Here is a 57,671-nt window from a genome sequence, read left to right as displayed (position 1 = left end):
TGACGAAATCACTGCGAACCGTGACGACCCGAACTTCGTGTCGCCCGTTGTTCAGGATGGCCCGGTTGCATCCAATATCCAGGCGGCATTGCCGCGCGGTAACAGCCGCCGCGAAGATTATGAATCCCGTACACCGACGTTCGATCCGGCAAAGGTTGCAGCCTACAAGGCTATGCGCCAGCAACAGGTCCAGGGCTCCTCTACAACGCGCCGTTATCTGAGTGAGCCGCCGCTGGCTTACCGTGAACCTGCATCTACGGCCGCGACAGGCGAGTTGGGAACCGACGAAGCGCAAAAAGAACGTGAACGCAAGAAAGCCTCAGGTAAGTCCAAAGGCTGGCGTGATTACCTACCTTGGAACTAATATCTGATTGATATTTTCTGCTCAATAAAACAAGCCGTAGTAGATAAATTTACTACGGCTTGTTTTGTTGTTAGAATAAAAATATGAGTTATTTTAGTTTGCTGCATTCTGATCGATGGATCAAAATATTAAATATTTTTAATGTTCGGAATTTTAACGCGTATTTGATTTCGATCAAAGATTTATTTGAGGTAGATCGTATCGTATTAGCTCTGAGCGTAAGGTATGGTGAGATGAGCAATACGAATACTTTTTTAGATAGTCGAAACGGGTATGGCCTGATCAGTAGGGTCTTTCATTGGCTGATGGCTTTTTTGTTTCTATGGCAATTTATCTCTGCCATTCTTCGCGTTTTTGCCAAGGATACAGTGTTTTATAATTTTTTCTGGTCTGCGCATCACCAACTCGGTTTTGCGCTTCTAATACTAGTTTTGCTGCGTGGTATATGGGGTTTGCTGAACATTAACCAGCGTCCGCATAAACAAGGCCGTGCTGGTAAGCTGGTGGCTCTGGGGCATCTTCTTATTTACGGGCTGATGTTTGCAGTTCCGGCTGTGGCTTTGCTGCGCACATTTGGCAGTGGGCGAGGTTTCTCGTTTCTTGGCATCCAGGTCTTTGAACAGACGGGCGTGCAGAACGCTGCACTGACCGCTCCTGGTAATGCACTGCACGGTTTACTGGGTTGGCTCCTACTTGCAGTAATTGCGGGACATGCCTTGATGGCTCTTGTCCATCACTTTGTGCTGCGGGACGATACGTTGCGCTATATGACTGGGCGCAAGGCGTTGAGCTGAGCGTTCAGCGTTTCTCTCGAAAGAAGTCCTTGAGGATCTTTTGGGCATCAGCCTCCGAGAAGCCGGCATAAATCTCCGGTACGTGGTGGCAGGTGGGCTGCGTGTAAAAGCGCGGCCCATGTTCTACGCCGCCACCTTTCGGGTCGGAAGCGCCGTAATAGAGGCGGCGGATACGGGCGAAAGAAATCGCGGCTGCGCACATCGCGCAGGGTTCAAGCGTTACATAGAGGTCGCATTCGACGAGGCGTTCGGATTGTAGAAATTCGCCAGCGATGCGGATTGCGAGTATTTCTGCATGGGCAGTCACGTCATTCAGTTCGCGTGTGCGGTTACCCGCCCGTGCAATAATTGTTCCTTGGAGCACGACAACTGCGCCAATCGGGACTTCTCCGCGTAAGCTCGCAGTGCGCGCTTCTTGCAGCGCTATCTCCATGGGAGTGGCCGCATTCTGCTTTAGGGCATCGGCAATCTTTTTCATGCCCGTTCCATTTCATGCATTCTTTCGGAAATTTCGCTCGCAAGCCATGGAGCGATTTGTTACTGCATAATTTACGAAATCGAAACCGATTTGCGAACGGATTTATACGGCGTTCCTGTTTCCGGCTGTCCCTTGCCTGCCATTATAGGTGTAAGGTGACACGGCAGCGCCGCTGAAAGGCCAATATCAGATGACTAAAGATGACGACAACAAGGACGGCAAGCGTCCCCATGGCCGTGGAGGGCGTTTCGATCGCCCTGGTCGGCAAGACCGTGACAGCCGTCCGCGCCGCGATGACGGTGGGCGTGACAAGCCACGTAAATTCGAGCCACGCAGCCCCGAGGGGCAGGAGGATACAAGCGAGCGCATTGCCAAGCGCCTGGCGCGTGCTGGTATAGCCTCCCGCCGCGAAGCTGAAACGATGATCGCCGCCGGTCGCATTGCTGTGAATGGCAAGGTGTTGGAAAGCCCGGCAGTGAATGTCAAGCGCACGGATATTATCACGGTCGACGGAAAGCCGCTGAAGCAGACTGAGCGTACTCGTCTTTGGCTTTACCACAAGCCCGCCGGCCTCGTGACGACCAATCGTGATCCAGAAGGCCGTCCAACGGTTTTCGCGGCGTTGCCTGCCGAAATGCCGCGCGTTCTTTCGGTCGGTCGTCTCGATATCAATACCGAAGGCCTTTTGCTCCTGACTAATGATGGCGGGTTGTCTCGTGTTCTGGAGTTGCCATCCACTGGCTGGCTGCGTCGCTATCGCGTCCGGGCCCATGGCAAGGTTACGCAGCAACAACTTGATGAATTGAAGAACGGTATTGCTGTTGATGGCGTGTTCTATGGCAGCATAGAAGCAGAACTCGAGCGGGTTCAGGGTGCAAATGTCTGGATTTCGATCGGTTTGCGCGAAGGCAAGAACCGCGAAGTAAAGAACATTCTCGGCGCGCTTGGCCTCACCGTCGGTCGCCTGATCCGTGTTTCCTTCGGCCCATTTCAGCTTGGCGATCTTGAAGAAGGCGCGGTACGCGAAATCAAAGGGCGTATCCTGCGGGACCAACTGGGTGATAAATTGATCGAAGACGCGGGCGCAGATTTTGATGCGCCAGTCTTAAGTGAATTTTCCAATGCCGCTGTTCAGGGACTTACCCGCCGTGAAATGGAAGACGAGGGTGAGGAAGGCGAACGCCGTCGCGGCCCGCGTGAACGCGAGTGGATTTCCAGCGGCCCTGAGCGTCGCCGTGGTCGCGACGACAAGAATGCGGAGAAGGTGGAGCCGCGTCGTCGCGGCAATGCCAATGTCTGGATGGCGCCTGGCGCGCGCCCCAAGGGCGAAAAGGCGGCTGCGAAATCTGCACGTGTCGAGCGTCAGGTTCCACACCGTTCGGCGAAGTTCAGTGGCGATCTGCAGATGCGTCCGCGTCGGACTGGCGATGAGGATCAGGGACGCGAAGAAGGCGGCGAACATCGCTACAACAAACGGCCGGAAGGTCGCTTCGACAAGGACGCCCGTCCGCCGCGGGCCCGCCCGGATGGAAATCGCTCGGATGAAGGGCGTCCAGAGCGCCGTGAACCGCGCGAGGATGGACGCAAGGAACGTCGCCCTGGCAAACGGGAGCGCGCGGAATTGCGCGATACGGAAAGCCGGGTAGGAGAGCGTGGCAAGGGCGGCTTTGAAGGCCGTAAGCCAGGGAAGCCGGGTGGACCGCGTGGAGAAGGCCGTTTTGGCGCTTCTGACCGCGATACGCGTTCCGGCCCGCGCAGCAGCGGACCGGGCAACAAGTCCCGTAGTTTTGATGATGGTCCGCGCCGTGGACCGGGCAACAAGCCGGGGGCTAACCCAGGTGGAAAGCCGAGCGGCGGCAAGTCAGGCGGCGGCAGGACTGGAGGCGGCGGTGCGGATCGTCGGCGGTAAGTTTCGCGGCCGTGCGCTCGTAACACCTTCGACCAACGCCATTCGCCCCACCACCGACCGCACACGCGAGAGTCTGTTCAATATTCTTGCGCATAATTTTCCCGACAAGGTGGAGGGCGCACGCGTCCTCGACCTATTCGCAGGAACTGGCGCGCTTGGCCTGGAGGCTTTGTCGCGTGGCGCGCGCTACGCGATCTTCGTGGAAGAATCTGCGGAAGGGCGGGGATTATTACGCCAGAATATTGAGGCGTTCAGTCTTCAGGGACACACCAAGATTTTGCGACGGGACGCATGCCAGTTGGGTATCGTCGGAACGATGGAGCCGTTTGACCTGGTTTTTGCTGATCCTCCCTATGGACGTCGAATGGGGGAAAAGGCATTTTTATCAGCGCTTCAGGGTGGTTGGCTTAATCCTGACGCACTTTTGGTGCTTGAAGAAGATGCGGAGGCGGCTCTTGAACTTGACGAGCGATTCGTCGTGCTGGAAGAGCGTAACTACGGGGGCACGATCATTCGGCTGATCCAGTTGAAAGCCGCCGGTTGAATTAGCGGACGATTCCGTTCGCATAAAAATTGAATTTGTCGCTCGGAAGGACTGGGCGGAAATGAAACCAATTGGAGATGTCGCTTGGTGAATAACCCCTCACTCCGGCGCTTGCTATTGTCCACCGCCTTGGGTTTCGTGCTGATTTTACCATTGGCGAATGGTGCTGTCCGGGCGGAAAACCAACCTGCTGCTAACGCAGAAACACAACTGGCACCGGCGCCTGCGTCACCGACATCTGCCGCGCAGGCAGCGCTTCCTGAAATTATTCAGTCGGATGGGGTCAGTCATTTTGCTTTGCCAAATGGTCTGGAAGTCGTTGTGATTCCCGATCATCGCGCTCCGGTGGTGACGCAGATGATCTGGTACCATGTGGGGTCGGCCGATGAAGCGCCAGGTGTTTCGGGTATCGCGCATTTCCTCGAACACTTGATGTTCAAGGGAACAATGAACCATCCGGCTGGCGAATTCTCCGCGAAAGTCGCCTCTATTGGTGGGCAGGAGAACGCCTTCACTTCTTATGATTATACAGCTTATTTCCAGCGTGTATCTCCTGAAGCACTGGAAATGGTGATGCAGTTCGAATCGGACCGGATGGAAAATCTGGTGCTCAACGAAGAAGCCGTCAAAACCGAACGGGACGTTATTCTGGAAGAGCGCCGGATGCGGGTTGATTCCAATCCTGCGTCCATGCTGATGGAAAATACCGATGCTGTTCTTTTCTATAACCATCCTTACCGCAAGCCTGTCATCGGCTGGCAACAGGAAATGGAAAAGCTGAGCCTCAAGAACGCCATCGATTTTTACCAGCAGTATTATACGCCAAACAACGCAACGCTGGTTATCGCCGGTGACGTTTCACCGGAACGCGTGCGCGATCTGACCTTGAAAACCTGGGCAAAAGTGCCGAAACGCGCCGAGGTTTTGCCACGTGAGCGCCCGCAGGAGCCTGCGAAGCATGCAGCCCGCATAGTTACCCTGCACGATGAGCGCGTCAGCACTCCTTCGTTCCGTATGTCCTGGCTGGTTCCCTCTTATACGAATGAGAAACGGTTTCCGAATGTAAAGCCGGGCGATGCGCCAGCTCTCGATCTCCTGAGTGAAATTCTTGGCGGTTCGCTGCGCTCGCGCCTTTATCAAGAACTGATCGTCAAACAGGGTATAGCTGCCAATACGGGCGCAAGCTACGATGGGGATGCCCTTGATGACGGCACTTTTTCCGTTTATGGCGCGCCGCGTAATGGTGCGACGCTGGGAGACGTTGAAAAGGCAGTTGAGGCCGAAGTGGCGCGGATCATCAAGGATGGCGTCAGTCAAACTGAACTTGACCAAGCTCGCAATCGTTTCCTGAAGGCAGTAATCTTTGCACGTGATAGCCAGACGGGTATGGCCCGGATTTATGGTTCGACGCTGTCCGTTGGGCAAACGGTTGACGATATTCAGAAGTGGCCTGAGATCATCAAAGGTGTCACTGTCGATCAGATCAAAGACGTGGCAACGCGCTATCTCGTCCAAGACCAATCGGTAACAAGTTACCTGCTTCCACCAGATGCCGAGCCGGAAAGTGCCCGCGAGAACCCTGACGCCTCGGCAGGAAGCGCGGGTGCCGATGGTGCGGGAGGAGCGGTCCAGTGAAGAAGATCATCATGCTGAACTTCAAACGTGTTCTCGACTTTCGCCCAGCCCGGTCTGCTGTAGCTATGCTTGCGGCCTCGATGACACTGTTGATCTTGTGCGCCTTGCCAGCGCGTGCCATCGAAATTCAAGAAGTTGTTTCGCCAAAGGGCATTCATGCCTGGCTGGTAGAGGACGATTCAGTCCCGCTTATTTCGATGCGGTTTTCGTTCAAGGGTGGCACATCGCAGGATCCTTCCGGCAGGGAGGGATTGGCTAATTTGATGACGGGGCTTTTCGACGAAGGCGCGGGTGATCTGAAATCGGATGCGTTTCAGGAACGGATGGATAATCTGGGAGCGGAAATGAGCTTTTCCGCAACACAGGATTCCGTTTCAGGCGGTATTCGTATGCTGGCCGAAAATCGCGACGCAGTAACGAATTTGCTTGCCCTTGCTGTCAATAAGCCTCGCTTCGATCAGGATGCCGTTGACCGTATTCGCCAGCAGGTAATTGCAAGCATCGAAGCTTCGCAGCGAAATCCTTCGACGATCGCGTCACGCAAGTTTTCCGAAGTCCTGTATGGCAATCATCCTTATGCGCGTCCCGATGACGGCACGGTGAAGTCGCTGCAGTCGATTACGCGTGACGATCTGGCCAATTTCCATCGCAAAAATTTTGCGCGTGACCGGCTGACTATTGGTGTGGTGGGTTCCATCAACGCCACAGATCTTGGTGTGTTGCTGGATAAAGTATTCGGCGATTTGCCCGCGATGGCTGAACTGGTTCCTGTGCCGGATGCCAAACTGGCACTTGGTACGACGACCAGTCTCAATTTTGATATGCCGCAGACCTCGATCAGCTTTGTCTATCCCGCTATACCGCGTAAAGATCCCGAGTTCTTTGCTGCCTATCTGATGAACCATATTCTGGGTGGTGGCTTTACTTCGCGCCTTTATGCCGAAGTGCGCGAAAAGCGTGGTCTTGCCTATTCAGTGTCATCATCCATGGTCATGCGTGACCATGTTTCGGCATTGATGATCTCGACGGCGACCCGTCCCGATAAGGCACAGGAATCCCTGAAGATCATCCGCGAGCAGGTTGCTGCAATGGCCGCCGACGGCCCGACTGAAGAAGAGCTCGCTGCTGCCAAGAGCTTCCTCAAAGGGTCTTATGCGGTCAACAATCTAGACTCGTCCGCTGCGATCGCCGAAACTCTCGTCAGCTTGCAGGAAACTGGACTTCCGCGTGATTATATCGACAAGCGTTCGGAGCTGATTGATGCCGTGACGTTGGATCAAGTCAAGGCTATTGCCAAAAAGCTGCTTGAAGCAGAACCGGCTATTCTGATCTTCGGTCCAGCCCAAAGCTAAAAGGTGCCACTTTGGAAAAGGCAGTGCCGTCATCACCCCGAATTGCCGTCGCTTTCGGCGGGGGTGGGGCACGTGGTATTGCCCATATTCATATCGTTGAAGTGCTCGACGAACTGGGCATTGAACCGGTTGCCATTGCCGGTTCTTCGATAGGTTCAATTGTTGGTGCCGGTATGGCTAGCGGCATGACCGGCAAGGAAATTCACGAATATATGGCAGCGATCTTCAATCGCCGCTCCGAAGTCGCAAAGCGCATGTGGCAAACCCGACCGGCTCGCTGGGTAGAATTACTGAAGGGCGGCTTGCGGGTTAGCCAGTTCAACATCGAAAAGGTGCTTGATGTCTTTCTGCCTGCCAGCTTGCCCGCGAATGTGGAAGAGCTGAAAATCCCGATGATTGTTACAGCGGCGGATTTTCACGCAGCTCGGGAGATTCATATTCGCGATGGTGATCTGCATTCCGCAATCGCCGCATCCTGCGCCATACCACCGGTTTTTGCTCCAGTGCGCCGGGACGGTCGCATTCTGGTCGATGGTGGCTTGTTCAACCCTGTCCCCTTTGATTTGCTATTCGATGAAGCTGATATCGTTATCGGCATCGATGTTGTGGGTACGCCAGTGGGTCCGGATGACTATATGCCGACCACATTTGAAGCGGTAATCGGTGCGAACCAGTTGACGATGTGCTCCATCATCGAAAACAAGTTTCGCATTCGCCCGCCGCATATTTTTATCCGACCGAATGTCGAACGGATCGGGCTTCTGGATTTTCTGAAGTTTGAACAAATCCTGTCACAAAGCGCCAGCGTTCGCGACGAGTTGAAACGTGCCATAGAAGTGGCTGTTCACAGAAAGATTGGGTCGATAAGCTCAAGCATTGCGACTTGACTTTATCGGTATCGTAATGCGTTTTGCTATTCCGCCGGAATCGGTGATCCGACTGTGTCACTTGACGATGCCGCGGGCACGATATCATCTACACCTTTGTCGATGCGTTGGCCTTCGCGAGCTGGTTTAACCAGAGGCTCTGGCGTGACCGGCTTGTTGAAAAGCAGATGACGCCCGGCCAGAATTCCTTCCGAAGCCTGCACGTGGAGACGGTCCTCGTCGCGCTGGCGCACATCTTCGCGAATTTCGTAGGCTTGCGTTTCGGCTATGCCGAGCCCCTCAAGCGTCCGCTGACCGAACAGCAGACCGGATTCGAATGTTTCGCGCAGTTCATATTCAACGCCTTGCGCTCGTAATTGCAACGTATGTTCGCGATCGTATGAGCGAACGAACAGGCGCACATCGGGATATTCCGACTGTATGAGATTGACGATGTGGTTGGTTGTTTCCTTCTTGTGAGTACAAATGGCGACGATTTTCGCTTTTCGGATTCCGGCCGCTTCCAGCACGTCTTTGCGGGTGCCATCGCCGAAGTAAATGCGGAAGCCAAATTTTCCCGCTGCACGGACACGATTGGGCGAACTGTCAATCACGGTTACGTCGATACCGCCGGCAAGAAGAATCTGCGATGCAATCTGGCCATATCGCGAGAAGCCGATCATCAAGACATCAGAACCCGCACCTTCATAGTTTTCTTCAATGACATCGACAGTTTTGTCTTTGATGAGCAGCTTCGATCCTATCGCGACGGAAAGCGGTGTGAGAGCCATGGATACAGTGACGGCGGCCACAAGCTCGGAACCGAGCGCGCTTGAGATGATGGCCGCAGCCGAGGCTGCAGAGAAAAGAACGAAAGCAAATTCGCCCCCTTGCGGAAGAAGAAAAGCAATCCGCACCGCGTCGTTATGGCTGGACCGGAAGATGCGGCACAGCAGATAAATGATGGCGATCTTGGTCGCCATGAAGATGGGCACTGCAAGAAGGATAATCTTCCAGTACTGCAGAATCACCGTGAGGTTCAGCGAAAGGCCGACCGCAACAAAGAACAGCCCCAGGAAAATGCCGCGAAACGGTTCGATGTCGGCTTCAAGTTCGTGCCGATACGAAGATTCCGCCAGCAGAACGCCGGCAATGAATGCACCCATGGCCATGGAAAGACCGGCGGCTTGAAGCAGGCTGGCCGATCCGAGTACCACAAAGAGCGCTGCTGCTATCATCACTTCGCGAGCGCCGGTATTGGCGATAATGCGGAACATCGGATTGATGAGATAGCGTCCTGCAATCACCAGCGCGGCGATGGCTGCTATAGCAGTGGCGAGATGGAACCCGGCGCTCGCTTGCGAAGGTTCGTTGGGCGAAAGTGCCGGGATGATGGCGAGAATCGGTACGATTGCAAGGTCCTGAAACAGCAGAATCGAAAAGGCACGCTGGCCATGCTTCTGATTTGTTTCCGCCCGATCCTCCAGAACTTGCATGGCAAATGCCGTGGAAGAGAGTGCAAGCCCAAAACCGATGATGATACCTGCTTCCGTACTGAGGCCAGCAAAGTAGATGCCAAGAGCAGTCAAAGCTGCTCCGCAAAGCAGAACTTGTGCAGTACCAAGACCGAAGATCGATTGGCGCAGTGCCCAAAGTCTGGAAGGTTTCAGTTCAAGCCCGATGATGAAAAGTAGAAAGACAACGCCGAGTTCGGAAAAGTGCAGAAACTCTTCTCCATCCGCGATAAGCCGAGCCACGGGACCGATTGTGATGCCTGCCGCAAGATAACCGAGGACTGTGCCAAGCCCCAATCGCTTGAATAACGGCGCAGCGATAATGGCACCACCCAAAATCATCAGACACTGTAGGTAGAGACTTCCGCCAGTTGCAACCATGCTTAGCTCTTGGAATTTGGAGAAATGTAGATGGGCTTGCCTTGAAGCTCGTTGATTTCGGCAATATAGAAACAAGATATGGCTGTAATCAGCCCGATGTCGAACAATTTGACGATATTTTTTGGCAAGTCCCGGTTTAGGTCCCGCTGCAGATTGTAGTGCAAGGTTGAACCGCGATGAACTTGGGAAACTCGGATTATATAATGATTTCAGATAATTCGACGGATAAACTTGTCGATCTGGCCGCGGCTCTCGCGGCTGCTGCCAAGCGGGCAGGTGCCGATCAAGCTGACGCAGTCGTGATGCGGGCGCGGTCTGTTAGCGTGTCGGTGAGGCTGGGCAAGGTTGAGGGAACCGAATCGTCAGAGAGTGATGATTTCGCCCTCCGTGTTTTTGTAGGTCGTCGCATTGCCAGTGTTTCCGCCAATGCGAGCGCCGATCCGGACCGCCTCGCGGAGCGGGCTGTCGCCATGGCACGTGTTGCACCGGAAGACCCCTACGAGCGACTGGCCGATCCATCGCTGCTTGTGGTTTCGCCTCGCGATCTTGATCTCTACGATTCAACGGAAATCAATTCCGAACGTCTGACCCAGGATGCGCTTGCAACAGAAGCGGCGGCGCTTGCAGTCAAAGGTGTGACGAATTCCGGCGGCGCTGGCGCTTCGCGTAGTCTGGGTGGTCTGGTACTGGTCACATCAACGGGGTTCGCGGGCCACTATGCTGCCACACGCTTTGGACGGTCGGTCTCGGCGATTGCGGGCGAGGGCACGAAAATGGAGCGCGACTACGATTTCAGTTCGCGCTTGCATTTCTCCGATCTCGATACGCCCGATGATATTGGTCGCCGTGCCGGTGAACGCGCTGTGCGTCGACTGGGCGCGCGTCAGGCAAAGACTGGCCCCATCACCGTCGTTTATGATCCCCGTCTTGCACGCGGTATTGCCGGGCACCTTGCAAGTGCTATTAACGGTGCTTCGATTGCTCGCAAGACAAGCTTTCTTCGCGACCACTTTGGTAAGCAGGTTCTGAGACAGGGTATCAACGTCACGGACAATCCGTTGCGTGTACGTGGTTCATCTTCGCGCCCTTTCGATGGGGAAGGGATTGAAGGACAACCGTTGATGATGATTGAGAATGGTGTCCTCAATCATTGGCTGCTTTCTGGATCGAGCGCACGCGAGCTTGGCTTGCAAAGCAATGGTCGTGGTGTCCGCTCCGGTTCTGGTGTTTTGCCTGCATCCACCAACTTTGCCATCGAACCCGGCTCACAGTCGCCAGAAGAATTAATTCGCGCCGTCGGTACAGGTTTTTATGTAACGGAAGTGTTCGGGCAGGGTGTGGACATGATTACCGGTCAATATAGCCGCGGTGCGTCGGGTTTTTGGATCGAGAATGGTGAACTCTCCTATCCGGTCAGCGAAGTGACGATCGCTTCGAACCTCAAGGATATGTTCCTCAACATGACCCCTGCGTCAGATATCGACCGAAACTTTGGAATGACTGCCCCAACCCTGGTGATTGAAGGCATGACTCTTGCCGGAAACTGACAAACACAGCGACATTACCGGAGAGCTGACGCTTCTACGTGATGCTGCGCGCGAAGCCGGTCGTATCGCGATGCGCTATTTCGGACGCTCTCCGGAAGTTTGGCTGAAGGACGGTGTCTCGCCCGTCAGCGAAGCGGACCTGGCGGTCGATCGCTATTTGAAAGATGTCCTTTTAAGTGCACGACCGGATTATGGCTGGATCTCGGAAGAAACAGTCGATGAACGGGCGGCTGAAAAACGCAGTCGCGTTTTCGTTGTCGATCCGATTGACGGCACCCGTGCTTATATCGCTGGGCAAGATCAATGGTGCGTTAGTATTGCCATTGTTGAAAATGGCCGCCCTTTGGCTGGTGTTCTGGAATGTCCGGCGCGCGAGGAACTCATCGAGGCTGGCAAAGGAGCCGGTGCCTCGCAGAACGGTATTGCCGTTCGTGTCAGACTGCCGTCACCGGGAGAACCGGTCACTATCGCATCAGCCCGCAACATGGTGACGGCGCTGCCGAATAGCTGGAGAGATCGTGTAAAGGTTCATCCCTATGTTCCTTCTCTCGCATATCGTATTGCGATGGTGGCACGCGGAGATATAGCCGGTACCTTCATTCGGCCAAATTCGCATGATTGGGATCTGGCAGCAGCTGATCTGATCCTGAGTGAGTCGGATGGGGCAATCCTGACAAGCGATGCCTTGCCGATTACATATGGCGGCCCCACGCTGAGCCATGGTGCTCTCGTTGCCTCCAGCGGGGACCTTCTGCAAGAAATGTTGAGTGTTGTCGCGGGCTAACCCTTGGGTTAATCATGCCGCGAACCAAATTTGTTCAGGGATAATTGTCATGAGCGTCGAAGACGACAAAAAACAGCTTCTTCATCTGGTGTTCGGCGGCGAGCTGAAAAAGCTTGGCACTGTTGAGTTCCGAGATCTTGAGAACCTCGATATCGTTGGCATCTACCCCGATTACGAGACAGCCAAGACCGCGTGGAAGTCTAAGGCTCAGCAAACTGTCGATAATGCTCATATGCGCTATTTCATCGTGCACCTGCATCGGTTGCTCGATCCGGAAAGCGTTATACTGAAGGCGGATTGAGCAGCTTGCCTGCTCCCGACCGGAATCGGATGCCAAGCGGAGATAGCTCGGATCGGAAAACCGAGCGTAAGAAGCAAGGGTTTGCGAAGCGCCTCTGGCGGCGTATTCGCGGGCCATTGGCGCAGTCTGCTGCGGTTAAAGGAGTGCTCGTCTGGCTCATTACCGCTTATTTCAAGTTTGTTTACATCACCAATTCACGCTTGAAAGAATCGGCCGACCCGCAAGCGCTGGTTGGCAAGGATGATCCTTTCATCGTGACCTTCTGGCATGGGCAACATCTTATGGGACCGTTCATCTGCCCCAAGGGAATCGAACTGGTTGCTATGTTTTCACGAAGTGCCGATGCAGAATTGAACGCTCGTGTCGCGGAAAAATTGGGATTGGTGACGGTACGTGGTTCCGGCGGGCGAAGTTCGCGCTCGAAACCTGAAAAGGGCGGCGCACGTGCACTTCTGACGTTGAAAAATGCTCTCAAGAAAGGGCAATCGGCGTCAATCATAGCGGACATTGCTCATGGCAAGGCGCGTGAAGCCGGAGAAGGTATTATATTATTGGCGAAATTGTCCGGTCGTCCGATAATACCGGTTGCTTATGCTTTCTCCCGGAACCATGTTTTGGAAAAATCCTGGGATAAAACGGCGATTCCGCTGCCCTTCGGGCGTTCGATTATCGTGCGTGGCGACAATGTATGGGTCGACTCGGATGCCAATGAAACGCAACTGGAAGAAAAACGCATGGAGCTAACGCGCCAACTCAACGACGCGACTGCCAAGGCCTATGCTGCGTTGGAGAAAGCGAAATGAGCGAACGTTGGGCGCGCAATATGTTGTCTGCCTACCGCGCACTCGGTTCTGCGGCCTATCCCTTCATAGGCCCCTACATTGCCTATCGTGCCTCTCGCGGCAAGGAAGAACGGACGCGTCGTGGCGAGCGCTACGGCAAATCCGCCATCGCCCGTCCACAAGGACCGGTTATTTGGGCTCACGCGGCAAGTGTTGGTGAAACTGTAGCGATCACACCATTGATTGAACGAATTGCTGCGACGGGTGTTCATGTGGTGCTGACGACAGGTACCGTGACATCGGCAAAAGTTGTCGCGGATCAGTTGGGTAACAAAGTCATCCACCAGTACGCTCCGCTGGATTTGCAGCCGGCGGTCAACAGGTTTCTCAACCATTGGAAACCTGATCTTGCTATCGGTTGTGAGTCCGAGGTCTGGCCTGCAACAGTACTTTCGCTCGGCAGTCGCCATACGCCGCAGGTTCTGGTCAACGGGCGCATGTCCGATCGTTCGTTCGCCGCTTGGCAAAAAAGACCGGCTCTGGCTGAAGCTCTTTTCGAAAATTTCGCCTATGTGGTTGCACAGTCGGAACTCGATGCAGATCGCTTTCGGACGCTTGGAGCGCGGCCTGTCAGCGTTTCAGGAAATCTGAAGGTAGATACAAACCCTCCGCCAGCGGATCAGCAGGCGCTGGCAACATTGCAGCGTCAGATTGCCGGGCGACGGACCTGGGCAGCAATCTCTACCCATGATGGCGAAGAAGCGATTGCCGCCGAAGTTCATCAGATGCTGAAAGTCCGCTATCCGCATCTTGTCACGATCATTGTGCCACGCCATCCGGACCGTGCTCCAGCCATCGAGGCCATGCTGGTTGAAAAAAGGCTCAAGGTTGCACGTCGCAGCGCTGCCGAGCCGATTGAAGCCGACACCGATATTCTACTGGGAGATACTATCGGGGAGATGGGGCTTTATCTCCAGCTTACCGAGATAGCGTTTATTGGCAATTCCTTGACCAGGGAAGGCGGACATAACCCGCTGGAACCAGCAATGATGGGAACTGCCGTGCTAACCGGACGAAACGTGCAGAATTTCCGCGAGTCCTTCCAGCGCCTTATCAAAAATGGTGGTGCACGTATCGTGAAAGATCGCAACATGCTGGCAGGGGCGATCAATTTCCTGTTCAACAATCCCCAGCATCTCCGTGCGATGATCAGTGCCGGAGTGAGTACGGTGAGGGATATGCGTGGTGCACTCGACCGTACGCTTGTAGCGCTGGAACCGTTTATCCAACCGTTGATCCTGCAGGCACAGTTGCCCGGTAACCGTAACGAGGCTGCTTATCAGACGGGCGGTAACTGACGATGGTGAGTGAGGCGCCGCCTTTCTGGTGGGAAAAACCTGATTGGCGAGCTTTGTCTCTGGCACCTGCTGCCTGGCTCTACGGAGTGGTAGCGGGGCGTCGGCTTTTGAGAGCGGAGCCGCCGAAGATTCCTCTTCCTGTCCTCTGCGTTGGCAATTTCACCGTAGGCGGAGCAGGAAAAACACCGACTGCCATCGCCTTCGCGAAAGGTGTAAAAGCACGGGGAATGAAGCCCGGAATTGTCTCACGCGGATATGGCGGTGCCTATAAGGGATTACATGTCGTTGATGCAACACATGACAGCGCTCGCTATGTTGGGGACGAGCCTCTTCTGCTCGCACGACACGCTTCGGTGGCTCTCTGTCCTGATCGGCTGAAGGCGGCTCTACATTTACAAGCGCGTGGTTGCGACTTCATCATTATGGATGACGGCTTTCAAAGCGCGCGGCTTTTTGCCGATTTTTCGCTGCTGGTGGTGGATGCGACACGCGGTATTGGCAACGGTAGAGTTATACCGGCAGGACCTTTGCGGGCTCCGCTGATAGATCAAATGCGTAAGACAGACGGATTGCTGCGTATAGGCAAGGGCGATGGTGCTGATTTCGTAATCCGTCAGGCGGCGCGGGCAGGTAGGCCAATATATGAAGCCTGGCTAGAACCATCGTCGTCCACACCAGTAGCGGGTAATCGCTGGCTTGCATTTGCTGGCATCGGTAATCCTGAGAAGTTCTATGCAAGCGTCGCTGAAGCAGGTGGTGAGATTGTGGAAACGCGCTCGTTCCCCGATCACCACAATTTTGGGCCGGACGAGATTCGTAACTTGATGGATACGGCTCGTCGTCAAGGATTGGGGTTGATCACTACGGCGAAGGATCAGGTGCGTCTGGCTACGATGATCGGAATTCCCGTCGGGTTTGCCACGAAACTTGCAGTCCTTGACATAGATCTTAAATTTGCCCGCAATGATGCGCTTGATCACATTGTGGATACGGTCATCGGGCGATTTAAAAATCGTGTTACGAGTTGATTTAGAACGCATCCCGAAAAGTGTGAAACGGTTTTCGAAACAAGATGCGCGTTAAAACAAACAGTTGAGACGCGCCGATTTGAGTCAATTAGACCGAAATGCGTTCTAAGCCTTCTTGCGGCTGCGCAATGCAGGGTTGACTTCCAGTTCACGCTCAAAAGAAATCAGGCCAGTCGCATAGGGTTCTTGCCGCGAGACACTCCAATATTTCAATTCATCGAGCGGAATATGGGCACCGGTCACGGCGCAGGCGACATAAGCTCCGTGTCTGACGATTTCATAATCACCGTCGAGATAGCGCAGAACAGCTTCGGAGGAACGGGGCGATTCAAATTTATTCATGTGTCTAAAACCTTTGTAGTCGACTCTAGCAAGCACCGGGCACTGCGTCCAGCAGTACCGCATCCAGCTTTGTCGTAATTCTATCAGCGCCTGCCAAAAAGCCGTTCGATATCCGTCAACTTCAGTTCGATATAGGTTGGGCGACCGTGGTTGCAGGTGCCTGAACCGGGGGTGGCTTCCATTTCGCGCAGAAGCGCATTCATTTCTTCAGGCTTCAACCGTCGCCCCGAACGTACGGAACCGTGACAGGCCATGGTTGCTGCGACATGGTTCAGCATGGCTTTTAGCCCATCCGAAGTATCATGTTCCGCGATCTCATCGGAAAGGTCGCGGATCATTTGCGGCACATTCATTTCTCCCAGCATTGCAGGCGTTTCACGCACAGCAATAGCACCTGGCCCAAATTGCTCAATACCAAGACCGAAGCGCGCAAGTGTTTCTGCGTGGATTGCAAGACGTTCGGCGTCTTCTTCCGGAAGATCCACGATTTCTGGAATAAGCAACATTTGTCCCGGTATCGGGCGGGAATGCAGTGCATTTTTCAACGCTTCGTAGACAAGGCGCTCGTGAGCGGCATGCTGGTCCACAATGACAAGGCTGTCTTCTGTCTGAGATACTATATAGTTCGCGTGGATTTGGGCACGGGCTGCTCCAAGCGGCTTCTGCTGAAGTTCAACCGGTGCGTCAACAAGCGTCGCCCGAGCATCTGCCGTAGGAACAATAACAGCGGCGAGGCTCGCCTGGTCACTTTCATGGAAAGATGATGATGCTGCGAAGTCGAGTGGCCGATGAGCTGGATGTGCAGTCTGCAGAGACCATTCGCTTCTTGGTGCAGAAGGTGCAGGACGCCAGCCGCCAGAAGCATAACCTGTAGATGTTGGACGGGATGCGAATGATGGCGATGACGGCTGGAACCCTTCAGCGCGGAAGGCTTGCAGCATGGCATCGGCACCGCTGGTCGCCGGCCGAATGCCCGATTGTGCCAGTGCTTGTTTGATCGCCCCGACGATCAATCCGCGTACAAGACCTGGATCTCGGAATCGCACATCAGCTTTGGCAGGGTGCACATTGACGTCGACCAGAGCCGGATCCAGTGTCAGAAACAATACGGCAACCGGATGACGATCGCGTGCCATGACATCTGCATAGGCTCCGCGCAACGCACCGAAAAGCTGCTTGTCACGCACTGGGCGACCATTCACATAGGCAAACTGATGCAGGGCATTGCCACGATTGTGGGAGGGTATGCCGACAAACCCGGCCAGACGCACACCGTCGCGCTCGGCATCGATAGCCAGGGCGTTTTCGCCGAATTCTTTTCCAAGCACCTGATTGATACGTTCGAGTGTTGCTTCCGCTCCGCTGCCGGTTGCGGCTAGATCAAGCGGTGTCCGGTCGGTGCCCGTGAGCGAAAAGCGGACATGTGGAAAGGCAATTGCGATGCGCTTGATGACATCGCTTATGGCGGAAGCTTCAGCGCGATCCGTCTTCATGAACTTGAGACGGGCAGGCGTCGCGTAAAAAAGATCGCGTACCTCGGCAATTGTGCCCCGATTCAATGCGGCGGGGCGGGGACCATCGAGATGGCCGCCGGAAACCGAAACTTCGAAGCCGGAATCGGCGTCCTGCGGTCGCGATTTGAGTGTCAGTTTTGCAACCGAACCAATAGATGGCAGAGCCTCCCCACGAAATCCCAATGCCCGAATGTCATGCACGTCGTCTGACAGTTTGGAAGTGCAGTGGCGAGAGACGGCCAATGGAAGCTCATCGACGGGAATTCCAGAACCATTGTCCGTCACGCGCAACAATGTCTTGCCGCCGCCGCCTGTCACGACCTCAATGCGGGTCGCGCCAGCGTCAATGGCATTCTCCACAAGTTCCTTGATGACGCTGGCGGGGCGTTCGATGACTTCGCCCGCCGCGATCTGATTGATGATGGTTTCGGTTAAGTGTCGAATTGGCATAGGCGGACTATAGAAGGATTCGCTTCTGTAAAGAACATGCTTCTACCGTTAGCTCAGATTGCCTTACGTGCATTCACGGGCACCACCGAGATACATGATATTGTCAGCAGATAATCACCTTATTGTGGGGCGTAATCCTTATATGCTGGCAAATTCAAATCCTGAAGGCTGTCAGCATTGATAACTGCGCGTGCCACAGCTTCTGCCATAACGGTTGCGGCAATCGCTCCAATTGCCGTCACATCGGCTTCAACACCTTTTGCCTTGCCAGTCGAAAGTGCGAATATCGTGTCGCCATCCCACATTGTGTGGATCGGATTGATCGTGCGCGCAAAGCCGTCATGTGCCATGCCAGCGATCTTTTTGAGTTGAGCCTTGTCGAACGGAACATTGGTCGCTATTGCGCCGATCGTCGTGTTGGCACCGCCGGACTTGACCACCCCGTGGCCCTGCATAATGGCAGACATCGTATCGCGGAAGCTTTTGCCGTCTTCTGCCCGAGCACCTGCCAGGATCTGGCGCGAGTTCGGCGCGTAGACATCCCCGACGGCATTGACGGCAACAATAGCACCCACCACAATTTCAGTTCCTGGCACCTTATAACTGGCTGTACCAAGCCCGCCCTTCATGGCGTAGTCCATGCCGAACATCTTGCCGACGGTTGCTCCTGCACCTGCGCCGATATTACCTTCCCCGGAAGCTTCTGCCTTGGCGGCTTTGCATGCCAAATACCCAGCCTCCTCATCGGGACGCACAGAAAAATCGCCAACGCCGAGGTCCATCAGGATTGCAGCCGGTACAATTGGAACGACGCCTTTGCCGATCTTGAAGCCAAGATTGTTTTCTTCAAGATAACGCATCACGCCAGTCGCAGCCGCCAGACCGTAGGCGCTGCCACCGGAAAGCAGGATAGCCTGAACCTGTTGGACATAATTGATCGGATCGAGCAGATCTGTTTCGCGTGTACCAGGAGCAGAGCCGCGCACATCGACGCCTGCAGCAGCGCCTTCTTCGCAAAGAAGAACGGTGCAGCCGGTTGGACGTTTTGTCAGAGTATGGTGCCCTAGTTTGATTCCGGGCACGTCCGTGATGCTTCCACCCATAAGTTCCAACATGCTCGTTCCTCCCTTGGTAGCTGCCGATGCGGCACTGATGACAAAGGGCATTGCTCCAACTCCTGCAAGCGACTTGGCAAATGTTCTGCGATCCATGAACAGTTTTCTCCTCCATTTTTGCTCTGTTAAGAGAGCATATTCTTTTCGCGCGCTCGGCGCTGGCGCAGCACGTCAGCCACATAATCACGCGAGAGGGCGTGATAGAGCGGTTCGTTTGATATGAGCCGCGCGGTGCCATAACCCAGCATTGATGCACACATGAGGGGGATGACGTTGTTATGATTGCCGGTCATTTCCAGAATGATGACAAAAGCGGTCATTGGCGCCTGAACGACGCCAGCAAAATAGCCAGCCATTCCGAGCACGGCAGCTAGGCTGGCACTGGTTCCAAGAACAAGACCGATTGTGCTGCCAAGGCCAGCGCCGACCGAAAGCGAAGGAGCGAAAATGCCACCTGGTATCCCCGATATCATGGAAAGGAGCCCGGCGAAAAATTTCCCGACGAAGTAGAGCGGTGGAAGGGTCACCCCTTCGACCGCGCTTCGGGCCTGATCATAGCCTGCACCAAAGGTTGCCCCTCCAGAGGCAGTCCCGATGATTGCAACCAGAAGGCCGCAAATTCCCGCAAAAAACACCGCGTTGCGGATCGGGCTTTTTTGAACGCGGCGTCGCACACGACGGCCCAGTTCAAGCGCGAGCGCACTGAATGCAGCTCCGAATGCTCCGCCGATTACGCCGCACGCAATAACCAGAATCCAATCCTTGCCTGTTGAGGCAGTAGCGGTGGTCAAGCCGAAATAATTATAGTTTCCGACGAGTCCTAGCGATGCAAGGCCAGCCAGAATGACTGCGGATAGTACGAGGCCGTTGGTCCGGGCGGCATAGGCACGCCCCATTTCCTCGATCGCGAAGACGACACCTGCTAGGGGTGTGTTGAAAGCGGCGGCAATGCCGGCAGCCGAGCCTGCGAGAATGAGGCCACGTGCGTGTTCCATGCCACCAAAACGCGCCGACTGCATCATGATAGACGCGCCGATCTGCACGGTGGGGCCTTCGCGTCCAATAGATGCACCACTGAAAAGCCCTACCAGAGTAAGCACGATTTTACCGATGGCTGTTCTGATCGAAAGCAGCAGGGATCGATCTTCATGATCGTGTAAGTGACGTGCGGCGATTGCCTGCGGGATGCCGCTTCCGCCGGAATTCGGAAACCAGGAGAGAGCCACCCAGGAACAGGCCATAAACCCAAGAGGGGTGATAAGCAGGGGAAGCCACGTGCGCCAGGCGCTTCCACTCGTGAGGGTCTTGAACCAATGCTGTACAATGTCAGCAGTTTCGGCAAACTCGACGCTGATAAGGCCTATGGCCAAAGCGCCGCACCAGAAGACCAGCCGTGGTTTCCATACGTGCGGTGACATCCACATGGCTTTTGACCGGCGGATAATCGGAACGCGTTTATAGGATTTTCTCACTTTGCCCCTGCAAACCTGTTGCTGCCCGAATTCGACGTGCGCAGAGATTTACCACGCAAATCCTTATCGGTAACTGAAACTTGTCAGTAAAAGGCTTTCCATTTGGTCATAACCGTGTTACCAGCCGGTGCCAATTCAACCTAGCAAACCAGACACGTCGCTGCTCCCGGAAATATTCCGGAGAGGCGGCTTTTCTCATTCGATCAGATCGGCAAAGGAATTGGCAATGGCTAAAATCGTGGAATCGTCCACTGGCGCTCTCGCTCTCACATTCGACGATGTGCTGTTGCAGCCGGGCCATTCAGAAGTAATGCCGGGGCAGGTTGATCTGCGCACGCGCATCGCCAAGGATATCGAACTTAACCTTCCTCTTCTATCCGCTGCCATGGATACGGTGACAGAATCCCGCTTGGCCATCGCGATGGCACAGGCCGGCGGCATTGGTGTCATTCATCGCAATCTGACACCGGAGCGTCAGGCCGAAGAAGTCCGCCAGGTGAAGAAGTTCGAATCCGGCATGGTTGTAAACCCGGTCACCATCGGGCCAGACGCCACATTGGCGGATGCGCAGGCATTGATGAAGGCCCACGGAATTTCGGGCATTCCGGTCGTTGAGAATGCAACCAAAGGCCCCGGACGGCTTGTTGGAATATTGACCAATCGTGACGTCCGTTTCGCTTCTGATCCACAACAGAAAATCCACGAACTAATGACTCGCGAGAACCTCATTACGGTTCGCGAGAACGTTAATCAGGACGAAGCAAAGCGTCTCTTGCACGCTCATCGCATTGAAAAGCTGCTTGTCGTTGATGACCAGGGCCGTTGTGTCGGTCTCGTGACGGTCAAGGACATCGAAAAGTCGCAGCTCAATCCGAATGCCGCCAAGGATGCTCAGGGGCGTCTGCGCGCTGCCGCAGCAACCAGCGTCGGTGAAGACGGTTACGAACGTGCGGAGCGTCTGATTGAAGCGGGCGTCGATCTGCTGGTTGTGGATACTGCGCACGGCCATTCGCAGCGTGTTCTCGACGCTGTTGCTCGTATCAAGAAAGCCTATCCGAATGTTGCAATTCTTGCAGGCAATGTGGCGACGACTGCTGGTACGCGGGCGCTGATCGATGCAGGAGCGGATGCTGTCAAGGTGGGTATCGGACCGGGCTCGATCTGTACCACACGTATCGTTGCCGGTGTGGGCGTCCCTCAGCTTTCGGCAATTATGTCTGCCGTAGAGGCTGCACAGAAGCAGAATATCCCTGTGATAGCAGATGGCGGCATCAAGTTCTCTGGCGATTTTGCCAAAGCACTGGCCGCTGGAGCGGTTGCGGCGATGGCTGGTTCCCTGCTGGCCGGCACGGAAGAGAGCCCCGGCGAGGTCTATCTGCATCAGGGCCGTTCATTCAAAGCTTATCGCGGTATGGGTTCGGTTGGTGCCATGGCTCGCGGTTCGGCCGACCGTTATTTCCAGGCGGAAGTGCGGGACGAACTGAAACTTGTACCGGAAGGTATTGAAGGACAGGTAGCCTATAAGGGTCCAATTTCCGCCGTATTGCACCAGCTCGCTGGTGGCCTGCGTGCATCCATGGGTTATGTAGGCGCGAAGACGTTGGCGGAGTTCCGCGAGAAGGCAACCTTCGTGCGCATTTCCAATGCCGGTTTGCGGGAAAGCCATTCACATGGTGTCGCAATCACACGGGAAAGCCCGAATTATCCGGGCGGTATGTAAGATCCGTTTTCAGTGCATGCACGAAAGGGCGGCTTCAAGCCGCCCTTTTTATTTTGTGAGAGCTTCTAGTTCTTTTGGATTGATGAGAAGGCCACTGGCGCTTTCGGTGATGCAATCGCCAAGTGCCAGGAAATCCTTGCGGCGCATGCTCTGTCGGCGCCAGAAAAGTGCAATCTCTCGTTTTGGCTGCTCGCCGTCAAAAGGGACGATGCGCATATGATTGCCACGAGTTTCGGCACGCACTGCTATCTCTGGAATCAATGTCAGTCCCATGCCATGGCTTACCATTTGTAAAAGGGTGGTCATGCTGGTGGCGCCATATTTCACAAGCTGGCGCTGCGGAGGCAGAGAACAGACGGCCAATGCCTGCTCCCTCATGCAATGTCCTTCTTCCAACAGGAGCAAACGGTCAAGAGCGACATTGTCCTGTGTCATAGGTGAAGCCAGGACCGTTCGATCATCGGTGGAGGTCGCGATCAAAAAGTGGTCATCAAACAGTTTTTTTTGCGCAAGCCGTTCGTCGTCAATCGGCAAAGCGGCCAATATCGCATCGATTTCACCCGCATGTAATTCATCGAGAAGTTTTGCGGTTACGCTTTCCCGCAATTGAAGGCGGAACGACGGATGCCGTTCGCGCAAAAGGGGAATGAGAACGGGAACCAGATAAGGCGCGACGGTCGGAATGATGCCTAGCCGTAGCCTCGTTTGCAGCAATCCCCGGCTTTGCGCAGCTATTTCTTCAAGTGCGTGAAGTTCGCGCAAGACTGTCTGGATACCCGGATAAAGTTGCTTGCCGAGCTCCGTCATTATGACCTGCCGCTGAGAGCGCTCAAAGAGCGGTGCGCCTGCAAGGGCTTCCATTTCCGCGATCTGGGCCGATAACGCGGGTTGAGAGACGTGGGCCAGTTGCGCGGCTTTGCGGAAATGCAGCGTGGTGGCAAGCGCTTCGAAATAGCGCATTTGACGTACAGTGAACATGATAGGAAAAACTTATCAAGAATAATCGGAAAAGCAATTGGAGATTATGATTGGAATGGGTCTAATCTGAACCCGTTACCTAGCCACGGTATGACGCGGACGGACTGTGTCATGCTTCTAGCAAGGCTAGTCGTATTCCAATATTTGTTTTTTCAGGAGGGAATTCCCATGGCAGATCGCCCGACAATGACGACGAGTGCAGGCGCTCCGATACCGGACAACCAGAATTCCCTGAGTGCGGGCGAGCGCGGCCCTCTCTTGATGCAGGATTATCAGCTCATTGAAAAACTGAGCCATCAGAACCGCGAACGCATTCCAGAGCGTGCTGTCCACGCCAAGGGCTGGGGTGCCCATGGTACACTGACCATTACCGGCGATATTTCGAAATACACCAAAGCCAAGGCTCTGCAGCCAGGCGCTAAAACGCCGATGCTGGCGCGCTTCTCGACCGTTGCCGGTGAGCAAGGTGCGGCTGATGCCGAGCGTGATGTACGCGGCTTCGCTCTCAAGTTTTATACAGAGGAGGGCAACTGGGATCTGGTCGGCAATAACACACCCGTGTTTTTCGTGCGCGATCCGGTTAAATTCCCGGATTTCATCCACACCCAGAAGCGTCATCCCAAGACAAATCTGCGTTCGGCGACTGCTATGTGGGACTTCTGGTCACTCTCGCCGGAAAGCTTGCATCAGGTGACAATTCTGATGTCGGATCGCGGTTTACCGACCGATGTGCGTCACATCAACGGATACGGTTCTCATACTTATTCGTTCTGGAACGATGCGGGCGAGCGCTATTGGGTCAAGTTCCATTTCAAGACCATGCAAGGTCACAAGCACTGGACCAATGCAGAAGCCGAGAATGTGATTGGCCGTACGCGTGAATCCACGCAGGAAGACCTGTTCACCTCCATAGACAAGGGAGATTTCCCGAAATGGAAGGTTCAGGTGCAGATCATGCCGGAACTCGATGCCGACAAGACGCCATACAATCCGTTCGATCTCACCAAGGTCTGGCCGCATGCGGACTATCCGCCGATCGATATCGGCATCATGGAGCTGAACCGCAATCCAGAAAACTACTTCACTGAGATTGAGAACGCGGCTTTCTCGCCATCGAATATCGTCCCAGGCATCAGCTATTCGCCTGACAAGATGCTGCAGGCGCGGGTCTTCTCTTATGCGGATGCACACCGTCACCGTCTTGGCACACATTATGAAAGCATTCCGGTTAATCAGCCGAAGTGTCCGGTTCATCACTATCACCGCGATGGTCAGATGAATGTCTATGGCGGCATCAAGACCGGCAATCCGGATGCTTATTACGAGCCGAATTCGTTTAACGGCCCGGTCGAGCAGCCGTTGGCCAAGGAGCCGCCGTTGCGTCTCTCCGGCAATGCCGATCGTTATGACCATCGTGTTGGTAATGACGATTACTCGCAGCCGCGAGCTCTGTTTAATCTGTTTGATGACGGGCAGAAACAGCGGCTGTTTTCTAATATTGCCGCAGCAATGGGTGGGGTACCGGGATTCATCGTCGAGCGTCAGCTAGGTCACTTCAAACTCATCCACCCGGATTACGAAGCCGGTGTGCGCAAAGCGCTGAAGGCAGCGCATGGCTACGAAGCCAATACGATTGCCACCAACGAAGAGGCAACAGCGGCTGAATAATCCGTCGTCATAAGCTTGAAAGAAAGCCGGAGCTTGCAGCTCCGGCTTTTTGTTTTGATTTGCCGATTGCCTTTTCCCTGTAATGAAGGCTATGCCCGATCAGGCATTCGAGAAGGAGACACAATGCGGCTTGGCGGACGTCTGCAGGCGGCTATCGAGGTTTTAGGCGAGATTGAAGCGGGCACGCGCCCGGCTTCTGACGTTTTGAAGGATTGGGGCGCTTCCCACCGTTTCGCAGGCGCAGGCGATCGCGCTGTGATCGGTAATATCGTCTATGACGCGCTGCGCCGTAAGCTGTCCATCGCATGGCGAATGGACGCCGATGATGCACGCGCTTTGGCATTCGGCGCTCTGCTGGCCGATGGCGATATGGATAATGCGGCTATCGATGCGGTACTGGATGGCGACAAATTTGCACCCGAAACGTTGGAACAGCCGCGTCGTATTGCGTGGGAAAGTCGCGACATCAATGAAGCTCCCGCTCATATTCAGGCCGATGTACCTGAGTGGTGCGCGTTGTCGTTCGAGGAGCTTTTCGGTGAGCGTTGGGTGGAAGAAGGCAGAGCGTTGGCTACACGGCCGCCAGTCGATCTGCGTGTCAACAGCCTGAAGGCAAAGCCCGAACAAACGCTTGCCGTGCTTGAAAAGGCTGGTGCTGCATCCGCACCGTTATTGCAGCAAGCGCTGCGTATTCCGCCGATCGAAGCACTTGGCCGCCATCCGAATATACAGGGCGAACAGGCTTTTCTCGATGGTTGGTTCGAGGTTCAGGATCTGGGCTCGCAGCTTGCCGCGCTTTTTGCTGGTGCAAAGCCAGGTCAGCAGGTGCTTGACTATTGTGCTGGGGCTGGCGGCAAGACGTTGGCATTGGCTGCTGCGATGCAAAATAGCGGTCAAATACACGCCTATGACGCGGAACGTGCGCGGCTTTCGCCCATGCATGAGCGATTGCAGCGCGCTGGCGTGCGCAACACGCAGGTGCATGGAAATATTGATGCACTCGACCCGCTCACGGGTCAGATGGACCTCGTGCTAACCGATGCGCCTTGCACAGGTTCCGGCACATGGCGCCGCCGCCCGGATGCGAAATGGCGACTGAATCTCCAGCAGCTTGAGCGGCGTGTTCAGGACCAGAGGGAAGTGCTGGAATCTGCAAAGCATTATGTGAAGCAGGGCGGGCGGCTTGCCTATGTTACCTGCTCGCTCTTTGCGGAAGAAAATACGCGACAGGTTGCACAGTTTCTCGCGGATAACGCCAACTTCATGGAAGTTGCGCCTAAGACTTTGTGGGATACAGTTGTCGCGGATGCCGGTGACGCGAAGCCAGTATTCCCTTCTCACGGCTCTGTATTTTCGCCATTGTCCACTGGCACTGACGGGTTTTATGTGAGCATTCTGCAAAGGTCAAAATAGAACGGGGGCCCGGATGTCAGCGCACCGCGTAGCGGAACCGGATTTCAAGGAACGTGTCGAGGAAAGTTTCGGGCGGCAGGCCGCAATGAAACTGATTGGTGCAGAACTGACACGTTGCGAACCTGGTATCGTGGAAGTTGAGATGCCGTTTCGCGAGGAGTTGACCCAACAGCACGGCATTCTCCATGCGGGTATGATTTCTGCAGCGCTTGATTCTGCCTGCGGCTATGCGGCGCTTACGCTGATGCCTTCCGATGCGGCAGTACTGACCATCGAATTCAAAGTGAACCTGCTTGCTCCAGGCAAGGGGGAACGTTTCCTGTTTCGTGGTGAGGTCACCAAACCTGGCCGTACGATCATGGTTAGCGACGGACAGGCATTCGCGGTTACCGACACGGAGGTGCGCCTCATAGCAACGATGACCGGAACGATGATGGTCGTGCAAGACAGAAAAGGCCTGCAGGGATGATGAAAATCGTCGCCGGAAAGCGCCTGCTTTACGTTATGGCCGTCGATGCCGAATATGGGCGCCATCTGGCAAAACTCTTCACGCCATTCATGATCGGGGTAGGACCAGTCGAAGCAGCCGCCAATCTTGCATATGCTCTTGCAGGTTTGGTACAGGCAGACGAAAAGCCTGACCTCGTGGTTTCGCTTGGCTCTGCAGGCTCAGCAAAATTGCCGCAAGCGGAAGTGTTCCAGGCGTCATCGGTATCGTATCGGGACATGGATGCCTCGCCACTTGGATTTGAAAAAGGAACAACGCCGTTTCTTGATCTGCCCAAGGTGATCGAACTCCCTATATCCGTACCGGGAGTCACCGCCGCATCGCTTTCGACGGGCGCAAATATCGTTTCTGGCAAAGCCTATGCGTCAATTGAGGCGGATATGGTCGATATGGAAACATATGCCTGTCTGCGTGCATGCCAGCTTGCCGGAGTTCCGCTTGTCGGGCTCCGCGGTATATCCGATGGTGCAAACGAATTGCAGCATGTAGGCGACTGGACTCAATATCTGCATATTATCGATGAGAAGCTGGCAAATGCCGTCGAGCGATTAGAGAGTGCAATCGCTAACGGGCTCCTGTTTGCTCCTGACAACAATGTGTCAGTATAGGCCGTTTTTTGATAATGCACTTGTTGAGCATGACGTCTATACCCCATATAGCCATTGCATCCCGATCACTTTTTAAATAGATGCTGCACATGAGCACCACGGCACATCCTGACACAATCCTCATCATCGACTTTGGCAGCCAGGTCACGCAACTGATTGCGCGACGTGTACGCGAAGCCAACGTCTATTGCGAAATCGTCCCGTTCCAGTCTGCGGAAGAGGCATTCAAGCGGGTGAAGCCGAAAGGCGTCATCCTCTCGGGCAGCCCGCATTCGACGACCGATATCGGCTCGCCGCGCGCGCCGCAGGCGGTCTTCGAAGAAGGCATTCCTGTCCTCGGCATCTGCTACGGTGAACAGACCATGTGCGCCCAGCTAGGCGGCAAGGTTGAAAGTGGCCATGACCGCGAATTCGGCCGCGCTTTCCTCGACGTGCAGGAAGACAGCCCGCTTTTCGCCGGCATATGGGCCAAGGGCACCCGCCATCAGGTCTGGATGAGCCATGGTGACCGCGTCACCTCGCTTCCCGACGGTTTTACCATCATCGGCACCTCGCCGAATGCGCCTTTCGCGGCCATCGCCGACGAAAAGCGCAAATATTACGGTGTGCAGTTCCACCCGGAAGTCGTGCATACGCCGGATGGCGCGAAGCTGTTGCAGAATTTCGTTCATCGCATCGTCGGCGTGAAGCCGGGCTGGACGATGGGCGCCTATCGCGAACAAGCCGTCGAGGCAATCCGCAAGCAGGTTGGCAGCGGCAAGGTTATCTGCGCTCTTTCCGGCGGCGTGGATTCGTCTGTTGCAGCGCTTCTGGCGCATGAAGCCATTGGCGACCAACTGACCTGCATTCTCGTCGATCATGGTCTGATGCGCAAAAACGAAGCGCAGCAGGTCGTGGAAATGTTCCGCGAACATTATAACCTTCCGCTGATCCTCGTGGACGCAGCCGATCGCTTCATCGGCGAGCTGGAAGGCGAAAGTGATCCGGAAAAGAAACGCAAGACGATTGGCCGTCTCTTCATTGAAGTGTTCGAAGAAGAAGCCAAGAAGCTCGGCGGCGCGGATTTCCTTGTACAGGGCACGCTCTACCCGGACGTCATCGAAAGCGTCTCGTTTACCGGTGGTCCTTCGGTCACGATCAAGTCGCACCACAATGTAGGCGGTCTGCCCGAGCGCATGAAAATGCAGCTCGTCGAGCCGCTGCGCGAATTGTTCAAGGACGAAGTTCGTATGCTCGGCAAGGAACTCGGACTGCCGGACAGCTTCATCGGTCGTCACCCGTTCCCGGGTCCGGGCCTTGCTATCCGCTGCCCAGGCGGCATTACCCGCGACAAGCTGGAAATCCTGCGTGAAGCCGATGCGATCTATCTCGACGAAATCCGCAAGGCTGGCCTCTACGATGCCATCTGGCAGGCTTTCGCCGTTCTGCTGCCGGTCCAGACCGTCGGCGTGATGGGCGATGGCCGTACTTATGAATTCGTTTGCGCGCTGCGCGCTGTGACGTCCGTGGACGGTATGACGGCGGACTTCTACCACTACGATATGAACTTCCTCGGCAATGCGGCCACGCGCATCATCAATGAAGTCCGCGGCATCAATCGCGTCGTCTACGACGTGACCTCGAAGCCGCCGGGCACCATCGAGTGGGAATGATCTGGTTCTTCATAACGCGCCAGATTTGATTTAAATAGTTGAAAATTCTATTGTTTTATGTCCGCCAGTTTTTACTGGTGGGCATAAAATATTTATTGTTCAGATTAGAAATATTGATCAGAATGCAACAGCGGCCTGGCTAGAATTGAGAGCGCTTCAAGCTTTGAACGGAATAGGGAGCGAGGACAATCTCCTTAAACTGGGCGATGCTGACGGTTTGAAGCTGCGACCTGATATTCACGAGCCAGAATTCCTGCTCGGTTGCAAAGGCCAAAACGTGCTCAGGCCGAGACGAGATAAGCTGCTGCCATTCCCTTCTTGCCAGCTCGGCCAAAGTTTTGATTGTGTTGAAGAGCGGACGTTTCCCACCTGTCGGTGTTGGTTCGCCTTCCTGTGCCTGTAGGCCGAAAGAACCTGTGAGTGCTGAAAGCGACAGGCTATCGAGGTCAGCATTCAGCACCGATATGGCGTAGGCCATCGCGAAGCTTTCCGCGAATTTTCCGTTATGGCGTGGATCGAGATTGGCCATGGCAATGCGTTTGCCATTCGAGTTATCCATCGTCCTGCTTCCATAGGGATTCTGACGCATGGGGATAGTCGACGGCCCAATGCGATAGGGCTTGTCGCCATAGATCGCTCGCACCGAACGGGTGATGAAGGGCAGTGCCTCCAATGTCTGCATGACGCTCAGGTCGTCAGCGGCATGGACAATCGGATTGGTGCAATGGGTGACGAAATCAACAAGCTCGCCGGGAACGCGCTTGCGATTAAGCTCTGTGAAATAACTCAGCATTCCGCCGCCAAGCCGCACATCCGGGAAGGTTGCTCTTGCTGCCGCATAAACATCTTCAAGCGGCGGGCAGGGCGGCCATTCGCTGCCGGGCGGTGTCGACTGCCGGTCTATAGCCGGTGAAACAATGATCGCATCTGGGATAAAGCCAGCCGCTTTCATGTCAGACGCGATTGCGGTCGTCTCATCAATGAGCGCTTTCTCGCAAGGCAATGCGATTTCAAGCGAGATGCGCCCTTTATGTTTCGCAGCCAAGGTCGCGAAATCAGCAAAAGCTGATCCGTTATGACCTGCCAGAGGATCGTAATGAAATAGCAAATCCTGCGGGGTTATTTCCTCAAGCAGCTCTATTGCAGCTAAACTGGCCTTGGCTTCTTCAGGTGTAATGATGATGCTGATATTTGGCATTTTTCCACTTGCGTCACCGAGCGTGATGCGCACCGGCTCAGCATATTGGATGGCTTTCGGTTTCGCTAAACGCGTGTCGGCAATGTTGAGCACAATGCGCTGATGTTGGGGCTTTGCGGCTTCGATCTGGTAAGGCCATGGCAAAGCCAGCGGACGCACATAGGTCTTGTAGGATGCATCGGACCAGTTGCGCTGGTCTTCCATCTCGAATGTATCGCCCTCCATCCGGCACTCGGCTGAAACGCCGGGCATGGCCTCATGGATGATAGCACGCATGTCTTTGAAAGGCTGCCATGGCTCAATCAGGTGGGGCAAATGGGTTTGGTTGAGCGTCCCATCGACATGCTCCACGGTCACCGGCGAACCTGCTAAGCCGACGATTGGATGGAGGATGCAGAAGCCGCAACGGTTGGTTTCAAAGCCGGTCGAGGCAGTGGCCACGGCGTCGAAAGTGAGCGTTCCGCCACTCTCCGCTTGAATACGGACATCGACATTAAGCTGTGTTGAATCAGGGCCTTCGCAACGAGACTGATAGGTGACAGTAAATCCGGCGCTGTTTTCTTCGACGTTCAGGTTGTGGATTTCCGGATTATAGGTTCCCCAGTCTCGATCCCGCACGAGATAGTAAACAGCGCGCAGAACCTCAACTCCATCATATTTGATGGTTCGTAGATTGCCATCGCTCAAATCGACTGCGAGCAGGCCCGCTTTCAGATGAAGTGGTTTGGCTTCCGTTTCGCGCGTTCCAAAGAGCAGAAAAGGGTTGACGCTGCTCATTTGAGCAACGCCTCAATGTCGATGCGGTTGCCGCTGGCCGCACTGTCATAAGCGGCTTCAACGAGCGCGAAAGTCTTGAGATTATCAGCACCCGATGTCGACGTTTCTTCACCGGATGCCAGCTTGTCGACCCAATGCTGCTGAATGGCAAAGACGCTTTCCTGAATATTGTGCCATGGACGCGAAGCCCATGAGAGCAGTTTTGGCGAAACATCGGAAACTGTGGTGCCAGAAGGTGTAATCACCTCAAGGCGATAGCCCTGATAAAGACGCATCGAGCCTTCGGTGCCATCAAGTTCAATGAGCGTTTCCGGGAAAGGATCGGTTTCGAGTTTGGTGGCATAGCTGACGTCGACAATGGAAGTAGCGCCATTTTCGTGATCCATGAGAATGGCCGCCACATCTTCGCCCTTGATGTTGGGATTAACGCGCTTTGTGCGTGCGACAAGGCTCGTGACATCGCCCAGAATGAAGCGCGTAATGTCCAGCGTGTGAATACCGAGATCTTCGATGATAAAGCGCTCGCCCTCTGCAAGATAAGGCTGGCCGGAGAAAACATCAAAACCTGAGCGGAATGAAAAGCGACCCCAGAACAGTGTTCCGATGATGCCGCTGTCAAGCGCTTTACGGACCGCCTGAATAGGCGTCTGCCAGCGGAAGTTTTCATGCACCATGAGCGGAATGCCTGCTTCATCGCAGACTTTCACCATGGCCTTTGCATCATCGAGCGTCTTGGCAAAGGGCTTCTGACAGATTGCTGGCACCTTATGGGCGGCAGCAAGTTCCACCAGCGCACGGTGGCTTGAAACCGTGGTGGCGATATCGACAAAATCAATGCCGCCATCCGCAAACAGCGCCTGCGCATCCGTGTAGCGGCGTTCGATGCCAAACTGGTCGCCGACAATTTTCAACCGCTCAGGATCGCGGTCGCAGATTGCCACGATTTTGGCACCCGAAACGTCATTCCATGCATGCATCTGGTTGATTGCGAAGAAACCGCAGCCGATCAGAGCGCCATTCAATTCTGCCATTTTTAACCCGCTTTTGCCATTTGCATGAGTGTAACGCGCTGCTGGAGGCGGCGCTGTGCCTGATCGACCACCACGGCAATGATGATGACAAGGCCCTTGATGACCATCTGCCAGAAGGACGAAACGCCCATCATGACCAGACCGTCGGAGAGAATGCCGATAACGAATGCACCGATGATCGTACCGCCAATGGTACCGCGCCCGCCCGACATCGAGGTGCCGCCGAGAACTGCCGCCGCAATGGCGTTAAGCTCAAACGAGTTACCTGTTGCCGGATGCGACGACATCAGTTCAGACGAGATGATAAGGCCAGCAATCGCCGCACAGAAGCCCGAAAACATATAAACGAACATCTTTACGCGATCGACACGGATGCCCGACATGCGTGCTGCACGTTCGTTTCCGCCGACTGCGAAAATCTGACGGCCAAGCGGCGTGTATCGCGCAATGTACGCTGCGATCAAGGCCACAACGATCAGAATCCAGATCGAAACCGGAAGACCGAGAATGCTGCCCGAGCCTAAAAATGCGAAGCCGGTCGTTCCGAGGTCTTCACGACCCACAAGGTTCGGGAAGGTCTGGCCGTCGGAGGACAGAAGAGCCAGGCCGCGTGCCACATAGAGCGTGCCGAGAGTCGCGATGAAGGGTGCAACATTCAATTTGGTGATCAATAGCCCGTTTATGAAGCCAACGGCGACACCAACGGCCAGTGTGATCAGCGATATTTCGATGATGTTGAAATAGATCGTATAGCCGACGCCAAGGTCAACGCCATAGATCAGCAGGCCACCGGCAACCATACCGCAAAGCCCGACGATGGAGCCGACCGAGAGGTCGATGCCGCCTGTGATGATGACGAAGGTCATGCCCATTGCGAGAAATGCATTAAGCGCAACGTGCTTCGACATCAGGATCAGGTTGGCGGCAGAAAGGAAGTTTGGCGCTGCAAACGAGAAGAAGATGAACACCGCGAAAAGCGCGATGAAGGTTCTCAGTTTCATCAGAGTCAGCAGGGCCGAGCCGCTGTTGAAGGTTGAGTCAGTGGCCGCCGCCGTTGTGTTGGCTGTCATGACGCGAGTTCCCTTGTTTGCTTGTTGTGGTCGTTGTCATGTGTGTGCCCGTGGCCCTTGGCCGATGCGGCAACAATGTCGGCATCAGTCGCTTTATCGCGGTCGAATATGGCAATCAGCTTCCCATTGCTGAGCACCGCGATGCGATCTGAGAGCGCCATGACTTCTTCCAGATCAGAGGTTGAAAAGAGAATGGAAAGACCCTCAGCGGCAAGCCTGCGCATGGTGCGGAAGACGTCGGCCTTCGCACCCACATCGATGCCGCGCGATGGCTCGTCCATCAGAAGAATTTTTGGATTGGTCATCAGCGCCTTGCCGATGACGACCTTTTGCTGATTGCCACCCGACATCGAAGTGACCTCGAATTCTGGATTTGGTGCCTTGATAGAAAGATCTTTGATCGCCTGTTGAATGGCCTGTTTTTCACGCTTTGGCGTGATGTGGAAAAAACGCGCCAGACGGTCGAGGCTTGCCAGCGTCAGGTTGCTGGCAATGGACAATATTTGAATCAGACCTTCGCGCTGACGATCTTCCGGTATGAGCGCAAGGCCGCGCCGGATACGACGGGTGGTGTCGCGCTCCTTCACTTGCTCGCCATCAATATAGATATTACCGGTGGAATGCCCATGCTGGCCCATCACGCATTCGAAAAACTCGGAGCGCCCGGCACCCATAAGACCATAAATGCCCAGAACTTCACCTGCGCGCACGGTCAGCGATACATCATCGACTGCCAATCCGCCGGTTGGGCGGGGTAGGGTGATGTTTTCAGCGCGAAACCGTTCTGCACCGATCTTGTGGGTAACAGGCTTGGCAAAATCCTTGGCATCTGAACCGATCATCGAACGCACAATCCATTGCGTATCGATATTCTTGATCTCTTCCTGCCCGGTGATTTTTCCATCACGCAGAACGGTGATATAATCGCCAACCCGCATCAGTTCTTCAAGACGATGCGAAATATAGACGATTGCCACGCCCTGACTTTTCAGCTCGGCAATCACCTTGAAAAGAATGTCGACTTCGGCTGCAGAAAGTGCGGATGTCGGCTCATCCATAATGACAATGCGCGCATCAATCGAGATTGCCTTTGCGATTTCGACAAGCTGCTGCTGACCAATCGGCAGATCGGCGACAAGCGTATTTGCGCTGATACCTGCGTCAAGGCGGTCGAGATATTCATTGGACTTGACGACCTGCGCCTTGTGATCAATGCCGCGCAAACCGCGTGTAATCTCGCGTGTGGCAAAGATGTTCTCTGCCACCGTCATGTTTGAAAACAGGTTTAGTTCCTGAAAGATCATAGCAATGCCGCGCTTTTGCGCGTCGGCAGGACTGTCGAATGACACTTCCTCGCCATCGAGAATAATCTTCCCCATGGTCGGGCGTTCAACGCCAGCGATGATTTTCATCAGCGTGGATTTGCCAGCACCGTTTTCACCGACAAGCACATTGACCGAGCCGCGGCGCAATTCGAGATTGGCACGCTTGACCGCGACGATGCCCGAATAGACCTTGGAAACATCCTCAAGCTTGAGGACGATATTGTCCTTTTGGTTCAATTCCGTCTCCATGGCTTATTTCTCCAGAGAGATGGAAACGGGGGTCAGAAGTGGAGGCTGGCCCTTCGATGGCAACGGGAAAGCGCCTTCGGCTTTCACCTTCATGCCAACCAGATCTTCGCGTGGCAACTTGGACAGTACGTCGTCGTTGACGCGGGTGTTGAAGGCTTTGCCGAACTGCGCCCAGTCAATCTGATTGCGGAACTCGTTGAAGTTCACGAAGGACAGGCTGTCGCGGATTGCGCTGCCGCGTACTGTCGGCCCGATCTGTACGCGTACATCGGCCTTGCCATCGCCATTGCTGTCAACATCGACATAGGCGGCACGTGACTTTGTTTCAGCAGCGACCACTGTGCCTTCAAGCTTGGCTGCAAAAGTCCAGGGGGCATTGCCCTGCTTTTCGCGATGGCCGTATTTTGCTCCGGCCGCATCCGCATTTGCGGAAGCTGCCTGTATCACTTCATCGAGCGTTGCAGTTTTAGCGGCAAAGAACGGCTTAACTTTTGAATTCCAGATATCGGCAACCGAACGATCGGGATTGAAATTATCGCCGCGTGCTTCTGCGGCCTCTTCTGCTGTCGGCGTCTTGATGATTTTGCAGCCCGAAAGCGCGACACCGCAGGCCAGCAGGATAATGGAAGCTGACTTCAGCACTGACATGAATTTATCCTCGATATAGGAAATAGCGCCGGGAACACCCAAATTAAATTGGCGCTCCCGGCTAGGCAGTGCTTGCTCAATCCTTCAAAGCGAAGGTTTCGAGCTTGTCTGCGTTGTCAGGGTTGATGAGGACGCAGTCCATCAGCTGCTTTTCTTCAGCAGGACCCTTACCGGTCTTGATATATTCGTCAGCCTGAACGACCGCCATCTGTGCCTGAGCATAGGCTGGCTGAAGGACAGTTGCTTTGATGCCCCCTGCCTTGATGGAATCGCGGACATCGTTGGAGCCGTCGAAGCCGACAACGATAACGTCCTTGCGGCCAGCAGCTTCAAGCGCTGCCCATGCACCCATAGCCATGGTGTCGTTACCGGAAATCACGCCCTTGATGTCAGGATTTGCCTGCAAAATGCTCTGCATCTTCGTGAAGGCTTCAGTCTGACTCCAGTTGGCAGACTGCTGCGCAACCATCTTCATGTCAGGATATTCGTCGATAACGTCGTGATAGCCCTTCGAGCGAGTGCCAGCATTAAGGTCGGATTCACGACCGAGCAGCTCGACATAATTGCCGGCTTCACCCATCAGCTTGACGAATTCTTCCGCACCGAGCTGTGCGCCCTGATAGTTGTTCGAAACGATCTGCGAAACAGCAACACCAGAGGCATTGATTTCACGGTCGATCAGGAACGAAGGGATCTTCGCGTCCTTGGCCTTCTGAACGGCAGCAATCGAGGCTTCCGAACCGGCGTTATCGAGGATGATAGCCTTTGCGCCACGACCGATGGCCGTATCGACGAGCTGCGACTGCTTGGTCGCGTCGTCGTCATGCTGAAGGATCAGCGTATCGTAGCCAAGTTCCTTGGCTTTGGCTTCTGCGCCGACGGCTTCAGCCTTATAGAATGGATTGTCGTGCGACGGCGTGATGATCGCGATCAGATCAGCAGCCCATGCGGGCATAACGACGCCGCCTGCCAATGTGACTGAGACGGCAGCAATCGCAAAACCGCGCGTAATTTTCCTGCATGTAAACTTCATGTAGACCTCCCAATAAGCCCCGTTTCCCAAAAGGGCGGTAAATGGGGAGGGCTTGTGCCCTCCCAAGTGACGTCACGTAATGCGACGGATGCTTTCTGCGATTTCTTCCGGTTCGAAAACGTTCTTCCAGTCGTCGCGCATCAGCGCAGGAATACCGAATTCGATTGCCTTGTTGCAGGCATCGGAGAATACGCCCTGGACTTCGCCAAAGATGACGGCGCCGAGAACATTCATGTGGCCGAGCAGGAAGTCGCGAGCAGCTTCTTCAGGAACGCCGCGACGCACGCTTTCGTCCATGGCCTGCTTCATGACGACCAGAAGCGAAGCACAAACGGTTTCCGAAAGGCCCGGCTCGAGGATTGCGAGCTGCTCGACGGTTACGCGGTGCGAGCGCATGACTGGTGCCCAGATGACCTTGGCGATTTCTTCACCAAGCGCATAGGCTTCTTCTGGACCCTGCATCAGAGCTGAAACGATATGCTGCTTGGCAAACAGACCGCCGAAATGGTCCTTCTTTGCCTGCATATCGGTTTCGTCGTTGAAGATCGGCGGATGGCACGGATGCGTCACGAAATAGGTGAGGTCTGCGCGCTCTGGCAGGTGACCTGCAAATGGAGCGGCTGCATCGAGCGCAATAACTATCGTACTTGGCTTCAGCTTGTCAACGATGCCTGCAGCAACCTTGCCGATGATGGTATCCGGCACAGCCAGAATGACGACTTCAGCACCTTCGAGACCGCCATCAGCATCGATGGTGTCGATGCCGAGATCGTTCTTCAGTCGTGCCTTGCCTGCGTCGCTGACTTCGATGTGACGTACGTCAAAGCGTGAACCTTGGAGGTTCTTGGCCAGACGGTAGCCCATCTTGCCGCCCGCTCCGAACAAAGCGATAGCTGTCATGATTGTATTTCCTTCCAGACTTTCGGTAATACAACTGGTATAACCAGTCAATGAGTATTCCAGATTCAGGCGATCAGCCCGTCGCGAATTTGGGTGAAGTAACCGTCAGAACCGACCTGGCCGCCCTTGAGGGCAATCTGCAGGCCGTTGGTGGCGGTGTGAGCGCCGTGTACCGTGCAAAGCGGCGACCCCGGAGTTTGTGGAAGCGGCAAAAGCGTGGTGAGTGCATCGACATGCAATTCACGCAATGCGTGGCTGGAAGTATCACCGCCTGCAATGACTGCGCGGGTAAGCTGTTCGCGCTCGACAAGGCTGCGGAGGATGAAGCCGAGGCTACGCGCCAGCTTGTGACGGCTGCCTGCGATCTTATCGATTTCTGCACCGCGATCAGCCGAAGGGCCAAGCGCTGTGTTTAGGATCACGCTGTTGCCTTGCTTGAGCGCCTTCTGGCCTTCAGCAATGGCGGTTTCGATTGCCTGATTGCTGCTTTCGCCCAAAAGATCGAGCGGGTTAAGATCGATGCCGGTAAAGCCTGATGCTGTTGCATGACGAATCTGACGTTCTGTCGTCGGTGAGACGCTTCCTGAAACGACCGCAATGCGGTCAATCTTGCCCGGAAGTGGAAACTCTTTTTTCTGGCTGATCAGTCCCGCCTTGGCCCAAGCGGCCAGAAGAGCATATTCAACGCCCGACGAACCAGCGACAAACCAGCCATCGCGGGAACGCAAACGCCAGAGCTGTTCGCCTGCCTGCAACTGGCTTACATGGCTATCGACGTCGAGGAGCAATATGCCGTCAGCATCTTTGACAATCGCGTTTACACGCACATTCGCATTGGCGGCTGAAAGCGCTACGAGATCAACAAGTACGGTTTTGAGCGCTGTCTGCTGAGCCAGATGCACGCGCAGGTCTGCTTCATGCATGGGCGTGACCGGATGACGGCTCATGACGGGATGGCGGTCGATACGATAGGTTTCGCCCTGATAGGCGGCGAACAGATTGCCGAAAGATGTGTAACGCTTGAGCTGCGGCGCGCCGACAACCAACGGCACATAGGCCTGATCGAAGATTGCTTTGCCGATTTCCACGGCCTTGCCGATATTGCCGACATGCGATGCGGAATCGAATGTCGAGCAGACCTTGTAATGGGCAATTGCAGCATTCAGGCTTTTCAGCCAGTTGAATACGGGCGTGAGATTTTCCTGCATCCATTCCGGTGTTTCGCTTCGGCTGGTGCCTGCAAGGCCGATAGCCTTGCAATGCGAGAAGTGCGCGAGCAGCTTTTCATCCGGCACATTCATGAACAAAACAGTATCGACGCCGTTGGAAGCCAGTGCTTCCATAACATCGGTCGAGCCCGTGAGGTCATCGCCATAGTAGGACAGGAGCAGGTCGGTGGCCATTATTCGCCTCCTTTTCCAAACTTTGCGAGCGAAGCTGCAAGTTCAGGATGGTCTGCTGCGTGAGCTTCGAGCGGGATACCCGCGACTGCTGCTTCCCATGCCTGCTGCACGGCGCGAACACCGGCTGCCGGGCCACCGGGATGGCTGACAATGCCGCCGCCGCATAGATAAAGCAGGTCCGTTGTGCGGCCCGTGCGTTCATAGGTTTCAGGGGCCTGCCCGCCCCACTGGCCGGAACCGGCCACAGGAAGAGGGCAGTCGGATGGGTCGAACAGCGGCGTGCTGATAGCCTTGAACGAATTGACGAAGCTTTCGTCCGGCTCCCAATATTTTACGCGGATGCCGTTGATCTGGAACTGATCGACGCCGAGCAGGCGCCAGAACTGCTGATAAACACGGAAATTCATGCCTGCGCCCGGATTGCGGGTCAGAACGTCCCAGCCATTGCGATGAGCGTGAAGCACGAGGCCCGAGCGTTTGCGCAGGAAGCTCATGCCGCCAAAGCCGACAGAGTTGATGTTGACCACGGCGCAATTGCCGCCAGCCTCTAACACCATGTCATGATTGCGCATCATCTCGTCGGGATCGGCATGGGAGATTCCGAAGGCATACATGACCTTCTTGCCGGTCTTTTGCTCATGATTGAGAATAAGCGGCATGATCGCGGCGATGCGCTCTTTGAGCGGCGAATAGGCCGGGCTCATCAGCTTTTCATCGTCCTTGATGAAATCAACGCCGGATTCTATCAGTTCGCCGACGAGTTCTGCTGTCTCATGCGGACGCAGCCCGAGCGCCGGCTTGACGATGGTGCCAATGATCGGGCGCTTTTCTACGCCGGTAAGACGACGGCTTCCGGCAATACCGAATTGTGGGCCGGGATGCGCGCTTTTGAACGCTTCGGGCAGCTTCATATCGACCACGCGGATGCCGGTCATGCCCCTGATCGAGTAAACACCGCCAACGGCAATCGTCATCAGCGCAGCAAGGTCGGTGCCGATCGCATCAAGCGGAAAGGCAATATCGACATCGGCGCGCTTGATCGGCCCGTGTCCGGGTTCAAGCTCCGGCCATGCAGGCACGGTTGCGTCTTCAAGTGGATGAATTGCGAGCACGCGTGCTGCAACGCGCGCCTTCAGTTCTTCCGTTTCAGCGGGAACGGAGACGAAAGTGCCGGTCGACTGATCGCTCGCAATCTTGGCTGCCATCTGCTCGATGCTGCCGGTTGTTTCAATGCGATAGGTCAAGTTTATGTGCATGGTCGTTACCGGGAACTGGTTATTGGTTTGTTGCCAGCGGCGTTCGCTTGGCGTATACAGGTTAACTGGTATAATGAGTACTCCAATATGCGCAAGCGAAAAATTGTGAGGCGTCTCGGCTGCTGTGGGCAAATAACTTTTCTCCGGGCAGCCGAAGATGCATAAGGGGGGAAAGCGCGTGAGGGGTGAGATGCAATGAACCAGCCATTCGAACCTATTGTTCGTCGCAAATTGTCCGACGAAGTTTTTGATCGGCTCGAAAACATGATCACCTCCGGCGAGTTGGGGCCGGGGGACGAAATGCCGTCGGAACGAGTTCTGATGGAGCGTTTCGGTGTTGGTCGCCCCGCAATCCGCGAGGCAATGCAATCGCTTGCCAAGATGGGGCTAGTCAGCATTTCGCACGGAGAACGCGCGAAGGTGTTGAAGCTGACGGCCAAGTCGATCTTTCAGCAGGTGGATCCGACTGCAAAGATCATGCTTGCACAATCAATGGACACTCTGGAGCATCTGAAGAGTGCGCGAATTTTCTTCGAGCGGGGTATAGTTCGCGAGACTGCACAGAGGATAACGGATAGCGATATCGCGGAACTGAGGCAGATCATCGAGCGACAGCGGGAATCGCTCGGTGACGCGGACGCATTCATCGCTGCCGATATGGAGTTTCATGTCCGGATAGCCGGGATTTCCGGCAATCCAATATTGATGGCAGTGAGCGAAGCCATGCTGGCATGGCTGAAAGAGTATCACACTCATATGCTTATCTGGACCGGCAAGGAGAAATATACACTCGTGGAACACGAGGAGATATTGGATTGTCTGTCTGCTAAGGATGCTGACCGCGCCGATGCTGCCATGCTGCGCCATCTGGAGCGATCGCGCACGCTATACAAGAAAGAATAGGGCTTCTCGCCAAAAGGCTACCGTCGTTTCATCAGGCGGTACACCAAAAGCGAGGAGACTATGGCCACGATTGCGGAAACAAGAAGCGCAATCGAGAAGCCAACGGAATAGCCCCGCATGGCAAGTTCTGTTGCAACTGCCCTTGCTGAAGGCGCTACCATGCCAATTGCGTTAGGCAAGTCGCCTGCGACTATTGCATCAGCAAACTCTCCACTACACGTGGAATCGTTGCACCCCGTTTGCATAAAATGGGTCCTGACAGCACTTGCCAGCACGCCGCTCAGGACAGCAAAGCCCAGCAGAATCCCAGTAAATCGAGCGGTTGTGCTGATGCCGGATGCCATCCCGGCACGGTCGCGCGCAACGGTGCTCATGATCGCTTTCTGTGTTTCTCCATTCAACAGGCCGCCACCGCTCCCGATCAGAAACATGCCGCACATGACAATAGACCAGTTGCTATAGTAGGCACCGCAGCTCGTCACGAGACTGCCTATGCCCACGACCATGAGCCCGAGAGAAAGAATTTCCCGAGATGATGTTCTCTTTCCGAGATAGCGCCCGACATTGGGAAAGATCAGCATGGCGCTCGCAAATGGAAGCATGGCAAAACCGGCCTGTAACGGTGCGCGACCGAAGCCATTTTGAAGAAAGAGCGGCAGCATGGACGCCATCACTTGCGCACAGGCGGCGTAGGCGAACATCGCCCACACACCGCCGATAAAGCGGGGATTGCGAAACAGGCTGAGGTCGAGCATTGGGCGCTGTTGGACGCGTTCGGCAATGAGAAAAATCACCAATCCCGCCATACCGCCAACAAAGCCAGCCAATGCTACCGGAGACGTCCAGCCGTGCGCCTGCCCATTGATGAGCCCCCATGTCAGCGCGAACATGGATGCGGCAAAGGACATAATCCCGACAGGATCGAGACGGCGCGCATTTTCATCTTTTGAATCCGCAATAAAGCGCAGCGTTGCGAGCCCGAGCGCGATGCAGATAGGTATGTTTATGTAGAATGCCCATCGCCAGCCGAGACCATGGGCGATAAGGCCACCGATAATGGGTGACAGTACCATGGTTAGTCCCATGATTCCGCCCCAGATGGACCATGCCCGATTACGTTCTTCTTCGCGGTGGAACGTATGGCCGATGATTGCGAGTGCCGGTGCTAGTTGGAATGCAGCGCTCGCACCTTGGAAAGCACGCGCGAAATAGAGCGATGCGGCTGAATCCGCAACACCGCAAAGCCAAGAGGAAAATGCGAACGCGCCAATCCCGATCAGGAAAACGGTACGGCGCCCGAATCGATCGGCTACGGCACCCGCGGGAAGGAGGAGGGATGCAAAACAAAGGACATAAGTGCTGATTACCCACTCGACGTCGGCAAAACTGGCAGAAAATTCCTGTGCGATAGTCGGTAGGACCATTGCGACGACATTTGTGTCCAGCACGGTCATCGCGCAACCGGTCGATGCCGTCAGCAAAATCAAAGTCGAATTAGTAAGACGCGGTGCGGACGCGATAACTGTTGTCATTTTGTCGTCAACGCAGCTACGCCAGCCTTAGCAATTTGCTGGTCATGATCGGGCGTGTCCGCCGATACGCCGATGGCGCCGACAACCTTACCGCCTACGGTGATGGGCACGCCACCACGCATAAGCACAAATCCACGCGCGGTGATGACAGCAGGACGTGTCCTGTTGATGGCATCTTCCAAAGCGTCGCTTTCCCGACGGAAAAGAGCGGCTGTCCGGGCTTTTTCAGGTGCAAGTTCGACGCCAGCAGGTACTGATGCGTCGTCCATGCGCACGGTCAGAATTGGCATACCCTCCGCATCGACGACAGAGATCACACAGGGCCAGCCATTCACCTTAGCTTCTTCCTCGGCGGCCGCAACGACGGAGCGGACGGCTTCGAGCGTAAGAAAAGGTTTTGTCGGCAAGTCCAGCGCGAATGCCGAGTTAGCAAGGGTTATCGTTGTGATCAGCGAGGAGAGGATTGCGACGGCATGTCGGGACATAAGGCATTCTTTCATAGAGATTGATAGTGCCAATAGATCGGATTTTGAAATTTCTTTCATTCACGGTAATTTGGAATAATAATAGTTTTTACCTAATTGTTGGGGGCGCACGTGGAACTCAGACACCTTCGCTATTTCGTGGCACTCGCCGAAGAACTTCACTTTTCCAGAGCAGCCGAACGGTTGAATATTGCCGCTCCTACGCTCACAGTCCAGATACAGGAAATCGAGCGGCGGCTCAGTGCAAAGCTTTTCCTCAGAACAAAGCGATCAGTCGCTATCACCCATGCTGGCGAGATGTTTCTGAAGGAAGCAAGGCTTGTGCTGGATCAGTTCGACAGGGCCGTAAGCGTGGGGCGAAGAGCTGGACGCGGAGAGATCGGGCGGATCGAAATCGGCTATGTCGGTTCTGCGGCCTATGCGGGAGCACTGCAATTGCAAATCAGCCGTTTTGCAAGAGATTGGCCTCAGGTGGAGCTTCACTCGCGTGAGTTTCCGATGGAGGAACTCCCAAAGCTCATTGAGGAAGGACATCTAGACATTGGCTTCGTCCGTCTGCCCATGATGCTCCCCGTTTCGCTCAACGCCCATGTCTTGCTGCAGGACTATTTTTGTCTGGCTTTGCCATCCGACCATCGCCTTGCACTTCACGAAGTGGACGACCAATATGATCTCCTTTCGAAAAGCCGGTTTATTCTGCCGGAACAGGAGGCAGGTACGTATGAGGTTGCAAGGCGCGGCGGGTTTACTCCAAAAATCGTTGCAAAGCCGGGCGGTCTTCTAGCTGTTCTGACGCAAGTGTCGTTGGGGGCCGGTATATCGGTAATACCGGGTGTGGTACGAAACGTCGTGCACATGCCCAACACGGTTTTCCGCCCAATAATTGGAAAGCCGATCATGTCAGAGGTCGCGGCCATTTTCAGAAGCAGAGAGAATGCCGCCAGCGTCGATAATTTCATCGCGCAGATATGCTCTTCGCTGCCTATTGAAATCGACCATGAGCGAAGTGGCTGATGCGCAGCTAAACCGGAGTGTGGAGTTCCGTCGAAGTAGTTTATGTGAAATATACTTCATATTGTGAATTATATTGACAGCCGCATTTCTTTGCGATTAGCTATCAATACTGACCTTCGAGGAGGAGGGTCGGTTTTCATAAAGATCAACGGCGTTTTGGGACGCTTTCGGCGCGTTTGGGAGGGGCTTCGGCCTCGAGGAGGACACTTGCGCAAATTTCTGAGCACGACCGCACTGACGGTCCTTGCGGCGACGCTTCTGGCCGGTACCGCTACGGCGGCTGAGACGGAGAATCCGTTCCGCTGCAAACCGGGTGAAAAATATGTGATGAACGTCATGGTTTCTGGCGTTGAATACTGGTTTCCAGTCTATGAAATGTTCAAGCAGGCCGGCCAGCAGTTCGGCTGCGAGACAGAGTATACCGGTACGCCGGAATACGATGTGAACAAGCAGATCGCTACGTTCGATCAAGCTTTGGCGCAGAATCCGGCTGGTATTCTCGTTCACCCGATGAACTCCGATCCATTCATCGAGCCTATCAATCGAGCCATCGATCAGGGCACGGCGGTTGTCACATTCGCGGCAGACTCACCACTGTCGAAGCGTGTGTCCTTCATCACTTCGGACAACACTCGCGAAGGCACCTATGCTGCCGATGCCATCGCCCAGAAAATGGGTGGCAAGGGCGAATATGCCGTTCTTGAAAACCCTGGACAGGATAATCACGACAAGCGTATTGCCGCTTTCGTTGCTCGCATGGAAGAGAAGTGGCCGGACATGAAACTGGTTGGTCGCGCTGCTTCCAATCAGGACCCGACCAAGGCCTATCAGGGGCTGTCGAGCCTGATTCAGGCCAATCCGAACCTTGGCGCGGTTTTCATGCCGGAGGCTAACTCTGCGATCGGTGCCGCGCAGGCGAACAAGGAAGCTGGTGGTAAGGTCCTCGTCATGTGTGCGGATGTCAACGCCAACATCCTGGACATGATCAAGGCTGGCGAAGTCTTCGGTTCGATCAATCCGAACCAGGGCATGCAGGGCTATATGGGCTTCATGCTGCTGTGGCTCGCCAAGCATCCGGAACTGATCGACCCGATGAACGATGCCAAGCGTTCCGGCTTCAACCCTATGAGCATTCCTGTCGTCGATAACGGCCTTTCGATTGTCACGGCGGACAATGCTGACGACTTCTATTGGGACAAATATCTGAAGCGTCGCGGTACCAAGGGCATTGAGGAATAGACTCCGTTCAAGAAACCATCCGCGCCCCGCGGTGCGGATGGTTGGGATGGAGAGGGAGGAAAAGATGGCTGAACCAGTGCTAACCATCCATGGCGTAACCAAGCATTTCGGAGCGGTGAAAGCGCTGACGCAAGTGGATTTCACGCTTGAACGTGGCGAGGTTCATGCGTTGTGCGGTGAGAATGGGGCGGGCAAATCAACACTGATGAGCATTATCGCTGGCGTTTTGCAGCCGACCGAAGGTGAAATACGCATCGACGGAAAGACCGTTCATATTGCTTCTCCCGCCGCGGCACAGTCACTTGGTATCGGTCTGGTGCATCAGGAAATAGCACTTTGCCCGGACGCAACAGTGGCCGAAAACATGTTCATGGCGACGACCAATCGCCGCCGTTCGCCTTTCATGAATTACCGCACGTTGGAACGAGATGCCCAGATCGTGATGAATCGCCTGGCGGCTATTGATGTTCGACAGACGGTCGCCGACTTGCCGATTTCCAGCCAGCAGCTTGTGGAGATCGCCAAAGCGCTGACCCTCGACTGCCGCGTGTTGATTCTGGATGAACCGACAGCAGCGCTCACCGAAACGGAAGCGCAGCAGCTTTTTTCGATCATCCGTGACCTCAAGGCAAACGGCATTTCCATCATCTATATCAGTCACCGGATGGCCGAGATTTTCAGCCTTTGCGACCGCGTGACGGTTTTCCGCGATGGTCGTTATGTATGTACCGATCGTATTGCAGATGTGACACCCGACGATGTGGTGCGCCGGATGGTGGGACGAGAGATCACGCAGCTTTATCCGGATAAACTCGGACCGAACGAGCCGGCAGGCGAAGTCATTCTTGAAGTTGACGGTATTAGCGATGGCGTGCGCTTTAATGACGTAGGCTTTGCCGTTCGCAAAGGTGAAATTGTTGGGATCGGTGGCCTTATCGGATCTGGGCGAACGGAGATTGCCGAAGGTATCTGCGGCCTTCGTCCACGCACCGCAGGAACAGTTCGCCTCCATGGCAAGTCACAGAAGATCAATTCATATTCCGATGCCGTCAAGGCCGGCATTGTTTATCTTTCCGAAGACCGCAAAGGTTCTGGCGTATTTCTGGAAATGTCCATCGCGCAGAATATTTCTGTACTGGACCTGAATTCATTGACCAATGCCACCGGGCTTCTGAATGGTCGCGCCGAGACTGTACTTGCAGAGGATTTTGCGAAACGGCTTTCCGTACGCATGGGCGGCATTGAAGCGTCGGTGAAATCGCTCTCGGGCGGCAACCAGCAGAAAGTGGCAATCGCCAAGCAACTGGCGGTAAAACCCAAAGTCATTCTGATGGATGAACCAACACGGGGCATCGATGTCGGTGCGAAGGCGGAAATTCATAGGTTGCTGCGAGAGCTTGCGCGCTCCGGAATCGGTATCATCGTCATCTCATCCGAGATGCCGGAACTGCTCGGTCTTTCCGACCGCCTGCTGGTGGTCCGGGAAGGACACATTGCGGGAGAGCTTTCAGCGGCTGCGATGTCAGAAGAGGCGGTGATTCGTCTGGCTTCGGGTGTTGGCACGGAACGGACATCGCACCATGCTGCATAAAAAGAAAATGGGAGAGGGTGAAATGGCTATCGACACAATGGCGGCGGCTGTGCCGAGAACATCGTCGATAAGGCGCATCGGGACTATGCGTGAGGCCGGTCTGATTGCGATCATTCTTGCATTGGGCGTGGTAATGAGCTTCGCATCGCCGCATTTTCTGACGCTCGGCAATTTTCGCGCGATGCTGATGAGCTTTTCGGTGGAAGGTATTGTCGTCGTGGGGATGACAATCCTGCTGATCGTCGGGGGCATCGACCTTTCGGTCGGTTCGGTGGTCTGTTTCTCCATGGTCCTTTCTGGTGCGCTCTTTCTTGCCGGACTTGATCCTTGGACGGCTTCGCTTGTCGGCATCGCGGCGAGCGGCGCCATCGGCGCTACCATGGGGTTCTTTGTAACCGTCGTCGGTCTCAACCACTTCATCACGTCGCTGGCGGCCATGGTGATTGTGCGCGGCCTTTGCCTGATCATCACCAAAGGCACGCCGCTATCGCTTTTCACACTGCCGTCAAGTTTTAAGGCAGTAGGACAGGGTACCTTCTATGGCATACCCTATGTCATTTTGATTTTCGTTGCTGTTGTCATTCTGTTTGATTTCCTGCTGCGCCGAGCCACCGCCTTTCGCAAGGTGTTTTATACCGGCAGCAATGAAAAGGCTGCGCTTTATTCGGGCATCAAGACGAACCAGGTTAAATTCTGGGTGACAGTCTTGTGCTCGACGCTCGCCGGTGTTGCAGGCGTCATCTATATGTCCCGCTTCGGGGCTGCGACGCCCACCTTTGGCGTTGGTATGGAGTTGAACATCATTGCTGCCGCAGTCATCGGTGGTGCATCGCTGAGCGGCGGCTCCGGCACGATCCTTGGTGCCATTCTCGGTATGGCGCTGCTTTCGCTGGTCACATCCTCGCTGATCCTTCTCAATGTTTCAGTGTACTGGCAGGACATGATCAAGGGTTGCATTCTTCTCGCGGCGGTTTCTATCGACCATTTCCTGCACAAGCGGAAGGCGTCCTGATATGTCCATTGCCAAACTGAAACCCAGAACAACCGCGCCACGTGAGGAAATCGTTGTCGCTCGCCAGATGCATCAGGCCCTCGTCCTGCATTTTCTTGAAGGACTGACACAGGCGCAGATTGCGGATCAGCTCGGCATATCACACGCGACAGTCAACCGGCTCATCAAGCGCGGTCGCCAGCTTGGTCTCGTTGAAATCAAGATCAAGTCGCCGGTCGAGCCGCTTGTCGATCTGGAAGAACGTTTGCTGGCGCTCGGCGGCATCAGCCGCGCCATCGTTGTGCCGACCGTGTCCGACAATCCGCAAACCGCTCTGCTGGCGGTTGGAGAAGCGGCCGCCCGCTTGCTTCTAGAAGAAATCGCCGATGGCGACACGATTTGCATCACCGGCGGCAAGGGTGTGAGTGCCGTTGTTACAGGCATTCAAGCTCCCCGCCGTTTTAATGTTGAGGTCGTTCCGGCGACGGGCTGTGTGCAGGGAAAACACTATACTGACGTCAACCACGTCTCGACGTTGATGGCCGAAAAGCTTGGCGGACACTCATATCAGATACATGCGCCTTTGTTCGCAGATGACGCTGGGCAACGCGCCATGCTGATGAACATGCGTTCTGTAGCGGACGTGTTCCAACGGGCAAGGGAGGCCAAGATAGCGGTTGTGGGCATAGGCTCTATCGTCAGTACGGATTCGACTTACTACGACCTGCACCCCTCTTCGAGTGAGGATCGCACGGCTATCGAGCATTCCGGAGCTAGTGCCGAGCTTCTGGCTCATCTGCTCGATGTTGATGGTCAGGTCTGTGAGTATAGTCTGAACCGCGCTCTGGTCTCGCTAACGCTTGATGAGTTTGCTCACATCCCGACGAAGATCGGTGTTGCCAGCGGATTGAACAAGGCTGCGTCTATCCTGAGTGTTCTTCGTGGCAATCATCTTGATACACTCGTCACAGACGAGGCGACTGGTGCCCGCATCCTCGAACTCGCATCCGAAGAAGGATTTTCCGCATGAGCTCCGAACAGTTGGTCCGTGAAATCGGACGCTCCGGCGTCAAGGCTTCCGCCGTCGGTCTCGGTACATGGGCCATAGGCGGCTGGATGTGGGGCGGAACGGACGAAGCCCAATCCATCGCGGCTATCCAGGGGTCGCTGGAAGCTGGTGTAACACTGATCGATACCGCACCGGCCTATGGTCTCGGGCGATCTGAGGAAATTGTCGGCAAGGCGATTGTCGGGCGCCGCGACCAGGCAGTTATCGCTACAAAATGCGGTCTTGTCTGGCATGCCCAAAAAGGTAACCACTTCTTCGATCAGGATGGAAGACCAGTCCATCGCTATTTGGGGCGAGATGCGATCATCCACGAGGTGGAAGAAAGTCTGCGTCGCCTTGGCACTGATTATATCGATCTTTACATCACTCACTGGCAGGACCCGACAACACCGATCGAAGAGACCGTCGCGGCGCTTGAGGAGTTGAAGCAGGCAGGAAAAATCCGTGCTGTCGGTGCCAGCAATGTTAATCGTTCGGAGCTGGAACAATATATCCAGTTGGGAGCACTCGATGCGATCCAGGAGCGATTCAGCATGATAGATCGGGAGATCGAGAAGGATTTGTTGCCGCTTACCACGGCAAACAATGTATCGACGTTGAGTTATTCCTCGCTCGCGCTTGGTCTTCTGTCCGGCGTGATTGGACCGGAACGGATATTTCCCGGCGACGATCAGCGCAAGGACAATCCGCGCTTTTCCATCGCCAACAGGCAAAAGGCAAAGGAATTTTCCAGGGCGATACAGCCGGTCGCTGATCAGCATGACGCGAGTGTTGCTCAGATCGTGATTGCATGGACGCTTGCGCAACCCGGTGTCACCTTTGCGCTTTGCGGCGCGCGAAACCCGACACAGGCGCTCGATAATGCGCAGGCGGGAGAGCTTCGGCTGTCAGTTGACGATCTTATGGCAATTGATACGGCTATTTCGGCGCAACTGGTTAACATGGACGGATAACGGACGGCCATCATGAACCGTGAAGAGATGTTGAACGGGCTCCGCCAGAGCCCGAAGGTGGATGTTTGTGTCGTTGGCGGTGGCATTAACGGGCTCAGCGTTTTTCGCGAGCTTGCGCTGCAGGGCGTGAATGTGCTGCTGGTGGAGCAGTCGGACTATTGTTCGGGTGCCAGTGCTGCGCTCTCGCGCATGGTTCATGGCGGATTGCGTTATCTGGAGAATGGCGAGTTCAGCCTCGTCAAGGAATCCCTTGCCGAGCGTGACAGACTGCTCCGCAATGCTCCCCACTATGTGGCTCCATTGCCGACGACGGTTCCGATCTTTGACATTTTTTCGGGCCTAGGTAATGGGATTGTACGCTTTCTGGGCCTTTCCCGCCGTCCAAGCCGACGTGGTGCAATCGCCATCAAAGCAGGGCTGGGCATTTACGACTTCCTGACGCGTAAACGGGCGCTGATGCCAAAGCACCGTTTTCGTGGCCGTAAGACGACGCTTGCGAAATGGCCTGCACTCAATCCAGCGATCCGCAACTCTGCTACGTATTTTGATGCCTGGGTCAGCCATCCAGAGCGGATCGGTATAGAACTTCTTCGCGATGGCCTCGCTGCTGGCCACAATGTGAAGGCGCTGAACTATGCGACAATTCGGGAAAGTGGTGGTGGTGATTTCTTGTTGCTCGACGGAATCTCCGGCGAAACGCTGCCAATCAAACCACGGTTGATCATCAATGCGACCGGCGGCTGGATCGACATGGTGAATGGCTCGCTCTTTCCGAAAGAGGCGCAGCCCGCACCTCTGATCGGGGGCACCAAGGGATCGCATCTCATCGTCGACAATCCCGCCCTCAGCGACAGCCTCCATGGGCATATGGTCTATTACGAGAACGAGGACGGGCGGATCTGCATATTGTTTCCTTATCTCGGCAAAGTTCTCGTTGGATCGACGGACATCCGCGTTAATGACCCCGGCAAAGTGCATTGCGAGGCGGATGAGCGGGACTACATTTTGCAATCGCTCGCTTTCGTGTTGCCCGAGGTCAAGATACATCCCGAAGAGATTGTCTTTCAGTTCGCAGGCGTGCGTCCGTTACCAGCCAGCGATGACAGTTTTACGGGACGTATTCCGCGCGACCATTTCTGTACTGTGGTTGAAGGATGTGATGGCCGCCCTCCCGTGCTCTGCATGATTGGTGGCAAGTGGACGACTTTCCGGTCGTTCGGCGAAATGGCTGCCGACATGGTGCTGAAGCGGTTGGGGCAGCCGCGCCGGATCGACACGACGGAACGTGCAATCGGCGGTGGACGCGCATTCCCGAAAGATCGCGCAAGCTGGATCGAAAAACTGGCCACCAACACGGAATTATCCTCGGCTCGCATTGCATCGCTTTTCAAACGTTACGGCACCGATGCAGCGGAAATCGCCCGTTTCATAACGGGTGGGGCTGATCACACCTTGCCTCATACCGACTACAGCACGCGAGAGTTTTTGTATCTCATCCGTGCAGAGGCGGTTGAGCATCTGGATGACCTGCTTCTGCGGCGCACAACACTGGCGATTTCTGGTGAACTTTCCCTCGCCATGACCAAGGCTGTGCTTGATCTGCTCGCGGCGGAGAAAAGCTGGCCGCCGCAGCGTACCGATGCAGAGCTGACGCGATTTTTAACCCTCATGCGCGAGCGCCACGGTGTTGCCGATGAAACGCTTTCCGCAAGGAACGAACAAAGGAGTGAATTATGCGAGAAAACCGCAAAGTCCGGATGAACCGGCTGTTCGGCAATGGCCGTTGTCTGGACGTGGCTATCGATCATGGCGTGTGCAACGAGCCGTCTTTTCTCGACGGACTGGAGAACATGCCAGCCGTCGTCCAGGCATTGGTCGATGCAAAGCCTGATGCGATTCAGATGAACTATGGCCAGGCAGATCTTTTGCAGGATATTCCCGGCAAGGATAAGCCAGCTCTGGTCATGCGTCTTGATATGGGTAATCCTTATAATCGTATACGCCATCGCGACATGTGGGCAGTGCTGCAGAACGAAGCCGAACCGCTGGTCGGTGCACTGCAAATGGATGCGGCCTGTGTCGTGGTGAACCTTTTCATGCTGCCGGACGAGCCGGACCTTTTTCGCCAGTGCGTGCAGAATATTTCACGTGTCAGAGCTGATTGCGAAAAATACGGTATGCCGCTGATGATCGAACCACTCGTCATGCAGCCGGTCACGGAACGCGGGGGCTACATGGTTGATGGTGATGCCGACAAGATCGTGACACTTACGAAGCTTGCTCGCGAAATGGGCGCTGATATCATCAAGGCGGATCCGACGACGAATGCGGAGGACTTCCATCGCGTTGTTGAAGCGGCGCGTTGTCCGGTACTGGTGCGAGGCGGTGGCAAGGAAGACCTTACAGCAGTGTTTGCAAAATCGGCCTCCCTGATGCGGCAGGGCGCAATGGGCATGGTCTATGGGCGCAACATATATCAGCATGCCAATCCTAGCGCCGTCGTACGTGGATTGATGGCAATCATCCATCAGGATGCGGGTAGCGAGGAGGCTTACTCGCTTTATCAGCGGGGCTGAGTTGCTGAACCAGTTGAACCTTGGGAGGGGTTCTGGATGCCAAAATATCTGTTGGGGCTTGATGCGGGCAACACCGTCATCAAAGCGGTGGTCTTTGATCTTACGGGACGCGAACTCGCACATGCGGGGGAGGAAGGACATAGCTGCATGCCGCATCCTGGCCATGTCGAGCGTGACCTTGGTGAACTCTGGTCCAATGCCAAGAGGGTCATACGGGCTTGCCTCGATAAAGCAGATATAGCAGCGAGCGACATCGCCGCTATCGGTTGTGCCGGACATGGTAACGGGCTTTATGCGCTTGACCTGGAGGGGGAGCCTCTCATCGGCATACAGTCGCTCGACACACGTGCGACCGGTCTCGTTGAAGAGTGGGCAGCGGAAGGCGTGGGCGCAAAGACTTATCCGATAGCTCGTCAGAGTCCTTGGCCCTCCCAAACCCCGACCCTCCTCGCTTGGCTGAAGCGTCATCAACCTGATCTGTTTGACCAGATCGGCACGGTATTCTTCTCCAAGGACTTTGTCGTCAATCGCTTGACCGGCAAACGTTTTAGCGAAGTTTCCGATATGTCGGGAGCAGGCTTGCTTGATCTGGCAACGCGCCGTTATGACAGTGCTCTGATGGAAGCTTACGGCCTGAGCGATTGTATGGATATCTTGCCGCCACTCATCGAAAGTGACAACATTGCAGGCAACGTAACGGAAGCCGTGGCGCGTGAGACCGGGCTTGCTGCGGGTACGCCTGTGATTGGGGGACTCTTCGACGTCGTCGCATCGGCGCTCGGTTCGGGGGTTTCACGTACAGGAAGCGCGTCGATCATCGCTGGCACGTGGAGCATCAATCAGATCATTGTCGACGGTCCCGATCTTGAGGGGCCGGTTTTCATGACGTCGACTTTTGATCGCAACCGTTACATGGCGATGGAAAACAGCGCAACCTCGGCGGCAAATCTGGAATGGCTGGTGCGGGAGTTCTTCGAAGGTGAGCATCACGCCGATGTCTCGCCATTTGATGTCTGTTGCGGCTTGGCAGCGGCGATTGAGCCCGCAAATGATGATCCGCTTTACCACCCTTATCTCTACGGAGCGCAGCAGGACGGCCATGCGCGTGCGGGATTTTACGGTATTGCGGGCTGGCACACCAAGGGGCATTTGATCCGAGCGTTACTCGAAGGTGTTGCCTTTGGTCATCGTCAACACGTGGAGACGATCCGCAAAGCAGGCGCGACTTTCGAGGAGGCCGTGCTTTCCGGTGGTGGTTCCCGGAGTCGTCTGTGGCCCCAGATTTTTGCCGACGTGCTCGGCGTGCCTGTGTCAGTTGCTGTTTCGCGGGAAACGGGCGCGCTCGGTGCGGCCATCGCTGCGGGAACCGGTGTCGGTTTGTTCTCTGATTTTACAGATGGCGTCAATGCCATGGTACGTGCTGATCGGCACTATAAGCCGAATGCCGCTTTGGTTGAGCACTACAATCGTCGCTACACGCTTTACAAGGATATCACTGAGGCAATGACGCCGCTTTGGCGTCTGATACAGACCAATTCGATAAAAGGGCGTAAAGTTAGCGAAGATGCCCCCGTCTGTGATGAGCTCCTGGATTGAATTTGACGTTTGATGCCCGTCCGACATAGATCTCGTTTCAAACGTCAAATTCAAAAACCCACCAGGATCATAAATTTACGCGTGGTCTTCTCGATTCCGACATTTGCTCGGCATCCACATCCCAGGGATGCAAATGTCGGAATCAGATCACCAGGCGCAGATGTCGTGCGTTGCTTCAGCCGGTGCCGGGGTTGCCGAAATTGGCGTAGATATCCGCTCTGGTTTGAGGCACGGCGGAAATGCCGCGTTTGCGTTTTGAAGCCAATGTCTGGTTAATCTGAACGGTGCCTCTTTCAAATGCCAGAGAACACCCAGCAAGATAGAGGAGCCAGAGCCGCGCTTTTGGATAGCCAATTTCGGCAACGGCCTTGTCGAAATTGGAATGGAGCCGCTCGCACCATAAACGGCAGGTGCGGCCATAATGTTCGCGCAGATTTTCCACGTCGTGAACCTCGAAGCCGTACCCTTCGAGATTTTCTACCGTCATGCCCAAGTGATCGAGTTCGCCACCGGGGAAAATGTACTTCACAAGTGCCTTATGCTCGGCACTTTTGCGCTTGAAGGATTTCTTGTTCTTCTTCATGCGGCGGGTGATTGCGTGGTGCATGTAAAGTCCGCCCGGACGCAGAAGCCGGTTCACTGTGCTGAAATAACTATCGTAATTGGTGATGCCGACATGCTCGAACATTCCAACAGACGATATTTTGTCGAACTGCCCGTCCAGCTCGGTATAGGATTTGACGTGAATGGTGATCTTATCGTCAAGTCCTACTAGCCTGATCCTCTCGCGGGCCAGCGCTGTTTGCGCTTCAGAGAGCGAAACGCCGGTGCCGATGACGCCAAAATTCTGCGCTGCATAAATAAGAAGAGCGCCCCAGCCGCAGCCAATATCCAGAAGCCGATCACCGGGTTTCAAACGCAATTTACGGCAGATCAGCTCAAGCTTGTCCTTCTGTGCCTGATCGATGTCGTTGGCCCAGTCCGTGAAATAACCGCAAGTGTAAACCATCCGCTCATCGAGAAATAAACGGTAAAACTCGTTGGATACATCGTAATGATGGGTAATCGCTTCCTTGCTCGACCCACTGACAAAAGGCTCCTTACCGTCCAAAGCCGCACGTGCGTCGGACTTTCCGGCAAATAGGAGTGCTGGGAGGTCCTTTAGCAATTGCCACTTGGGCAGCTCTTTTAGTCTGTTCTTCACGCTGCCGTCGGTTCGGGCATTGGCGAGATCAAAAATAGTGCCATTGCTGATATCGACACGACCCGAAGTCCAGATATCGATCAGGGAATCGTAATTGGGCTTGAGAATCAGTTGTCGAACAATCGTCGGATCGTTGATCATCAGTGACGGACCGTCGAATGTGCCTATCCGCGTACCGTCCCACAGTTCTATGTTGAATTGTGGGCGCAGCGTTTCCACGACTGTTCGTATGATACGGATGGACTTAGATTCAACCGTCATGCCATGCCTCTTCACTAGGGGATCGGAAGATCACCTTTACGGATTGAAACCTAGCCTAAGGTGTCTAACGATTGCAGTCATAAAATTGTGACGATTACTGCGATTTTCTTCTCTGAAGGCGTGCACGATCGACGTCGCCTCTTCGATAAAGCTCAAATCGATCAACACAGCTAAATGAAACTAGTCCTCGCGATCATTCCATCCGGGATGAATTCCGGGGCGCATATTGCCCCAGGTCGGATCGATATCATGATATTCGTGATAAAATCTGACAAATATAGCGATCAGAAGGAAGGCAGTGCAAAGCGCGAGAACGACTTTAAAGACTAAATCCGGCTTCAAATTCGACCTCACTATTTATTAAGCCACTACCCACCGGTCGTGATGCGTTGAAGCTTCAAAAGCTTATATTCATTCGGGTAGACAGTATCGTTGACTGTAGTGTGATTGAAAAGTGTCTGACGCAATTCATTCTGAATCGCTAAAAATCATGGTCTGTTTTATGATTCGGTGAAATAAGGCTTCTGCTTGCTGAAGCCTCCGAGGAGGCGGACTACATGGAGTTTTCCCGTGATATTGCAGACGCTGCCAAAGGCTTGTGGCTCGAAATCGCCCAAACGAGCGGTGAAACGGCTACTTTAGAGGCCATTGCACTCGCCATTCTCAAGGAGAGGCAGCGATGCGCAACAATTGCGCTTTGTGTATTTGATGATGACGAATGGTCCGATGACTTTCGTATAGCTGGCGGACTGGTGGCGGAAGCGATTCTTGAAGATGGAAAAAGTTAAGAAGCCACTGGAAAGCGCGGGTGATGTGATAGGAATTGCAGTCACCAACCGGCCCAGGGCTGGAACTGTTTTAACAATGAGACGGAGCAGCATGAAGATGGATCGTATAGGGGCGGGGGCTATTGGCCTGCTGTCGTTGACATTGGCAGGATGCACGACATCGCCGCAAAACTATGCAGCCACTCTCTCCTCGCAGGACCTTAAATGGCAGTCACCGCAGTGCGAACAAATTCGCGCGGAGGCTGTGAATTATGAAGCGGGAGAAAAGAAGGTTTCCGATCTGGCTCCAGGACTTCTTATCGGTCCCTACGGACTGGGTATTGCAATGGCGATAAAAGAGAATGATGAGAAGCGGCGAAAACTATTCGTTCGTGAAATGCATATGCGCTGCTCAAGCCAACCTTTGCCGAAGGAGCTCGAGAATACGCAAAGTGACACGAACCAGTCAAAACCGGCTGACACATTCCGATAGTTTGCATATCTCTTCGCATTGCTCCGATCTGTGAACGCACCCTTAATAGTGAGCTAAAATGTCCAAGTTCGTACCTGTAATTGCGTTGCACGGCGGCGCTGGAACCATTCTCAAGGCTAATATGTCGCCGGAGAAGGAAGCGGCCTTTCATGCCGGTTTACGCGAATGTTTACAGGCTGGGCTCGACGTGTTGCGGGACGGGAGCACCGCCCTTGATGCCGTCACGGCATCTGTGATGGCACTGGAAGAAAATCCACTGTTCAACGCAGGCCGTGGTTCTGTTTTTACAACGGATGAAACGCATGAGATGGATGCCGCCATCATGGACGGCGCCACTCGTGCATGCGGTGCTATTTCCGGAGTTTGCGGGCCACGCAATCCAGTCCTGGCGGCGCGTGCGGTCATGGAACAGACTGAGCACGTATTTTTTGCAGGCGAAGGGGCAAAGCGTTTTTGCGAAGCTGCTGGTTTGGAAATGATGCCTCCAGAATGGTTCTCGACGGATCAACGTCGCAAGGCATTGCATGACGAAATGCTACGTCGCCGCAGCGGTGCGGCTGACGATGACGATCCCGCCCGCAAGCACGGAACCGTCGGAGCCGCCGCTCTGGACTGCTTCGGACACCTGGCCGCAGCCACATCCACAGGTGGGATGACCGCCAAGACCCCGGGACGTGTTGGAGACAGTCCGGTCATAGGCGCTGGAACCTGGGCAGACGACCAAACCGTTGCGCTTTCTGCCACCGGTCACGGAGAATATTTCATTCGCTGGGCCGTGGGTCACGAAATCGATGCGCGGATGCGCTGGGCTGGACAATCGCTCGGTGAAGCGGCTGATGCAGTTGTCCGCGAACTTGGTGAAATTGGTGGCTCCGGTGGCCTTGTTGCCGTAGATCGCAAGGGTAATGTCTGTTTGCCATTCAACAGTCCCGGCATGTATCGTGCCTGGTGCGATTTGAACGGTGAGATTCATACTGGAATCTACCGTTAGGATCAAAGCGCTCGCCGATGATCGCACAGCTTGCCAGAA

At 54.8% G+C, this 57,671-nt stretch carries 51 protein-coding genes (1 of these 51 only partly in view); 32 read left to right on the top strand and 19 right to left on the bottom strand.

Annotated features, from left to right (window positions below):
* Together ACYSN1_RS12515 and ACYSN1_RS12510 are read left to right on the top strand one after the other, a co-directional pair.
* Window positions 1–364, top strand: partial view of a hypothetical protein gene (locus ACYSN1_RS12515; protein ID WP_461725980.1) — the 3' portion only. It extends 311 nt beyond the left edge of the window; only the last 364 of its 675 coding nucleotides appear in the window; the start codon falls outside the window, past its left edge; its stop codon occupies window positions 362–364.
* A gap of 233 nt (window positions 365–597) precedes the next feature.
* Window positions 598–1,158 carry a cytochrome b gene (locus ACYSN1_RS12510; protein WP_461726295.1) on the top strand — a complete coding sequence of 187 codons (561 nt, stop codon included), beginning with the start codon at window positions 598–600 and terminating at the stop codon, window positions 1,156–1,158.
* Between the two features lie 4 nt (window positions 1,159–1,162).
* On the opposite strand, the gene ACYSN1_RS12505 is transcribed toward ACYSN1_RS12510, so the two are convergent.
* Complete coding sequence (locus ACYSN1_RS12505) at window positions 1,163–1,636, bottom strand: nucleoside deaminase (RefSeq protein ID WP_461725979.1); 474 nt, start codon at window positions 1,634–1,636, stop codon at window positions 1,163–1,165.
* Window positions 1,637–1,826: 190 nt separating this feature from the next.
* Here ACYSN1_RS12505 and ACYSN1_RS12500 point away from each other — a divergent pair, with 190 nt between their 5' ends.
* The 5 genes from ACYSN1_RS12500 to ACYSN1_RS12480 all read left to right on the top strand — a co-directional run bounded on the left by ACYSN1_RS12500 (window position 1,827) and on the right by ACYSN1_RS12480 (window position 7,963).
* A complete protein-coding gene (locus ACYSN1_RS12500; RefSeq protein WP_461725978.1) occupies window positions 1,827–3,545 on the top strand; it encodes a pseudouridine synthase in 1,719 nt (572 codons plus the stop codon).
* On the top strand, window positions 3,526–4,089 hold the full coding sequence (gene rsmD / locus ACYSN1_RS12495) for a 16S rRNA (guanine(966)-N(2))-methyltransferase RsmD (protein ID WP_461725977.1): 564 nt from the start codon (window positions 3,526–3,528) through the stop codon (window positions 4,087–4,089). Before ACYSN1_RS12500 ends, rsmD begins: the two co-directional genes overlap by 20 nt.
* Window positions 4,090–4,176: 87 nt before the next feature.
* The gene (locus tag ACYSN1_RS12490; protein ID WP_461726294.1) at window positions 4,177–5,724 is read left to right on the top strand and encodes a M16 family metallopeptidase; all 1,548 of its coding nucleotides are present in this window, start codon (window positions 4,177–4,179) and stop codon (window positions 5,722–5,724) included.
* A gap of 11 nt (window positions 5,725–5,735) precedes the next feature.
* Window positions 5,736–7,076, top strand: a complete 1,341-nt coding sequence (locus ACYSN1_RS12485) for a M16 family metallopeptidase (RefSeq protein ID WP_461726293.1) — start codon at window positions 5,736–5,738, stop codon at window positions 7,074–7,076.
* An 11-nt stretch (window positions 7,077–7,087) separates the two neighbouring features.
* Window positions 7,088–7,963 carry a patatin-like phospholipase family protein gene (locus ACYSN1_RS12480; protein WP_461725976.1) on the top strand — a complete coding sequence of 292 codons (876 nt, stop codon included), beginning with the start codon at window positions 7,088–7,090 and terminating at the stop codon, window positions 7,961–7,963.
* 26 nt (window positions 7,964–7,989) lie between these two features.
* Here ACYSN1_RS12480 and ACYSN1_RS12475 read toward each other — a convergent pair whose 3' ends face one another.
* Complete coding sequence (locus ACYSN1_RS12475) at window positions 7,990–9,837, bottom strand: monovalent cation:proton antiporter-2 (CPA2) family protein (protein ID WP_461725975.1); 1,848 nt, start codon at window positions 9,835–9,837, stop codon at window positions 7,990–7,992.
* A gap of 203 nt (window positions 9,838–10,040) precedes the next feature.
* Here ACYSN1_RS12475 and ACYSN1_RS12470 point away from each other — a divergent pair, with 203 nt between their 5' ends.
* Genes ACYSN1_RS12470 through lpxK form a run of 6 tightly spaced genes read left to right on the top strand, consistent with a single transcriptional unit; the run spans window position 10,041 to window position 15,637 of the window.
* Complete coding sequence (locus tag ACYSN1_RS12470; RefSeq protein ID WP_461725974.1) at window positions 10,041–11,384, top strand: TldD/PmbA family protein; 1,344 nt, start codon at window positions 10,041–10,043, stop codon at window positions 11,382–11,384.
* Window positions 11,371–12,168, top strand: a complete 798-nt coding sequence (locus tag ACYSN1_RS12465) for a 3'(2'),5'-bisphosphate nucleotidase CysQ (protein ID WP_461725973.1) — start codon at window positions 11,371–11,373, stop codon at window positions 12,166–12,168. Before ACYSN1_RS12470 ends, ACYSN1_RS12465 begins: the two co-directional genes overlap by 14 nt.
* Window positions 12,169–12,217: 49 nt before the next feature.
* Window positions 12,218–12,469, top strand: a complete 252-nt coding sequence (locus ACYSN1_RS12460; RefSeq protein ID WP_140022679.1) for a DUF4170 domain-containing protein — start codon at window positions 12,218–12,220, stop codon at window positions 12,467–12,469.
* Window positions 12,470–12,498: 29 nt separating this feature from the next.
* Window positions 12,499–13,272: a lysophospholipid acyltransferase family protein gene (locus tag ACYSN1_RS12455; protein ID WP_461726292.1), complete on the top strand. Its 774-nt coding sequence runs from the start codon at window positions 12,499–12,501 to the stop codon at window positions 13,270–13,272.
* Entirely contained in the window at window positions 13,269–14,609 is a 1,341-nt protein-coding gene (gene waaA / locus ACYSN1_RS12450) for a lipid IV(A) 3-deoxy-D-manno-octulosonic acid transferase (RefSeq protein WP_461725972.1), read from the top strand. Before ACYSN1_RS12455 ends, waaA begins: the two co-directional genes overlap by 4 nt.
* A gap of 2 nt (window positions 14,610–14,611) precedes the next feature.
* Window positions 14,612–15,637, top strand: coding sequence for a tetraacyldisaccharide 4'-kinase (gene lpxK, locus ACYSN1_RS12445; RefSeq protein ID WP_461725971.1), 1,026 nt, complete (start codon window positions 14,612–14,614; stop codon window positions 15,635–15,637).
* A gap of 105 nt (window positions 15,638–15,742) precedes the next feature.
* Here the strand turns inward: lpxK and ACYSN1_RS12440 are convergent, their stop codons facing one another.
* From ACYSN1_RS12440 to ACYSN1_RS12425, 4 genes are all read right to left on the bottom strand, one after another.
* The gene (locus tag ACYSN1_RS12440; RefSeq protein WP_461725970.1) at window positions 15,743–15,979 is read right to left on the bottom strand and encodes a DUF2093 domain-containing protein; all 237 of its coding nucleotides are present in this window, start codon (window positions 15,977–15,979) and stop codon (window positions 15,743–15,745) included.
* A gap of 83 nt (window positions 15,980–16,062) precedes the next feature.
* Window positions 16,063–17,943: a DNA mismatch repair endonuclease MutL gene (mutL, locus tag ACYSN1_RS12435; RefSeq protein ID WP_461725969.1), complete on the bottom strand. Its 1,881-nt coding sequence runs from the start codon at window positions 17,941–17,943 to the stop codon at window positions 16,063–16,065.
* Between the two features lie 119 nt (window positions 17,944–18,062).
* Complete coding sequence (locus ACYSN1_RS12430) at window positions 18,063–19,154, bottom strand: P1 family peptidase (protein ID WP_461725968.1); 1,092 nt, start codon at window positions 19,152–19,154, stop codon at window positions 18,063–18,065.
* 29 nt (window positions 19,155–19,183) lie between these two features.
* A complete protein-coding gene (locus ACYSN1_RS12425) occupies window positions 19,184–20,530 on the bottom strand; it encodes a chloride channel protein (protein ID WP_461725967.1) in 1,347 nt (448 codons plus the stop codon).
* Window positions 20,531–20,756: 226 nt separating this feature from the next.
* Between ACYSN1_RS12425 and guaB the strand changes: the two genes are divergently transcribed.
* Complete coding sequence (gene guaB / locus ACYSN1_RS12420) at window positions 20,757–22,250, top strand: IMP dehydrogenase (protein ID WP_461725966.1); 1,494 nt, start codon at window positions 20,757–20,759, stop codon at window positions 22,248–22,250.
* A 48-nt stretch (window positions 22,251–22,298) separates the two neighbouring features.
* On the opposite strand, the gene ACYSN1_RS12415 is transcribed toward guaB, so the two are convergent.
* The gene (locus ACYSN1_RS12415) at window positions 22,299–23,228 is read right to left on the bottom strand and encodes a hydrogen peroxide-inducible genes activator (RefSeq protein WP_140022670.1); all 930 of its coding nucleotides are present in this window, start codon (window positions 23,226–23,228) and stop codon (window positions 22,299–22,301) included.
* 168 nt (window positions 23,229–23,396) lie between these two features.
* Here ACYSN1_RS12415 and katA point away from each other — a divergent pair, with 168 nt between their 5' ends.
* The 5 genes from katA to guaA all read left to right on the top strand — a co-directional run bounded on the left by katA (window position 23,397) and on the right by guaA (window position 29,077).
* On the top strand, window positions 23,397–24,896 hold the full coding sequence (gene katA / locus ACYSN1_RS12410; protein ID WP_461725965.1) for a catalase KatA: 1,500 nt from the start codon (window positions 23,397–23,399) through the stop codon (window positions 24,894–24,896).
* Window positions 24,897–25,019: 123 nt separating this feature from the next.
* Complete coding sequence (locus tag ACYSN1_RS12405; protein WP_461725964.1) at window positions 25,020–26,309, top strand: RsmB/NOP family class I SAM-dependent RNA methyltransferase; 1,290 nt, start codon at window positions 25,020–25,022, stop codon at window positions 26,307–26,309.
* A gap of 13 nt (window positions 26,310–26,322) precedes the next feature.
* Window positions 26,323–26,778, top strand: a complete 456-nt coding sequence (locus ACYSN1_RS12400) for a PaaI family thioesterase (protein ID WP_010661020.1) — start codon at window positions 26,323–26,325, stop codon at window positions 26,776–26,778.
* The gene (locus ACYSN1_RS12395) at window positions 26,775–27,425 is read left to right on the top strand and encodes a 5'-methylthioadenosine/S-adenosylhomocysteine nucleosidase (RefSeq protein ID WP_461725963.1); all 651 of its coding nucleotides are present in this window, start codon (window positions 26,775–26,777) and stop codon (window positions 27,423–27,425) included. Before ACYSN1_RS12400 ends, ACYSN1_RS12395 begins: the two co-directional genes overlap by 4 nt.
* Before the next feature lie 89 nt (window positions 27,426–27,514).
* Window positions 27,515–29,077 (top strand): glutamine-hydrolyzing GMP synthase, encoded by a 1,563-nt coding sequence (guaA, locus tag ACYSN1_RS12390; protein WP_461725962.1) that lies wholly within the window; start codon window positions 27,515–27,517, stop codon window positions 29,075–29,077.
* A 139-nt stretch (window positions 29,078–29,216) separates the two neighbouring features.
* Here the strand turns inward: guaA and apnL are convergent, their stop codons facing one another.
* From apnL to oiaX, 9 genes are all read right to left on the bottom strand, one after another.
* Window positions 29,217–31,052, bottom strand: a complete 1,836-nt coding sequence (apnL, locus tag ACYSN1_RS12385) for a D-apionate lactonase (RefSeq protein WP_461725961.1) — start codon at window positions 31,050–31,052, stop codon at window positions 29,217–29,219.
* Window positions 31,049–32,083, bottom strand: a complete 1,035-nt coding sequence (locus tag ACYSN1_RS12380; protein WP_461725960.1) for a Gfo/Idh/MocA family protein — start codon at window positions 32,081–32,083, stop codon at window positions 31,049–31,051. Before ACYSN1_RS12380 ends, apnL begins: the two co-directional genes overlap by 4 nt.
* Before the next feature lie 2 nt (window positions 32,084–32,085).
* Window positions 32,086–33,153 (bottom strand): ABC transporter permease, encoded by a 1,068-nt coding sequence (locus ACYSN1_RS12375; RefSeq protein WP_461725959.1) that lies wholly within the window; start codon window positions 33,151–33,153, stop codon window positions 32,086–32,088.
* On the bottom strand, window positions 33,150–34,727 hold the full coding sequence (locus ACYSN1_RS12370) for a sugar ABC transporter ATP-binding protein (protein WP_461725958.1): 1,578 nt from the start codon (window positions 34,725–34,727) through the stop codon (window positions 33,150–33,152). The genes ACYSN1_RS12375 and ACYSN1_RS12370 overlap by 4 nt, the downstream gene beginning before the upstream one ends.
* Window positions 34,728–34,730: 3 nt before the next feature.
* A complete protein-coding gene (locus ACYSN1_RS12365) occupies window positions 34,731–35,375 on the bottom strand; it encodes a DUF2291 family protein (RefSeq protein WP_461725957.1) in 645 nt (214 codons plus the stop codon).
* Window positions 35,376–35,451: 76 nt separating this feature from the next.
* Window positions 35,452–36,408, bottom strand: a complete 957-nt coding sequence (locus ACYSN1_RS12360; protein WP_461725956.1) for a substrate-binding domain-containing protein — start codon at window positions 36,406–36,408, stop codon at window positions 35,452–35,454.
* A 72-nt stretch (window positions 36,409–36,480) separates the two neighbouring features.
* Window positions 36,481–37,308: a phosphogluconate dehydrogenase C-terminal domain-containing protein gene (locus tag ACYSN1_RS12355; RefSeq protein WP_461725955.1), complete on the bottom strand. Its 828-nt coding sequence runs from the start codon at window positions 37,306–37,308 to the stop codon at window positions 36,481–36,483.
* A 65-nt stretch (window positions 37,309–37,373) separates the two neighbouring features.
* Window positions 37,374–38,711: a four-carbon acid sugar kinase family protein gene (locus tag ACYSN1_RS12350; protein WP_461725954.1), complete on the bottom strand. Its 1,338-nt coding sequence runs from the start codon at window positions 38,709–38,711 to the stop codon at window positions 37,374–37,376.
* Window positions 38,711–39,967, bottom strand: a complete 1,257-nt coding sequence (gene oiaX / locus ACYSN1_RS12345; RefSeq protein WP_461725953.1) for a 3-oxo-isoapionate-4-phosphate decarboxylase OiaX — start codon at window positions 39,965–39,967, stop codon at window positions 38,711–38,713. The genes ACYSN1_RS12350 and oiaX overlap by 1 nt, the downstream gene beginning before the upstream one ends.
* Before the next feature lie 195 nt (window positions 39,968–40,162).
* Between oiaX and ACYSN1_RS12340 the strand changes: the two genes are divergently transcribed.
* Window positions 40,163–40,870, top strand: a complete 708-nt coding sequence (locus ACYSN1_RS12340; RefSeq protein WP_461725952.1) for a transcriptional regulator NanR — start codon at window positions 40,163–40,165, stop codon at window positions 40,868–40,870.
* A 17-nt stretch (window positions 40,871–40,887) separates the two neighbouring features.
* Here the strand turns inward: ACYSN1_RS12340 and ACYSN1_RS12335 are convergent, their stop codons facing one another.
* Entirely contained in the window at window positions 40,888–42,402 is a 1,515-nt protein-coding gene (locus tag ACYSN1_RS12335; protein ID WP_461725951.1) for an MFS transporter, read from the bottom strand.
* Window positions 42,399–42,887 carry a GlcG/HbpS family heme-binding protein gene (locus ACYSN1_RS12330; RefSeq protein ID WP_461725950.1) on the bottom strand — a complete coding sequence of 163 codons (489 nt, stop codon included), beginning with the start codon at window positions 42,885–42,887 and terminating at the stop codon, window positions 42,399–42,401. Before ACYSN1_RS12330 ends, ACYSN1_RS12335 begins: the two co-directional genes overlap by 4 nt.
* A gap of 111 nt (window positions 42,888–42,998) precedes the next feature.
* Between ACYSN1_RS12330 and ACYSN1_RS12325 the strand changes: the two genes are divergently transcribed.
* The 9 genes from ACYSN1_RS12325 (at window position 42,999) to ACYSN1_RS12285 (ending at window position 53,916) form a co-directional block, all read left to right on the top strand.
* Window positions 42,999–43,901: a LysR substrate-binding domain-containing protein gene (locus ACYSN1_RS12325; protein ID WP_461725949.1), complete on the top strand. Its 903-nt coding sequence runs from the start codon at window positions 42,999–43,001 to the stop codon at window positions 43,899–43,901.
* A gap of 207 nt (window positions 43,902–44,108) precedes the next feature.
* Window positions 44,109–45,140: a substrate-binding domain-containing protein gene (locus tag ACYSN1_RS12320; protein WP_461725948.1), complete on the top strand. Its 1,032-nt coding sequence runs from the start codon at window positions 44,109–44,111 to the stop codon at window positions 45,138–45,140.
* 64 nt (window positions 45,141–45,204) lie between these two features.
* Complete coding sequence (locus tag ACYSN1_RS12315) at window positions 45,205–46,731, top strand: sugar ABC transporter ATP-binding protein (RefSeq protein ID WP_461725947.1); 1,527 nt, start codon at window positions 45,205–45,207, stop codon at window positions 46,729–46,731.
* Window positions 46,732–46,753: 22 nt separating this feature from the next.
* On the top strand, window positions 46,754–47,743 hold the full coding sequence (locus ACYSN1_RS12310; RefSeq protein ID WP_461725946.1) for an ABC transporter permease: 990 nt from the start codon (window positions 46,754–46,756) through the stop codon (window positions 47,741–47,743).
* Window position 47,744: 1 nt separating this feature from the next.
* Window positions 47,745–48,752: a sugar-binding transcriptional regulator gene (locus ACYSN1_RS12305; protein ID WP_461725945.1), complete on the top strand. Its 1,008-nt coding sequence runs from the start codon at window positions 47,745–47,747 to the stop codon at window positions 48,750–48,752.
* The gene (locus tag ACYSN1_RS12300; RefSeq protein ID WP_461725944.1) at window positions 48,749–49,744 is read left to right on the top strand and encodes an aldo/keto reductase; all 996 of its coding nucleotides are present in this window, start codon (window positions 48,749–48,751) and stop codon (window positions 49,742–49,744) included. The genes ACYSN1_RS12305 and ACYSN1_RS12300 overlap by 4 nt, the downstream gene beginning before the upstream one ends.
* Window positions 49,745–49,756: 12 nt before the next feature.
* The gene (locus ACYSN1_RS12295; protein ID WP_461725943.1) at window positions 49,757–51,505 is read left to right on the top strand and encodes a glycerol-3-phosphate dehydrogenase/oxidase; all 1,749 of its coding nucleotides are present in this window, start codon (window positions 49,757–49,759) and stop codon (window positions 51,503–51,505) included.
* On the top strand, window positions 51,478–52,320 hold the full coding sequence (locus ACYSN1_RS12290) for a class I fructose-bisphosphate aldolase (RefSeq protein WP_461725942.1): 843 nt from the start codon (window positions 51,478–51,480) through the stop codon (window positions 52,318–52,320). The genes ACYSN1_RS12295 and ACYSN1_RS12290 overlap by 28 nt, the downstream gene beginning before the upstream one ends.
* A gap of 36 nt (window positions 52,321–52,356) precedes the next feature.
* Entirely contained in the window at window positions 52,357–53,916 is a 1,560-nt protein-coding gene (locus ACYSN1_RS12285; RefSeq protein ID WP_461725941.1) for an FGGY-family carbohydrate kinase, read from the top strand.
* Between the two features lie 175 nt (window positions 53,917–54,091).
* Here ACYSN1_RS12285 and ACYSN1_RS12280 read toward each other — a convergent pair whose 3' ends face one another.
* A complete protein-coding gene (locus ACYSN1_RS12280) occupies window positions 54,092–55,381 on the bottom strand; it encodes a class I SAM-dependent methyltransferase (RefSeq protein ID WP_461725940.1) in 1,290 nt (429 codons plus the stop codon).
* A 557-nt stretch (window positions 55,382–55,938) separates the two neighbouring features.
* On the opposite strand from ACYSN1_RS12280, the gene ACYSN1_RS12275 reads away from it, so the two are divergent.
* The 3 genes from ACYSN1_RS12275 to ACYSN1_RS12265 are packed head-to-tail and all read left to right on the top strand — an operon-like array spanning window position 55,939 to window position 57,632.
* Window positions 55,939–56,169: a hypothetical protein gene (locus tag ACYSN1_RS12275; RefSeq protein ID WP_461725939.1), complete on the top strand. Its 231-nt coding sequence runs from the start codon at window positions 55,939–55,941 to the stop codon at window positions 56,167–56,169.
* Complete coding sequence (locus tag ACYSN1_RS12270) at window positions 56,150–56,641, top strand: hypothetical protein (RefSeq protein WP_461725938.1); 492 nt, start codon at window positions 56,150–56,152, stop codon at window positions 56,639–56,641. Before ACYSN1_RS12275 ends, ACYSN1_RS12270 begins: the two co-directional genes overlap by 20 nt.
* 58 nt (window positions 56,642–56,699) lie before the next feature.
* Window positions 56,700–57,632: an isoaspartyl peptidase/L-asparaginase family protein gene (locus tag ACYSN1_RS12265; RefSeq protein WP_461725937.1), complete on the top strand. Its 933-nt coding sequence runs from the start codon at window positions 56,700–56,702 to the stop codon at window positions 57,630–57,632.
* Window positions 57,633–57,671: the final 39 nt, after the last annotated feature.

The sequence above is a fragment of the Brucella sp. LJL56 genome, assembly GCF_054871705.1.
Note: the sequence above shows the minus strand (reverse complement) of the source record. Positions and strands in the feature narration are given on the sequence as shown.

What these genes read in the sequence shown, in the direction of transcription:
- ACYSN1_RS12510 (WP_461726295.1), top strand. Translation starts at nt 598, where the DNA reads ATGAGCAATACGAATACTTTTTTAGATAGTCGAAACGGGTATGGCCTG.
- ACYSN1_RS12505 (WP_461725979.1), bottom strand. Translation starts at nt 1,636, where the DNA reads ATGAAAAAGATTGCCGATGCCCTAAAGCAGAATGCGGCCACTCCCATG.
- ACYSN1_RS12500 (WP_461725978.1), top strand. Translation starts at nt 1,827, where the DNA reads ATGACTAAAGATGACGACAACAAGGACGGCAAGCGTCCCCATGGCCGT.
- ACYSN1_RS12485 (WP_461726293.1), top strand. Translation starts at nt 5,736, where the DNA reads ATGCTGAACTTCAAACGTGTTCTCGACTTTCGCCCAGCCCGGTCTGCT.
- ACYSN1_RS12475 (WP_461725975.1), bottom strand. Translation starts at nt 9,837, where the DNA reads ATGGTTGCAACTGGCGGAAGTCTCTACCTACAGTGTCTGATGATTTTG.
- ACYSN1_RS12470 (WP_461725974.1), top strand. Translation starts at nt 10,041, where the DNA reads ATGATTTCAGATAATTCGACGGATAAACTTGTCGATCTGGCCGCGGCT.
- ACYSN1_RS12460 (WP_140022679.1), top strand. Translation starts at nt 12,218, where the DNA reads ATGAGCGTCGAAGACGACAAAAAACAGCTTCTTCATCTGGTGTTCGGC.
- ACYSN1_RS12455 (WP_461726292.1), top strand. Translation starts at nt 12,499, where the DNA reads ATGCCAAGCGGAGATAGCTCGGATCGGAAAACCGAGCGTAAGAAGCAA.
- waaA (WP_461725972.1), top strand. Translation starts at nt 13,269, where the DNA reads ATGAGCGAACGTTGGGCGCGCAATATGTTGTCTGCCTACCGCGCACTC.
- lpxK (WP_461725971.1), top strand. Translation starts at nt 14,612, where the DNA reads ATGGTGAGTGAGGCGCCGCCTTTCTGGTGGGAAAAACCTGATTGGCGA.
- ACYSN1_RS12440 (WP_461725970.1), bottom strand. Translation starts at nt 15,979, where the DNA reads ATGAATAAATTTGAATCGCCCCGTTCCTCCGAAGCTGTTCTGCGCTAT.
- mutL (WP_461725969.1), bottom strand. Translation starts at nt 17,943, where the DNA reads ATGCCAATTCGACACTTAACCGAAACCATCATCAATCAGATCGCGGCG.
- ACYSN1_RS12430 (WP_461725968.1), bottom strand. Translation starts at nt 19,154, where the DNA reads ATGGATCGCAGAACATTTGCCAAGTCGCTTGCAGGAGTTGGAGCAATG.
- guaB (WP_461725966.1), top strand. Translation starts at nt 20,757, where the DNA reads ATGGCTAAAATCGTGGAATCGTCCACTGGCGCTCTCGCTCTCACATTC.
- ACYSN1_RS12415 (WP_140022670.1), bottom strand. Translation starts at nt 23,228, where the DNA reads ATGTTCACTGTACGTCAAATGCGCTATTTCGAAGCGCTTGCCACCACG.
- katA (WP_461725965.1), top strand. Translation starts at nt 23,397, where the DNA reads ATGGCAGATCGCCCGACAATGACGACGAGTGCAGGCGCTCCGATACCG.
- ACYSN1_RS12405 (WP_461725964.1), top strand. Translation starts at nt 25,020, where the DNA reads ATGCGGCTTGGCGGACGTCTGCAGGCGGCTATCGAGGTTTTAGGCGAG.
- ACYSN1_RS12400 (WP_010661020.1), top strand. Translation starts at nt 26,323, where the DNA reads ATGTCAGCGCACCGCGTAGCGGAACCGGATTTCAAGGAACGTGTCGAG.
- ACYSN1_RS12395 (WP_461725963.1), top strand. Translation starts at nt 26,775, where the DNA reads ATGATGAAAATCGTCGCCGGAAAGCGCCTGCTTTACGTTATGGCCGTC.
- guaA (WP_461725962.1), top strand. Translation starts at nt 27,515, where the DNA reads ATGAGCACCACGGCACATCCTGACACAATCCTCATCATCGACTTTGGC.
- apnL (WP_461725961.1), bottom strand. Translation starts at nt 31,052, where the DNA reads ATGAGCAGCGTCAACCCTTTTCTGCTCTTTGGAACGCGCGAAACGGAA.
- ACYSN1_RS12380 (WP_461725960.1), bottom strand. Translation starts at nt 32,083, where the DNA reads ATGGCAGAATTGAATGGCGCTCTGATCGGCTGCGGTTTCTTCGCAATC.
- ACYSN1_RS12375 (WP_461725959.1), bottom strand. Translation starts at nt 33,153, where the DNA reads ATGACAGCCAACACAACGGCGGCGGCCACTGACTCAACCTTCAACAGC.
- ACYSN1_RS12370 (WP_461725958.1), bottom strand. Translation starts at nt 34,727, where the DNA reads ATGGAGACGGAATTGAACCAAAAGGACAATATCGTCCTCAAGCTTGAG.
- ACYSN1_RS12365 (WP_461725957.1), bottom strand. Translation starts at nt 35,375, where the DNA reads ATGTCAGTGCTGAAGTCAGCTTCCATTATCCTGCTGGCCTGCGGTGTC.
- ACYSN1_RS12360 (WP_461725956.1), bottom strand. Translation starts at nt 36,408, where the DNA reads ATGAAGTTTACATGCAGGAAAATTACGCGCGGTTTTGCGATTGCTGCC.
- ACYSN1_RS12355 (WP_461725955.1), bottom strand. Translation starts at nt 37,308, where the DNA reads ATGACAGCTATCGCTTTGTTCGGAGCGGGCGGCAAGATGGGCTACCGT.
- ACYSN1_RS12350 (WP_461725954.1), bottom strand. Translation starts at nt 38,711, where the DNA reads ATGGCCACCGACCTGCTCCTGTCCTACTATGGCGATGACCTCACGGGC.
- oiaX (WP_461725953.1), bottom strand. Translation starts at nt 39,967, where the DNA reads ATGCACATAAACTTGACCTATCGCATTGAAACAACCGGCAGCATCGAG.
- ACYSN1_RS12340 (WP_461725952.1), top strand. Translation starts at nt 40,163, where the DNA reads ATGAACCAGCCATTCGAACCTATTGTTCGTCGCAAATTGTCCGACGAA.
- ACYSN1_RS12335 (WP_461725951.1), bottom strand. Translation starts at nt 42,402, where the DNA reads ATGACAACAGTTATCGCGTCCGCACCGCGTCTTACTAATTCGACTTTG.
- ACYSN1_RS12330 (WP_461725950.1), bottom strand. Translation starts at nt 42,887, where the DNA reads ATGTCCCGACATGCCGTCGCAATCCTCTCCTCGCTGATCACAACGATA.
- ACYSN1_RS12315 (WP_461725947.1), top strand. Translation starts at nt 45,205, where the DNA reads ATGGCTGAACCAGTGCTAACCATCCATGGCGTAACCAAGCATTTCGGA.
- ACYSN1_RS12310 (WP_461725946.1), top strand. Translation starts at nt 46,754, where the DNA reads ATGGCTATCGACACAATGGCGGCGGCTGTGCCGAGAACATCGTCGATA.
- ACYSN1_RS12305 (WP_461725945.1), top strand. Translation starts at nt 47,745, where the DNA reads ATGTCCATTGCCAAACTGAAACCCAGAACAACCGCGCCACGTGAGGAA.
- ACYSN1_RS12300 (WP_461725944.1), top strand. Translation starts at nt 48,749, where the DNA reads ATGAGCTCCGAACAGTTGGTCCGTGAAATCGGACGCTCCGGCGTCAAG.
- ACYSN1_RS12295 (WP_461725943.1), top strand. Translation starts at nt 49,757, where the DNA reads ATGAACCGTGAAGAGATGTTGAACGGGCTCCGCCAGAGCCCGAAGGTG.
- ACYSN1_RS12290 (WP_461725942.1), top strand. Translation starts at nt 51,478, where the DNA reads ATGCGAGAAAACCGCAAAGTCCGGATGAACCGGCTGTTCGGCAATGGC.
- ACYSN1_RS12285 (WP_461725941.1), top strand. Translation starts at nt 52,357, where the DNA reads ATGCCAAAATATCTGTTGGGGCTTGATGCGGGCAACACCGTCATCAAA.
- ACYSN1_RS12280 (WP_461725940.1), bottom strand. Translation starts at nt 55,381, where the DNA reads ATGACGGTTGAATCTAAGTCCATCCGTATCATACGAACAGTCGTGGAA.
- ACYSN1_RS12275 (WP_461725939.1), top strand. Translation starts at nt 55,939, where the DNA reads ATGGAGTTTTCCCGTGATATTGCAGACGCTGCCAAAGGCTTGTGGCTC.
- ACYSN1_RS12265 (WP_461725937.1), top strand. Translation starts at nt 56,700, where the DNA reads ATGTCCAAGTTCGTACCTGTAATTGCGTTGCACGGCGGCGCTGGAACC.